We start from the raw sequence: 56,812 nt of genomic DNA, 5'->3' as shown, positions 1-56,812 counted from the left end.
TCGTAGATTTACCTGTGTCGGCCAATACGGCAGGTGATAAAGTCAGAGTAGAGGCTGATCCCAAGAGTAAACCGCTCAGAATCAGGGCGGAGGAAAAAAGGCGTTTCATGAAAGAATCCTCGGCGGGTGATTTCTGAAAGTTAGAAGGAGATTCCCGGAAAATCCAGCTAACTTTGAGGATTCAACGCTTATCAGTTAAAAGAAAAAGCCGCTGGAAAGCAGCGGCTTGATGGTGGGTTATACAGAGCTCTCCAGAGCTTCTGCCTGTGAGCCTATGAATGGCTGCGGGTTGTATTTTCGTTTTTGATATTCAACCCAGATATAGATTGGCAGACCCGCGATTAAAAGCAGGAAGCCCCAGTACACTGTTTCCTGCCCGCTACCGGCAAGAGCCCACAGAGAGTAAAGGAACGCCAGAGACGTAATCACAACGTCTTTGGTGGTCAGCATAGGCAAGCCATCTTTATTCTTTCGGCCCAGCATCATGACCAGTCCGCTCCGGTAAACAGCCAGCCACCAATACTTATGGTGCCGTTACTGCCCGTAAAGTTTACGCACTTCTTCAGCGATAATGGTTATTCCTTTCTGTACAGTGGCCTGATCACGGGTGTAAGTGACTCTCAAACACTCATTCTTATGGGGCCATTCTTCATTCATGCCCGGGAAGAAGTAGTGACCAGAGACAACAAGTACACCGCGTTTTTTCAATCGTTCGTAAAGTTCCAAGCTGCTCACGGGCAGATCCTTGAACCACAGCCATAGGAACATAGCACCCTCGGGTTTATGCATGGCCCATGGCAGGCTACCCAATTGATCGTGAAGCACCTGTTGCGCAAACCTCAGCCGCTCCTCGTACCAAGGGCGAATAATCTTCTGGCTGAGACTAATGATACTGTCATCCCGCACCATATCACTGACCATCATACATCCGGCACTGTTGGGAGCAAGGCTGGTAATGGCGCTGATACCGGAGACTGCTGAGATCACTTCTTCGCTGGCAATAACAATACCGGTACGCAGTGCCGGAAGCCCGAGCTTTGACAGGCTCAGGCAGAGAATAACGTGCTCATCCCAGTATGGTGTGGCATCGGTGAAAATCAGTTCAGGGAAGGGCAGACCATAGGCGCCATCAATGATCAGGGGGATATCATGGTGTTTTGCCAGACTATCCAGTGTTTCTATCTCCTGATCGGTCAGGACATTACCTGTCGGATTGGTTGGCCTTGATACGCAAAAAGCCGCAGTATTTTCGTTCACGGTGACATTGCTGAAGTTGACATGGTACTTAAAGGTGTGAGCATCAATCTCTTCGATATCCGGTTTGCCAGCCACAAAAAGATCTTCTGCAATACCACTGTCGGTATAGCCAATGTATTCTGGAGCCATGGGCAGCTGAATACGGCGGTTACGGCCGTTACTATCTTCACCGCCAAACATATTAAACAGCATAAAAAACGCCGTCTGGCTGCCATGGGTCAGGCAGATATTACGTTCCGTTAGGTTCCAGCCAAATCGGCGTTTCAACATGGCTGCCAGTTCCCGGCAAAAGGCCTGATCGCCTGCTGGTGGATCGTAGGTGCCGATAAAGCGAGTGAATTCGGTTTGTGAATCAACAATACGCTGCAGGCGCTGCTGGAAGATGTCTTCTACTTCTGGAATATGAGCAGGGTTGCCACCGCCCATCATTATCATATGGTCGTTATCGGCCAGGGCGTTACCCAGGTCATCCATCAACGACAGAATCCCTGAATGACTGGTAAATTTCTCCCCGAACTTGGACAGCTTCATCTTTTTCTCGACTTAAGTTGAGTGCTCACAATGACCTCTTTTGTAGAGGCCTTCTATAAGCCTATCTTACTGTGTAGAAAGGTTTTTTGGGAATCCATACGAATTTGGGGAAAAAGTCTATCTTTGGAATCTTTTGCGGGAGTCCTGCATGTTTGTAGTTGGCTGGGTGCTGCTTTTGTCGCTGGTAATAGGCGTGTTTCTAATCCTGCGGAATAAAAACAGCAGTGCTCCCCATAATGATTATTTTTCCTCCCTTAATCGCTTATTGCGCCAGCGGGAGCCTGGTTATCCGGTTCTTCTCGTGGATCTGGACAGGGTTGACCACAACATTGCGATGGTGAAAAAGCATCTTGGTGATACCTCCCGAGTGCGCATCGCAGTCAAGTCATTGCCCTGTATGAGCCTTATTGAATATCTAATGGAAAAGATGGGAACCCAGCGGGTCATGGCATTCCACAGTCCTTTCGCACTGCAGATGCTGCGTCATTTTCCAAAGGCTGACCTTCTGATTGGTAAACCATTTCCGGTGGCAGTGTTCACAGATTTTCTTGAACGGCTCGAACCACAGGAAATAGCAGAAATCAGCCGAATTCAATGGTTGGTTGATACCTGTGAGCGACTCTCTGAGTATTGTGAAGTGGCCAAGAGAAAAAAACTGACTCTTAATATCAGTATTGAGGTGGATGTTGGGCTTCATCGTGGAGGTGTGGGAAATTTTCAGGAGTTTGATAGAGTGTTGTTACTGCTTGCCCATAATCGCGAACATCTCAAACTTGCTGGTTTAATGGGGTACGATGCCCATATTGCCAAGGCTCCAGCCTTTCCGGGCACAGGAGATAAAGCACGGGAAAAAGAAAAAGTGAAAGTGGCTAAGCGGTTCAGGGGTTTTACTACGTATTTACGCCATAAATGGCCAAGCCTCTGGAGTGGGGAGCTTTGCCTGAATGGCGCCGGAAGTTATACCTACCAGATGAACACTGCGAATGACTGGGGCGGCTATAATGATATCACTATCGGGTCAGCCTTTATGAAGGCCTCTGACTTTGATATTCCATCTTTGGCCGACCATAAACCCGCGCTCTTCATAGCAACCCGTGTGTTAAAAAAGCTGGATGGGCTAACCATTCCTTATCTGGAAGCTTTAAAACCGCTGTTTTCTGCTCTTTGCAAACAGGGCAAAACCTCCTTTTTTATTTACGGCGGCTGGTGGATGGCCAGCGTTTGCTCTCCCGTTGGTTTGAAAACCAATTCCGTGTACGGTCGCAGTACAAACCAGGAACTGTTAACAACACATGGTTTCAATGGGTTAGAGGTGGATGATTATATATTCCTGCTCCCCTCCCAGAGCGAGTTCGTTATGTTGCAGTTTGGCGCTATCAGGGCCCTGCGTGGTGGTGCAGTTGTTGGTGAGTGGCCGGTGTTGCAGCAGTATCCAGCCAGAGAAGTGGACGGATGTGGTGAGTAAACGCAGTTTCTGAAAAATTCCCCATTCTCCTGACAAGAATCTTTCCGGGAAGCCGATAACTTTCTACCGAAACGGAATTCAATTTCTTTGATTCTTACTGCTGCAGGGAGTGCATGGTCATGGAGAGACTGGGGAACGCCGCAGGCTTAAATCCCGGATATTATTCGTTCGCCGCAGGTTTCTCCGGGAATATCCTTCCGCTGGAAAGCCTGTCCAACCGGTGGCAGACACGGCGAATTATGGCAAGTCTTGAGCACGGGCTGGTGCATGAGCGTTTACGGCTTATCCAAACCGCTGACGAGTGCTCACTGCGAGAGGCGGAAATTCGTGCTGATTTGGCTTTGATGGCTACTGGTTTGCTTCAGTATCACTCGAAGAAAGGGTTTAGCAGAACGGGGAGTGTGTTTAATAAGGTTAGGCACTGGCAAATTGAGCAGGCTCAGTCGCTGGTGAACCTGTCAGTTGACGAGCTTTGTCAGGAAGCGCTCTGGCGGGTTGATACCCTATCCCGCGACTTGGTTGAAGATATTCTTAATCTGACTTTGCGGGGAGTGCCTGGTGAACCAGCGATTCTTCCGGTCACGTTGTGTGATTTCTGGAATTCCGGACTTTTCTCCAGTGAGCAGATCACTGCAGCCCGCATGCTGGAGTGCCGTTCAAGAACAATTGAATGGGTGGAAAAGCGTTGCGCCCGTGACCCTCGGGTGATGCTTGCATATCTGCGTACACTGGAAACCCGTCTTCGGGACAGGGATGAGGCTAAGGCAGTGCACCAGTTGGTGAGACGAGTGGAGGATGCGATTCCTTTCTGGAAAGAAGGTTACCAGCTTGGCGAAGATTTCTTCCGCTGCGATAGCGGAATTGATGGTGGAATGCGTACTGGCCTGCAGGTGATGATTCAGCATCTCTATGAAATGCAACAGGATCAGGAGTTTCCATGGCGCAATGTTATTGATGAAAAAGCTCTGGGTATTGTTTGGCAGCACGACAGCCAAGGGTGACCCCCCCTTAGCAACACTTAAATGAGGCCTGCACTTTTGCAGGCCTTGTTGCATTCAGCAGAAGTTATTACTCTTTGCCTCCTGATATTTTCCCCTTTATGAACCTGAGTGAAAAGTAGTAAATATTACGCCGAAGGGGACTGCTCATCTCTGTTTACCCTTCTCCCTGTTGCGAGAATTTAAGAGAACGGGCAATGTTACTGATTCTGGAACAGCTAGGGGACGTTCTCAATTAAGCATCGAACTCAGCATTGTCGAGAGTCCCTATGGGCATACCCAGAGGCACTATAGGGCGCAGCATTGCCGGAATGCTTGTTGCCTTTCAAAATGCTGCAACGCAGCCATAGAGGCTCTCGGCAATGCCCTTCGGGTGGCGCTGAAAGCCGCCATCCGCTGCGTCAGGCTTGTTCAATGTGGAATAACTGCGATTTTCACAAGCCTTTCTAACGCTTGGCGGCTTTCAGCGCCACTGCGTCGTATGCTTAATTGAGAACGCCCCCTAATCTTTTGAACGCCAATTTCTGGGAATACGATAGTGGCAGACGCAACGCTTCAAGCTCTGGCAGTTCAAGCTGGGGAAGTCTTTCTCAAATCAGGCCAGAAAGTGATTACCGCCGAGTCCTGTACTGGGGGCGGCATTATGAAAACTCTTACAGATATCCCAGGCAGTTCTCAATGGTGTGAAGGTGGCTTTATTACCTATACAAACAGGGCAAAGCACCGTTTTCTTGGGGTGCCGAATGATTTGTTTGAGCGGGTTGGCGCTGTCAGTGAACAAGTGGTGCTGGCGATGGCCAGCGGAGCACTAAGCCATAGTGATGGAACTCTATCGGTTGCTGTCAGTGGTGTGGCTGGACCTGATGGTGGCTCTGAAGAAAAGCCCGTAGGTACTGTCTGGATAGCCTGGGGAAGAGAAGGGTTAGAGCCTTATGCAAAACAATTTCTGTTTTCGGGAGACCGTGAAGCGGTAAGGAATCAGACCGTTGATACAGCAATTAAAGGCTTAATGAAACAGTGTCAGCTCAATAAGTAACCACTTAATTCACTTTCCTTTTCTGGAAATTGGATAAAACTATGCGTTTTTCAAAAGGTGTGTTTTAATACTGTTTATGTATACAGTATTTTGTGTTTGTTCATACAGTATTTAAACCGACAACTTCTCAGGTGAGTTTCCAAGTCAGTGATACTATCCGAATGTGGCTGACGAAGATGTTTGATTAGCGGAAAGCAACCGGGACAATTGCGAGTGAGGTGAGAGAATGGATGACAACAAGAAAAAAGCGCTGAGTGCTGCGCTTGGCCAGATTGAGCGCCAGTTTGGTAAAGGCGCTGTTATGCGCATGGGCGATCAGAAGCGGGAAGCTATTCCAGCCATTTCTACCGGTTCCCTGCAGCTGGATATCGCTTTGGGTATTGGCGGATTGCCTAAAGGCCGTGTTGTTGAAATTTACGGACCGGAATCCTCTGGTAAAACAACCATGACTCTCAGCTTGATTGCTGAAGCTCAGAAGACTGGCCACACGTGTGCTTTTGTCGATGCCGAACACGCTCTTGATCCTGATTACGCTGACAAACTCGGCGTGAATGTTGACGACCTGTATGTTTCCCAGCCGGATACGGGGGAACAGGCCCTGGAGATCACCGATATGCTGGTGCGTTCCAATGCTGTTGATGTGATTATCGTTGACTCCGTAGCCGCTCTTGTTCCCAAGGCTGAAATTGAAGGCGATATGGGAGACTCCCATGTCGGTTTGCAGGCGCGTTTGATGAGTCAGGCTCTGCGTAAACTGACCGGTTCTATCAAACAGGCCAACTGTCTGGTGATCTTCATCAACCAGATTCGTATGAAAATTGGGGTTATGTTTGGTAATCCTGAAACCACTACCGGTGGTAACGCTCTGAAGTTCTACTCCTCCGTGCGTCTGGATATCCGTCGCACCGGTGCAGTGAAGCAGGGTGATGAAGTGATCGGTAACGAAACCCGTGTGAAGGTGGTGAAGAATAAGGTGGCACCGCCCTTTAAACAGGCTGAATTTCAAATTCTCTATGGTCAGGGTATTTACCATATGGGTGAAGTTATCGACCTGGGTGTGAAACTGAAACTGGTTGAAAAAGCGGGTGCCTGGTACTCCTACAAGGGCAGTAAAATCGGCCAGGGTAAGGCTAATGCTGCTCAATACCTGACAGATAATGCAGCTATCGCTCAGGAGATTGAAGGTGAAATTCGTCGGCAGCTGTTGAACCTTGAATCTGAAAAAGGTGAAACCAGCGATAAGAGCAAGAAAAAAGAACAGCTGACTCCAGCCTGATATGTCTGAAGAGCAAACACTACTGAGGCGCGCAGCCATGGATTTGCTGTCGCGCCGCGAGCATTCCCGCAAGGAGCTTTCTGGGAAACTTCGGATACGAGCCGAAAGTGCTGAAGACCTTGAGAGTGTTCTGAATCAGCTTGAAGAGAATAACCTGCTCTCTGATGAACGATTTGTAGAGAGCTTCATTCGTTCGCGTATCGGTAAAGGTTATGGTCCTGTTCGTATTCGGCAGGAACTGCAGCAGAAAGGTGCCGAGAGCGAAATTATTCAAGTGGCTTTGGAAGAGTCAGAAACAGACTGGTGCAAGCTGGCTCAGGAGAGCCGTAGACGTAAGTTTGGTGATGGTGCGCCAATGGATAACCGGGATCGAGCCAAGCAAATGCGTTATTTGCAGTATCGCGGTTTTGATATGGATGCGATCCGCACAGCTCTCGAAAGTACTCAGAATGATTGGTAGAAGCCTGCCTTAATAAATAGCTATCTCCCTCCTGAAGCGGAATGTCGTGCCTGATGTTCTGCTTTTATAGCCACCCGAAGGGCATTCCCGAGGGCTTCCATGGCTGTGTTGCAGCGTTTTGAAAGGCAGGAAGCATTCCGGCAACGCTGAGCTCGAAGCCAAAACCTCAACAGACCCTAGCTTTGCATTTCTTTTCTTTTCTTTTTTGGTCAGAGAAGAGTGATAATGGAAAAAGAAAAATAAACAAAAAAGGTTAAGCCATGCCTGTTATGTTGGTGATACCTGTCTCCAGGGAATTGGAAACACGTTGTCAGAAATATCTGTACCGGGTTGAGGAAGAGACCCGAGCCGATTCCCGTCGCCTGTTGTCGGTAATGACACTCGCTATTGAAGAATCTCTGAGTATTGTTGTGCTGGACATTCTTGAATACGCAGGATTGGGGCGCTCAATTTATGCTATCGCCAGTGTGGCTGAGAAGGCTGTTTTGAAAATAGCGCACGCCATTCTCAAACGAGTGATTCGACAGATGACGTTTGAACATCATTTGCTGGTTGCTGAGTATATGAAAGGCTTTATCCGGCTTTTAGATCATCCTCTGAAAGGGCGTCAGACTTGCCTTGTTATTCCAATGGAGCACGATCATGCCGTTGGTATGCTGGCAATGATTGAACGAACCAAGTCTGAAGCAGAAACCCTGAGTCAGGAGGAAGTTTCTCATCATCTGGGAAGACTTCTGGATGCCTGGCTGACCGCTGTTCTTGAGCAGCCATTGGCGATGCTGAACTTAGACTCCATGGCCAGCCGGATCGCCGAGAAAAGTATTCACACGGCCCGTTCTACTCTGCGCAAGGCTTCCTCTGTCGCTTATCGTCATGTCTCCAGTGATCAGAAAGCAAAGATTGGCGAGTATCTTGGCAAGTTCTTTGTCAATGATGACACCCGGATCGAGTTGGGCGACCAGAATATATTAATCACTGAAACAGCTGCTCACTCTGCTTAATCTGTTGGTAAATCCGGCTGTTGGCCGGAGTGGTTATATTATGCTTTTGCCCCAGATTGATGATTTCACCGTTGAGGTCATCAATTTCAGTAACGCGCTTTTTCTGCAGGTCGTGCCACATACTGGAGCGTGCTTCCGGATCGATTTTTAACATAGCGCTTGCCAGCTTTTTAAACAGAAAGTCTGGAGCGCTTAATAATATTGGCAGCCAGCTAACAGGGACTTTGCCAATTTTAACGGTATTGATTCCGGCAGCTTTATAAACTTCCAGGCCTTCCCGAATACATTCGGCAAGCTGTAAACGATATTTCCGGGTTTCTAGTTCTTGCTTTAGCGGTAAATCACTTAACGCATTGATGGGGTTATTAAGGTTCAACAAAAGCTTGCTGTATTGCACGGATCCAAGGTCAGAAAACCAACAAGGCTGGAAGGCTTGCTTAAGCAGGTTTTTGATTGGATTGAGGGCAACATTTTCCTCAAGGTAAATATGTCCCTCTGTTGCTTTGTGAAAGCGTGCGTTTGGCAGGGCAACTACATTGTAGGGAACCATTCCTGCCACTATGTTTGCGTTAGGTAATAGCTTTCTCAGCCGGCTCGCATTGCGCACGCCATTCTGCATACTGATGACAGTCGTATTTGGTTTATAGGTGAGAATCTGTTTCGCCGCTTCTTCAGTTTGCCCGCTTTTTACGCAGAGAAAAATGATATCACTGTTTTGAAGTGTTTCCGGAGATGTTGAAACCGAGAATGATTTCGGCGAAAGGTTATGATTGTTGCCCGCGTAGTCGCTGATTGTCAGGCCATATTTATTGGTGTCCTCTTTCAGGTTTGGGCGGCCAATCAGGTTGAGAGTGAACTGTTCTGGGTTGGCATAACGCAGTAATTCACCAGCCAGGTGACACCCGATACAACCTGCGCCAAAAACTGTCAGAGTAATCATCGATAAATCTCAGTCTTTATTATTGCTATTACAGTAGTCTCCGGCTGAATGGGGTGAGTGTCGAGAATTAATTGTCTCTGGTAGTCTATGCCGGAATGAACAGGGAAGTTGAATTGGCATGCTCTGCCTGAAAAATCGTATTGCGTTTACTATATTATTTGCCCTGATTGCTGGATGCACTCACAAGCCACCCGTTGTGTATGACCGGACTGCTCTTTCCTCTGAGTCACCTGCTGCTCAAAACTCGAACGTTTCTTATGAAACAAATGATTATTCCGCTTCTGAACCTGTTGATGCACTGGGATTCGAGGCATTGATTCGTATGCTGGCCCAGGAAGCTGAAGTGAACTGGGGAGATAGCAAGAGCGCTGGCAGAACGGAGTATGTGAAATACTCCAATGGTTACCGCACCCGGGTTATGGTGGATTTTGAAAAGGGCAGAGTACATGTGGAAACATTGGATAAAAGTGATCTTAATCACGCCATTGTTATGACTTTGCTGACGCCTGATGACCCTGGGCGGGTGGACCTTTTCAGTGATACAGAGGTGGTTTTGGGTAAGGAGCCTATCCTTTATGGTCAGGTTCTGGATAACAATGGTCAGCCTATTCGCTGGCAATGGCGGGCGAAAAGTTATGCGGATTATTTAATTCAGGATCGTCTGACCCAAAGAAATACCAGTAAAGGCATGGTGTATGCCGTGGATTTTGAGCTGGTAAAGAATCATGAATCCAAGCGCCTGTATCAATATGCAGGTATTGTTCGTGCTCACTCACAAAAATACCGTATTGATGAAAGCTTGATCTATGCGATTATGCGAACCGAAAGCAGCTTTAACCCTTTTGCGGTGAGCTGGGCGAATGCATACGGATTGATGCAGGTGGTGCCTTCAACAGCCGGGCGAGATGTTTTCCAGCGAATAAAAAAACGAAGAGGGCAGCCTAGCCGTAAATACTTGTTCCAGCCCTGGAATAATATTGATGCTGGTACCGCTTACCTTCATATTCTTGATAACACGTATCTGAAAGATATTCGTGATCCATTATCAAGACGCTATGCAATAATTTCCGCTTATAACGGTGGTGCTGGTAATGTGTTGAAAACATTCGACAGAAACCGCAAGAAAGCTATACAGAAGATTAATGATCTTCAGCCATCCCAAGTGTATTGGGCGCTGACCAAGCGTCATCCCCGTCAGGAATCACGCCGTTATCTTGAGAAGGTGACCAAAGCTGAGAAAGATTTCCATCAGGGAAAGATTTGAATTTTTAGATTGTGATATGACAGAAAATACATTCCCCCACAGACGTACCTTTATGGCGAAAGGGGCGAAGGTTAACCGTTGTGAAACCTGCCAGATGCCAATAATGGCTTGTATCTGCGATATAACTCCAAAAGTTAATGTTAGTGCCAACTTCTGGCTACTGATGCACTACAACGAGCAGTACAAACCCACTAATACCGGGCGCTTATTATTATCCAGTGTTGGTGGTGGACGAACGATCTGGCAAAGGAAAGAGCCAGATTTCCGGCTGTTGCACCTGTTGGCAAGGTCAGACCGTTATCCGATTTTGGTTTATCCACAATCATTAGCTCCCCATAATCCGGTAGCCAGTGCCTCGGAAGTTAAAGAGCAGCAGAGAAAAGGGCGGGAGCCGGTATTCATATTGCTGGACTCAACCTGGCAGCAATCAAGGAAAATGTATAACCACAGTTCCTATCTGCATACTTTGCCAGTGCTCGGAATTACACCGTCTTCACCATCGCGTTACAGGTTAAGGCGAGCACAGAAAGATAATCATCTGTGCACGGCGGAAGTTGGGGCGGAATGTCTGGCGTGGTTGGAAGAGCACAAAGCGGCCGGGCTGGTAAACGATTACTTCGATGTTTTTAATGATCGTTATCTGTCAGCGCGGCAATCAACTGTTTGTTTGGAAAGTGATGCTCTGGCGCGATTGGAAGTTTATCGGGCACAATGCTCAAACAGCTCTTCATAATATTTGTATTGATACTGTTCAGTGACAGAGGGCATTTTTATGGCAATACGTGTCGCATTTCTCGGTCTGGGCGTTATGGGTTACCCCATGGCTGGCCACTTGCTGAGCGCGGGTTATGAGGTAACGGTTTACAACCGGACAACAGCAAAAGCTCAGGCGTGGGTTGAGCAGTATGGCGGCACCTATCGGGAAACCCCTGCGGAAGCCGCTAAGGGGGCTGATTTTGTAATGTCCTGCGTAGGCAATGACGATGACCTGCATCAGGTATGTCTTGGCGATAATGGCGCGTTTTCCGGTATGGCTGAGGGGGCTGTATTTGTGGATCACACCACAGTTTCTGCAGAAGTGACCCGTGAGTTGCATGCTGTAGCGGCAGAAAAGGGAATCGGTTTTCTCGATGCTCCTGTTTCTGGTGGTCAGGCCGGTGCAGAGAATGGGGTGCTGACAGTAATGGTTGGTGGAGATCAACCGGCTTATGATCGTGCTGAACCAGTGATGAATGTTTATGCCCGGCAGATCAAGCTGTTAGGTGGAAGTGGTTCCGGTCAGCTGACCAAAATGGTTAACCAAATCTGTATTGCCGGTCTGGTACAGGGGCTCTCGGAAGGTATTCACTTTGCCAAGCACGCGGGGTTGAATGTTGAAGACGTGATCGGCGTGATTTCCAAAGGCGCGGCTCAATCCTGGCAAATGGAGAACCGCTACAAAACCATGGTGGCAGGAGAATATGATCATGGTTTTGCTGTGGACTGGATGCGCAAAGACTTGGGTATTTGTCTGGATGAGGCGCGTAAAAATGGCGCTAGCCTTCCGGTAACTGCAGCAGTTGACCAGTTTTATGGTGAAGTGCAAAAAGCTGGTGGACGACGCTGGGATACGTCTTCCCTTTTGGCTCGCCTGGAACTATCAGAAAAAGACTAACAATAGACTGACTGCTACTACACAGTTCTCGCCTGGATCGAGAGCTGTGTCAGCTGTTGAAAGTAGTAAACACATCCCACCTATTCTTGTGATGGTGAAAATATGATCTAGCCTCTGATGGCTTTCGCTGGAAGTCTGTGGTTAGCGATGAAGTCACTATTCACCTCATGCACGTTCTCGTTGTGTGGATTATTCGCGGCAGTTTGTGGTTACGCTGCGGAAAAAACGACACCTGCCGAGAAAACCAATCGTCTTGTTGTTAAGTATGCGAGCCCGGTTGACCCGGCTAAGGCCGCAAATGATCCGATGCTGGCCCAGGCAGCAGGTGGCAGAATTTTAAGTACCAGGATGTCTGCCAGCGGTGCCAATGTTGTTGATCCAGGTCTTCATAAACATGTAAGTGAAATGCACGCACTGGCGGAAACTGTATCTAAGCAGCCCGGGGTGCTCTACGCTGAACCGGATTTGATCATGGTTCATCAGTCTACACCGGATGACACTCGCTATAGCGAACAGTGGCACTATTTTGAGCCTGCAGGCTGGTACCTGGTATGTCATGATTGATGCTTATAAGGAATTCAGTGGTCTGACTCTTGAGACTGATTATGGCACTCGTTGCAGTGAGTGTTCCCGAGGAGCAGAAAGTGTTCGGTACCCGGATTTCTGAGGATATTCCGGATAATCGCTCCCGTGGTGTGTCGGTTCCCGTTATCAGTTATTACCAGGGTGATGCTGGTACTGTTTCTGTTGATGTTGATATCACCCATCCTTATATCGGTGATCTTCAGCTAGTCCTGATTTTCCCCGACGGTACACAGCAGACATCGAAGAAGCAGGACAGTCAGGAAAATATTGCTGGCCTGAAAGAAACCTACGAGGTGGATGCTTGTGGGCACCCTGCTGGTGGAGAATGGAAACTGAAAGTGAGTGACCACAATCGTAAGGGCTCTGGAGCCCTGAATGGCAGGAGTATTGGTTTCAGGTAATGGATGGAAAAACTTCTGGGTAAAAGCCTGTGTTTCACAGCTCTGGCAGTCGTTTTATGCTGTCAGAGCGTTTTTTCTTTTTCAGGAAATAGCCGCTATATCGTGGTTTTCATTCCCTAACTGGTAAAGAACTGTGAGCTTACCGATTTGTTCAAAACAGTTGATCAGGCTGGTGATAATTATCGTGTGCTCCGCAGTTTTGGTTCATGCGGTCTGGTGCTGGAAGGTGATAGTGAATTTGTTGCAACGCTGGATGATCTGCCAGAAGTCCATTATGTAGAAGAAGATGTGGTCGCCTATCCTGTTGCAAGTACAGATGAGGTTGATACAGATGAGGTTAATGATGAAGGGCAGTAAAAATACCGAAAAGTTTTCTTTATGCAGGCGTTTCTTCAACAAAACATTCATATTGCTGAAATATTCACCGTTCTAGCCCTTACAGTCCTGCAGCATAGTTATATAATGCGGCCATTCTGACCCCGTTTCTGGCGCAGTCTGACTTTACTGCAAGGATGGGTGTAAACAAGGCTCCCGAAGAGTTTGATGGTGATATGAAGAGTTCAGAGTTACGTTCCGCTTTTCTAAAGTATTTTGAAGGACAAGGGCACGCTATTGTCGATAGCAGCTCTCTGGTTCCCCATGATGATCCTACTCTGTTGTTCACCAATGCGGGTATGAACCAGTTCAAGGATGTTTTCCTTGGTCGTGAAAAGCGTGATTACACCCGAGCGACAACCCCTCAGCGTTGTGTTCGTGCTGGTGGTAAGCACAATGATCTTGAAAATGTGGGTTATACCGCTCGGCATCATACATTCTTCGAAATGATGGGTAATTTCAGTTTTGGTGATTATTTCAAACAGGAAGCCATCAAATACGCGTGGGACTTCCTGACCGGTACACTGAAAGTTCCTGCCGAGAAATTATGTGTCACTGTTTATGCGACTGATGATGAAGCTTATAACATTTGGCTGAATGAAGTGGGCGTTCCCGAAGATAGTATTATTCGTATTGGCGACAATAAAGGTGCTCCTTACGCTTCAGATAACTTCTGGCAGATGGGTGATACCGGCCCTTGTGGTCCGTGCACCGAAATTTTCTATGATCATGGCGATCATATCTGGGGTGGTCGCCCTGGTACGCCGGAAGAAGATGGTGACCGTTTCATTGAAATCTGGAACATTGTTTTCATGCAGTACAACCGTCAGGCTGACGGAACAATGGAATCTCTGCCCAAGCCATCTGTTGATACTGGTATGGGATTAGAGCGCATTGCAGCCGTTGTGCAGGGCGTTCATAACAATTACGACATTGACCTGTTTCAGCACCTTCTAACTGCAGCAGGCAAACTGTTGGGGGGCGTTGAAAACAGTGATAACTCCCTTCGGGTAATCGCCGATCATATTCGTTCCAGTGCTTATTTAATTGCCGATGGCGTTATCCCATCCAATGATGGCAGAGGCTATACCCTGCGCCGGATTATTCGCCGTGCCTGTCGCCATGGACACAAGCTGGGAGCAACCGAGTCTTTCTTCTATCAACTGGTACCGGCTCTGATTGAAGCGATGGGTGATGCAGCTAAAATCGTAGCGGATAACAAAGTCCAGATCATGGATACCCTGAAAAAAGAGGAAGAGCAGTTTGCTCGTACTCTGGATAAGGGTATGAAGATTCTGGAAGAAGATATTTCCAGTCTTAAGGGAACAGAAATTCCCGGCAAAACTGTGTTCACTCTTTACGATACCTATGGCTTTCCCGTTGATCTGACCAACGACATCGCCCGTGAACGAGGCCTGACCATCGATGAAGCTGGCTACGAAAAGTGCATGGAAGAGCAGCGTGTTCGTGCCCGTGCCGCAAGCCAGTTTGGGGTGGACTACAACGCTTCTATTCAGATTGAGGGCGAAACCGAGTTTACCGGTTATTTTGGTCATGTGAATGATAGCGATACCGTGAAGGCCATCTTTGTAGAGGGCGAACCTGTTGATGCGATCGTGGCGGGTACTAAGGCCATAATCGTTCTTAATAAAACGCCTTTCTATGCTGAGTCCGGTGGTCAATGTGGCGATACTGGTGTTCTAAAAACCGAAACTGGTGAGTTCCGGGTTCTGGATACCAAAAAAGAGAGTGATAACCACCTCCATACTGGTGAACTGGTTACTGGCTCCCTGAAGGTTGGTGAGTCTGTTTCTGCCGATGTTGATGCGGGTAAGCGTGCCGACACGGCTCGTAACCACTCTGCCACTCACTTGGCTCATAAAGCTCTGCGTCAGGTCCTGGGCGAGCATGTACAGCAGAAAGGTTCTCTGGTTGATCCAGACAAATTGCGTTTTGACTTCTCCCATGGCGAAGCCATGACTGACAAGCAAGTTAAGGCTGTTGAGCAGATTGTTAATCAGCAGATACGTGAAAACTCTGTTGTTAACACTGAAGTCACCGATATGGACACCGCCGCTGAGCGTGGCGCAACCATGCTCTTTGGTGAGAAGTATGGTGAAATGGTGCGTTTGCTGAGCATGGGTACAGATAACTTCTCCGTTGAGTTGTGTGGTGGTACTCATGTTGAGCGAACGGGTGATATTGGCCAGTTTGTTATTGCCAGTGAAGGAGGCATCGCTGCTGGCGTTCGCCGTATTGAAGCTCTGACTGGGCAGGCTGCTCAGGACTTTCTTGCCCAAAAAGATGAAAAACTCTCAGCTATCCAAAAAATGGTGAAAGCGAGTTTTGATAATCTTGTTTCTTTAGTTCAAGCATCTGTTGATCGGGCAAAAGAGCTGGAGAAGGAGAACCAACAGTTGAAGCAAAAAATGGCAGCTTCAGTTGGAGCCGATATGGCAGGAAATGCTGTGGATATAAATGGCGTGAAACTGCTAGTTAAAAGGCTCGATGATGGTGTCGATCCTAAGTCCTTGAGAGATATGGTCGATCAGCTCAAAAATAAGCTTGGATGCGGTGTTGTTTTCCTTGCAACAGCTGGTGATAAAATATCTCTTGCTTCCGGTGTAACAAAAGACCTAACGGGTAAAGTAAAGGCCGGAGACTTGATGAAGTTTGTGTGTGAACAGGTTGGTGGCCGTGGCGGCGGTCGTCCTGATTTTGCACAAGGTGGAGGTAATAATCTCTCTGCTTTGCCAGCAGCTCTGGCATCTGTTGAATCCTGGCTTGGAGATAAACTCTAAGCAGGATTCCGTCTCCCTGGGCTTACGGGGTTGGCTCAGGGGAGCGTGCGGTACTGTTTCTTTCGGTACTGATTTGGTACATTTCGCCCCGTAAATAAATAAAAGCAAGAACACATGGCGCTGATAGTACAGAAGTTTGGTGGAACATCCGTTGGAACTGTAGAGCGTATTCAAGCTGTTGCAGAGAAAATTCAGAAGTTTCGTCAAGAAGGTCATGATGTAGTCGTTGTTGTATCGGCTATGTCTGGGGAAACCAATCGACTGGTATCGATGGCCAGCGAAATGCAGGAGCATCCGAAGCCGGAAGAACTTGATGTGCTGCTGTCCACAGGGGAGCAGGTCACAACAGCCTTGCTCTCAATGGCGCTGGAAAATCTCAGCTGCCCGGCGCGGTCTTATACCGGCTGGCAGATTGCTATCAGAACAGACAGTTATCATAACAAAGCCCGTATTCAAGAAATCGATACAGACTCTGTAAGAGCTGATCTCGACGCCGGAAGGGTTGTTGTGGTTGCCGGTTTCCAGGGAGTTGATGAGTCCGGAAGGATTACCACTCTGGGGCGGGGAGGCTCGGATACAACGGCGGTGGCGCTGGCCGCTGCTCTAGAGGCGGAAGAATGCCAGATCTACACCGATGTGGATGGTGTTTATACTACTGACCCTCGTGTTGTTGAAGGTGCGCGCCGACTGGATAAAATAACCTTCGAGGAAATGCTGGAAATGGCCAGCCTCGGCTCGAAGGTATTGCAGATTCGCTCTGTCGAGTTTGCTGGCAAGTACAATGTGACCTTAAGGGTGCTACACAGTTTTCAGGATGGCCCGGGCACACTAATAACACTTGAGGAGCAGAGCGAGATGGAGCAGCCAGTTGTTTCCGGTATTGCATTCAACCGGGATGAAGCAAAACTGACCATCAAGGGAGTGCCGGATATTCCGGGAGTTGCGTCACGTATTCTTGGTCCAGTTGGGCGTGCCAATATAGAAGTGGATATGATTGTGCAGAACGTCTCTGCCGATCAGACTACAGATTTTACTTTTACGGTGCACAGAAATGATTATCAGCGTGCGCTGGAAGTTGTAGGCAAAACTTGTAGAGATCTTGGTGCCCGTGAGTATGATGGCGATAACAAGATTGCCAAGGTGTCTATTGTTGGTGTTGGTATGCGATCACACGCCGGTGTTGCGACACAGATGTTTGAGGCATTGGCCGCTGAAGGCATCAATATACAAATAATTTCTACTTCCGAGATTAAGGTTTCGGTGGTAATTCAGGAAAAGTACCTTGAGCTGGCAGTGCGTGCTTTGCATTCTACATTTGAGCTCGATCAAGGTGTTAGTGCAAAGCAGGAGTAATCCTCCTTTATTGGTTGGCTTGCCTGTTCTCTGGTCTGTATCTGTAAGGGTGCGGGCCGGTTAAAAGTAGTGGGAAGGCTCCGGAAGTGATTCTAACCTGTTTGTACAGGAGGACTTACGGATGGTGTCTGTTAACAATGTGCCGTCTGGCTAGTGCAGCGTGTTTCTGGTGTGACTTCGGGTAGCGTTAACACAAACGTGAGCAGAAGTGGCAGTTTCAAGGGAACGGTTTTGGATTTGTGCTGCCAGAACTAAAAGATAATGCAGTAACGGATTGCCAATCTCCAGACCTGTATTATGTTTATGCTTCGTAACAATAAACCGGCAGGCAGTATTCACGGTTTAAACCCTTTCTGGGGGCTTGGATTACTGTCATCGATTACGGTCATTGTTTATGGGTTATAGAACAAGGAGACAGTAATGCTCATTCTGACACGCCGAGTTGGTGAAACCTTGATGGTTGGTGATGATGTCACCGTGACCGTTCTTGGTGTAAAAGGTAACCAGGTTCGTATCGGCGTTAATGCGCCAAAGGAAGTTGCAGTTCATCGGGAAGAAATCTATCAGCGTATCCAGAAGGAGCGTGAAGGAGGTTCCGGTGGCCATTCAGGTTCTGGCCAACACCATCAAGAGTGGGAGACGGAAGCTGAAGGGGAGGGTGGTAATCAGTATTGATACTGGGTCACCTAACTGTTTGTTTTCTCTAATGAATCACTTTTCCAATCACTCTTTCTCGTGCTCATGAAAAGCCCTTAAAAAGGGCTTTGCATTCAGCGTTAATCTGTTATTATAACGGCCGTCTCCGCGGTGAGGTGGCCGAGTGGCTGAAGGCGCTCCCCTGCTAAGGGAGTATACCCTAAACCGGTATCGAGGGTTCGAATCCCTCCCTCACCGCCAGATTGACAATCGATGTCGTTTAACTGTAAATTTCATCGTGTTGCTTGATAAGCAAATTTAAATGTTTGTTTGCTGAAGTTTTTCAGTGCGTCCTTAGCTCAGCTGGATAGAGTACCTGGCTACGAACCAGGCGGTCGGAGGTTCGAATCCTCCAGGACGCGCCACTTTCTTTTATTAAGAGCTAAACCCGTCAAGAAAGACGGGTTTTTCATTCCTCAAGCTTTTTATGATGGTCAGCAATTGACTCTACAAAGCGTAAAGGTATGATGTTTTTCGTGTGGTGAGGTGGCCGAGTGGCTGAAGGCGCTCCCCTGCTAAGGGAGTATACCCTAAACCGGTATCGAGGGTTCGAATCCCTCCCTCACCGCCATAAAAGAGAATCCCGCAACAATTATCTGTTGCGGGATTTTTACGTTTATAAGCGTGATAAATCCCCTGTTTTTCCGGTGTTTCCTCATTTCAAGCCGGTACTCTTTTCACAGCTAAAACCTCTCTGTTTTCCCTCCTAAAACCCCTGTTTCCACCTGTTCTCTGTTTTTCCAGTGCTAGAGAGGCTTTTTCGGTACCGGAATAAATCCCTTTGAGATCATTAAGCTAGACTCTATTCAAAACCACTGTCGTTTAGGGTTCTTGAAAACTTTTTGCTTGCATAGAAAGGTAAAAAGGTCTGATCTCTCAAAAAAATAAATAGGGCTGTTGTCGTTTATTTGTTGGTATTAAGGCATGCCCTGTGAACGAAATTAAAGAGAATAGGAAGAGGGTATTACTTGATCCACTGTTGCTGTTCGTGCCAGGGTAGGGGAAAACCATCCATAAAATCAGCCAGTGTTCTTCCGCCCAGAGATTTGCCGGTCAGGATGATTTCCTGCAGCCAGGGAGAGAGTAGTGTCAGCCTGAGGATGCGGGACACATAGCTGCTGGTTTGGCCGCGCTTGCGGGCTAGGTCGCTGACGCCATCATATTTCCCGGCCGCCAGTTGCTGAAACCAGATGTGGAAGAGGTTGCGGATTCTTGCTGGTATGGTCTGAGTTTGCAACAGAACCGCTTTTCCGTATTGGTCATAATTGACGTTTTTTAGCCGAAATGGGATAGTGTGGCTAATATACTCATGCCCATTTGACCTGAATCATGCTCACTACGCTTTACCATCAACACAGTCGCTCTATCAGCACAGCGCTTATCGCTGTGATGATTCTGTCTGTGTTGCAGTTTTGCATGATGTCGATAGCAGAAGGTCAGATGATATCTCATGGAACCCTCCATGAAATGCCTGACGGTCTGACGTCTGAAATGGCTCATGACAGCAGCCATTCCGGGAACATACACGATTGCTGCGTTACCGGCTCAACCCTGTCCCATAGTATGGAAGATATGGAGGCAGCCTGTCCGGACTGTGAAGGCAGTGACCCAGCATTGCAACTAAGCAACACTTTCGACCTTAAACCTCTCTATGCCCTGCTTTATGTGGTAGTGCAGGAAGTATTAAACGAGACGTTGCAGACTCGTGTCTGGCAGGTATTTACCGAGCCCGATATTCTCTCCTCCCGACCCGAAATCTATCTGGCGAAAGCCTCTTTTCTCGAATAGTCCGTTGTCGCAATACCTTATTTAACCCGGTTATTGTTTACGAACTGTCGTGTACGCCTGCCCGTAATGGCTGATGGTGTTGCAGCACACAGTTCTCCAACGGAGAAAAACCATGTTTTCCTACAGTCGCAGAAATGTGACAACCCTAAGGCGTCTGGCGGTGTTCTGCCTGGCAATCAGTGCTGTTTCATTGCCGGCGGATGAGTTGACTCTGCCGAAAGCAGAACAGTTGGCACTGTCCAACGATTATGGCGTACAGGCTCTGCAGGCACAGAGCAGTGCCTTTGCAGAACAAGCCGTCGCTGCTGATACCTGGAGGGACCCGGTTCTTTCCATCGGGACTATGAACCTGCCGGGGAATAACCCTGATCCTTTTAACCAGGGCATGTTCGAACTGAAAGTACAGCAAATGCTACCCAGAGGCAGCAGTAATAAGCTTCAGCGCCGTAAGGTGGAATTACAAGGCGAAAGTCGTGAAGTCGCTGCCAGCAATCGTCGTTTACAGGTGCTGCAGAGTGTCAGGCTGGCATGGCTGGATATCTGGTACTGGCAACAGGGCATCAACCAGCTGAAGCAGGATCGTTACTTGTTTGAAAGCCTGGTCGATGTCACCGAATCGTTGTACAGCCAGGGTAAAAAGAAACAGCAGGATCTGTTTCGTGCGGAAGTGGAACTGACCCGACTGGATGATCGTATCGTGTCGTTCGTTGCCAGCAAAGAGCAAAGCGAGGCTCAATTATTACGCTGGCTGGGAAATACTCCAGCTGGTGTCATCCCCCGTCAACTGCCTGACTTTGCCCTGATGCCAGAAGACAGCAAAGCTCGTTTGCAACTGCACCCGCTGGTTATCGCAGCAGAGCTGGATGTTCAGCAGGCTGGGCAAGATGTAGCGCTGGCCAATGAAAGCTACAAGCCGCAGTTTGGCGTTGAGCTGAAATACGGCAGAGAGCAGATGAACACAGGAGCCAGTAGCCGCAACAGGTTCTCCGCGATGCTGATGATGGACATTCCCTTGTTTACCGGCAATCGTCAGGACCGACAGCTGACTGCCAGTCATTATCGTCGGGAAGCCGGTATTGCTCAACGGCTGGATACCCTGCAGCAACTGCAGGGGGAGTTTGATGCTGAACAGTCTCGCTATGAAGGTTTGTTGAGGCGGGTAGAACTTTACCGGAAAGAACTGCTGCCAAAGGTGCGCAACCAGGCCGATGCAGCCCTGCGTTCATACCAGTCGGATGCCAGTGATTTCAACGATGTGATTCAGGCTTACAAAGCCCAGCTTACCAGCTCTCTGGAGTTCCTCCGGCTTCAGGCTGACAGCCGCCAGAGTGCAGCTCGCCTCCAATACTTTGCTCCGGCACCGCAGGATCTTCAGCAAACTCATCGGGGAGAAGCACTCTAATGAATAAACTCACTCTTACCTTGCTCGCTTCTACCGTTGCTTTCGCTGCCGGAGTCTCAGTCCAGAATTTTATGGGTTCCCAAAACCCGGCAGAGTCTGCCGGTTCCGGGGAAAAAGAGCCCATGTACTGGGTGGCTCCCATGGACCCTAATTACCGGCGCGACCAACCGGGCAAATCCCCCATGGGAATGGATCTGGTACCTGTTTATGAGGAGACATCCGGTGCTGAAGATCCTGCAGGCACTGTGACTGTGTCGCCTGCTGTTAAAAATAGCCTTGGCGTGCGTTCCGAAGTCGTCAACAAAAGCCTGTTGATACCCGAAGTCCGCACAGTCGGTGTTATTGGATACAACGAAGACAGCATATTTCAGGTCAACAGTCGTGTAGAAGGCTGGGTAGAAAATCTTCAGATGTCGTCCAATGGTGAATTTGTAAAAGCCGGCAGCAGACTCTTTGATCTGTACTCTCCTGCGTTGGTTAACGCGCAGGAAGAGCTGGTATCCGCCCTGCGCTCTAATCGACAAGGGCTGATCACTGCCTCCAGAAAACGGCTGGCATCGCTGGATGTACCGGAAGCTGTGATTGAACGCATCGTCAAGCGCGGCAAAGTTGAGCGGACACTGGCGTTTTATGCCCCGAAAGACGGCTACGTCTCCCGTCTCAATACCCGTGAAGGCGGTTATATCAACCCATCCAAAACCATTATTGAGTTGGCTGGTCTGGACTCTGTCTGGATAGTGGCTGACGTGTTTGAACGCCAATCACAGCTGATCAGGTCGGGCCAGAAAGCAACTATGACTGTGGAATACCTGCCAGGCCGGAAATGGCAGGGTGTGGTGGATTACATCTATCCGGAGCTGAACCCGAAAACACGCAGTCTGAGAGTCCGGCTGAGGTTTGATAACCCTGGTGCCGAACTGAAACCCAATATGTATTCCCGTGTGGCTATTAATACGGGCACTTTTGAAGCGCTGAATATTCCTGCTGAAGCCCTGATTCAAACCGGGCAACAAAACCGTGTGGTTAAGGATCTGGGTGATGGCAAATTTCGCTCCGTACGGGTTCAGACCGGACGCACAGTGGCAGACCGTGTGGAGATTCTAAGAGGTCTGGCAGAAGGCGACAAAGTAGTGACTTCTGCCCAGTTTCTGATTGATTCCGAGTCCAGCGTCAGTGCTGATCTCACCCGCTATGAAGAACCTGCCAGTAATCGCGTCTGGATGACAGGTGTCGTTGAAGATGTGATGGATGACAGTCTCTATATCACCCATGAGCCTGTGCCTGAATGGGAATGGCCGACCATGTCCATGTTTTTTGACTTTGGTAAAGAGCTTGATACATCGTCTGTTGCTTCAGGAGCAAAGGTTCGTTTTGAAGTGGAAAAGCTGGAGGGGGGTGGTTTTGAAATCACAGCCATCGAAACCAGTACGGCTGCAGAACCTGTGATGGATCACAGCCAAATGAACCATGAGCAGATGGATCATTCCAGCTCGAGCTCTGAGTCTATGCCAGACATGGATCACAGTAAGATGGACCACAGCAAGATGAATCACTAAGGGAGACACACCATGATCAAAGCGATTATTCGCGGATCACTGGAAAACCGTTTTCTGGTGATTCTGGCTGCTGTGGCGCTGTTGTTTGGTGGTGCCTGGGTGACCCGCAACACGCCGGTGGATGCCTTGCCCGATCTTTCGGATGTGCAGGTGATCATCAAAACCGACTATCCCGGGCAGGCGCCACAATTGGTGGAAGACCAGGTCACTTACCCGCTGACCACGGCCATGATGGCTGTGCCAGGGGCGGTGGATGTGCGTGGTGCTTCCATGTTTGGCAGTTCATACGTTTACATTCTGTTTGAAGATGGTACCGATATGTACTGGGCTCGTTCGCGGGTGCTGGAATATCTGAATCAGATACAGTCCAGCCTGCCTCCCGAAGCCAAAACAGCACTGGGGCCTGATGCGACAGGTGTTGGCTGGGTGTTTAACTATGCACTGGTGGATAAAACCGGCCAGCACGACCTGGCCCAACTGCGCAGTATGCAGGACTGGTTTCTGAAGTTTCAGCTGCAGTCGGTACCCGGTGTCAGTGAAGTGGCAACCGTTGGCGGTATGGTGCGGCAATATCAGGTAGTGGCTGACCCCGATAAACTGCGAGCTTACGGCATTCCCCTGCAGAAACTGCAACAGGCCCTGCAGCAGGGCAACCGAGAGGCTGGTGCTTCAGCGATCGAGATGGCAGAAGCGGAATACATCGTGCGTATTACTGGCTATCTCTCCAGTCTGGAAGATATACGACAAGTCCCCTTGATGGTCACAGACGACGGAACACCTCTGACGGTGGGTGATGTCGCCACAGTAAAAGCAGGCCCCCAGATGCGCAGGGGGATTGCTGATCTGGACGGAGAAGGTGAAGTGGTTGGCGGCATCATCGTTATGCGCTTCGGCGAGAACGCCCAGAAGGTGATTAATGGGGTAAAGGCCAAGCTGGACGAATTACAAAGCGGTCTGCCTGAAGGTGTTGAGATCATCACCACCTACGACCGCTCAAAACTGGTAGACAGCTCTATTTCAACCCTGACCAATACGCTACTGATTCAGCTGGGTATTGTGGTGGCCATTTGTGCTCTGTTTTTGCTGCACTTACGGTCATCGCTGGTGATCGTGATCAGTCTGCCACTGGGTATTCTTGGCGCCTTTATGATCATGTATCTGCAGGGACTGAATGCCAATATCATGTCTCTGGGTGGTATCGCTGTTGCCATAGGTTCCATGGTGGATGGTTCTATTGTCATGATTGAAAACTTCCACAAGCATATGCAACGGGTGACGATCACCGCAGCAAACCGCTGGAGAGTTGTACGACAATCGTCTTTGGAAGTTGGCCCGCCGCTGTTCTTCTCCCTGTTGATTGAAGCCGTGAGCTTTATGCCGGTATTCAGTCTACAGGCGCAGGAAGGGCGCATGTTTTCGCCCCTGGCCTTTACCAAGTCCTATGCTATGGCCGTGGCCGCAGGCCTGACCATTACTCTGGTTCCTGTGCTGATTGGCTATCTGGTGCGTGGCAAGGTAATGCCGGAGGATCGTAACCCGGTCAATAAAGCACTCATGGGCGCCTATCGTCCCTTTGTAAAACTGTCACTGAGCTGGCCCAAAACACTGGTGGCCGGTGCTGCTGTATTGATGGTGGTTGGTTTTATGCCTGCGTCAAAACTCGGCAGCGAGTTTATGCCACCGCTGGACGAGGGCGACCTGATGTATATGCCCACGACTTATGCCGGTATTTCGGTGGGTAAAGCCAGAGAGCTGCTGCAACAGACCGATCGGCTGATCAAAACCGTACCAGAAGTAGAAACCGTCTTTGGCAAGGTGGGACGGGGCGAAACCGCCACTGATCCATCACCACTGACCATGATTGAAACCGTGGTACAGCTTAAGCCTCGCAATGAGTGGCGTGACGGAGTGACACCGGATTCCCTGAAAGCGGAGCTGGAATCTCTGGTTAAGCTACCGGGGGTGAGTAATGCCTGGGTAATGCCTATTCGTACCCGTATCGACATGTTGTCTACGGGGATTAAAACACCGGTTGGCATTCAGGTCACAGGTCCGGACCTTAAGGTGATAGAAGAGGTTGGTCGTAAGCTGGAAAAAATCCTTCAGCCCGTACCCGGAACCCTTTCGGTTTACGCCGAACGTGTTGTTGGTGGTCGCTATATCAAGGTGGATATTAACCGGGTGCGAGCAGCTCGTTTTGGCTTGAATATCAATGATATTCAGCAAGTGGCTTCGTCAGCCATTGGCGGTATGAATGTCACCAGTACTGTGGAAGGTCTGGAACGATATCCGGTGAATCTACGTTATCCACAGAGTTACAGAAATTCGGTGGAAGCCCTGAAAACCCTGCCGGTCGTCACTCCTGCCGGACAGAGCATTGCTCTGGAAGATGTAGCCGATATTTATATCGAAGACGGCCCCGGAGCCATTCGTTCCGAGAATGCCCGGCCTGCAGGCCGGGTACTGGTCGATATCGAAGGTCGTGACCTGGGCTCCTATGTACGGGAGGCACAATCCATAGTTGCTGACCAGCTGGAACTGCCAGCGGGTTATGCCCTGGACTGGACCGGACAGTATGAATATATGGAGCGGGCGAATGAACGCCTGTCGATCATCATTCCGGTTACCCTGTTCTTTATCACTGTTGTTCTGTTCCTGACGTTCCGCAATGCCTTTGAAGTGGTCACTATTCTGGGCACCCTGCCTTTTGCCCTGATTGGCGGTATCTGGCTGATGTATCTGCAGGGCTACAACTTCTCGGTGGCTGTCGGCGTGGGCTTTATTGCGCTGGCTGGGGTTACGGTGGGCAACGCCATTATGATGCTGGTTTACCTGAATCAGTCACTGAACGAGCGTCGTTTACAAATCAGTGAACAGGGAAAAAACATCAGGCAGACAGATGTTCGTGAGGCGGTTATGGATGGTGCCGTGTTGAGACTGCGCCCCATTATGATGACGGTTTGTACCATCCTGTTTGGCTTGATTCCTGTGATGCTTAACGATGGAACCGGTGCCGAGGTGATGCAGCGTATCGCCGGACCGATGATTGGCGGTATCACCAGTTCTCTAATGGTCACACTGGTGTTGGTTCCCGCTATTTACTACCTGTGGCATAGCCGCAAAATTGATAACTGAAGACTATTAAAAACCAGGAGAGTGAAACCATGAAAAATCTGAAAGTGCTGGCGCTGGGTGCGTCTTTGATTCTGAGCTCTGCCACTAGTTTTGCCACAGAAAAGCCGATGGTGATGTTGTACAAGTCACCGACCTGCGGTTGTTGCTCCGAGTGGGCAAAACATATGGAAGAGAATGGCTTCAAGGTGATGAACCATGATGTTCAGAATGTAACCCGATACAAAGACCGCGCAGGTGTTCCGGCTAATGCCCGTTCCTGCCACACCGCCATGATCGGTGATTACGCTATTGAAGGCCACGTACCGGCAGAAGACGTTATCCGTCTGTTGACCGAGAAACCTGAAGGCGTGAAAGGACTGGCTGTCCCGGGAATGCCAATGGGGTCTCCGGGTATGGAGTATGGTGATCGTAAGGATGATTATCAGACGTTCAGTTATACCAAGGATGGTCATAAGTCGGTGTTTGCCAGTCATTAAACACTCTATCTAATGGTATTCATGAAGACGATTTTGCTGAGGAGAATTATATTTTCTTTAGCAAAATCGGTTAAATACGGTAATTGGCTACGAAATGTACCAGCAGCTGACTCACATCTGAAATTTCAATCGATTGCACTTATTGTATTAATCCAGCAGCAGTTGAAGAACGCAGGAAATCTGATTTGTTAATGCACGAAAGTTTGAGGGCTATCTTTTGGTTTGAATTGCTGGCGTCATACTGACAAATCAATCCGGAAACCCTCATTTTTCAACAGAACGCTGTTAAATCAGTTGGGGTATTTTGCACACCAAAAGTACTGCTCTGTCATTCTGTTTAGTCTGGAGTTCACCTTCTATTCTGTGAATTTCTTCCTTTCCCTTCCGAAGAGCCTTAATAGACACAATTAACCTGTGAATATACTTTTTCTTCTTTGCCAGCGCTTTCAGTCTTTCATCTGAGAATATAAAGCATGAATCCTGATCACAGCCAGCCTTCTGATCCTCTAATTTTTTCAGAACGCCATCTGAGCAGAGACTATCAAACCCCTTCGGATTAGAAATGTTTATATTTAATTGCTGACTGTCATCAACCACACTGTTATAGTTCTTTAAATCCAGTGCGGCAATTCTTTTAATAAACCCCATATATGCGTTCTCAACTCTCATACGCCCATTCAAAACATCTATCTGGTTATCAACTTTAGTGAGAGGCGTCATGGTCATAACCTTGTATATGCCAATCGGTATGCCAACAAATGGTATCAGTAAGAACTTAGCAATGGTCTTGGCTTTATCGGAAAAAGTCACTTTATATTGATCTATTGTTTTGGATTGTGCGTCAGACAATTTGGTGTCTGAACGAGAGGGGGCCATGGCAATATGAGACTCACTTACAACGGGCTTTATTGTTGAGTTTGTTGAATCTAAATCTGTAGCTTTACCCGCCATCCCGGTTGGAGAGCTGTTGTGTGGAGGTGTGGTAGCTGCTGCATATCTCATTGTCATAATAATGTCTCCCTGCCTTTAAGTTTGTTGTTCTTCAATCTTCAGTATCGAAGGGTTATTGCAGAGCAACCATTGAACTTTAGTGTGGAGAGAATGAACGTTCTTTTATAAGCAGTTCCAAAAAAGAAACGGAAGCAACACCTCGGCGTTATGCCCGAAATTTCCCCCAGTCTGAGACTAAAGTCTTACACCTTCAACCTGTCAGACCATGGTCGCAGAGACTCACGAAAAGATAAAAAAAGATAAAGGACACCCACAGATTTGACACCACCGGCACGGGGACTACCTTTGCACCATCTTTCTGTCAGTAGTCATCATCACTATGACCCGTGCCCGCCGTTCTCTGATCGATGCTCAAACGACACCTTACTACCACTGTATGGCCCGTTGTGTTCGGCGGGCTTATTTGTGGGGAGAGGATCACCTGACGGGTACAAATTATGAGCACCGTAAAGCCTGGGTTGTTGATCGGTTGGAAGAGTTGGCGTCTGTTTTTGCGATAGAAGTGTGCGCTTATGCGGTGATGTCGAACCATTATCATGTGGTGCTGTATGTCGACCAGCAAGTATGCGAAAACTGGAGTGACAGAGACGTCCTGGAACGCTGGACTCAACTTTTCAGTGGGCCACTGTTGGTACAACGTTTCCTGGCAGGCTCTGCTCTGGACAAAGCCTCACAAAACCGTGTGAGCCAGTTTGCTGAAGAGTATCGCAATCGCTTGCAGGATATCAGTTGGTTTATGCGTTGCCTGAATGAACATTTAGCTCGTAAAGCTAATGAAGAAGATGGCTGCAAAGGCCGGTTTTGGGAGGGGCGATTCAAGAGTCAGGCTCTGCTGGATGATGCAGCCTTGCTGTCCTGTATGGCTTATGTAGATTTGAACCCCGTTCGTGCGGGTATGGCCAGCAAACCAGAAAACTCAGACTACACCTCACTGCAACTACGTATTCGCCAATGGCAAACATCACGAGAAACACAGCAACGCTGCCAGCCTCTACAGGTCAAACCTTTGGGCGTACAAGGGCAGTCGAAAGTGAGAGCCATACCGTTTTCGCTGGTTGATTATATGGAACTTGTCGACTGGTCTGGCCGTGCCATTCGGGATGACAAGCGTGGAGCGATACTTTCTGGCTCGCCTTCAATTCTGATACGACTGGGTATTGATGCGGATGAATGGGTGAAAGTTCTCTCTCCGGGAGGGCATCACTTTACTCATGCTGTGGGGAAAGTTAATGCGCTGAAGAGTTATGCTGAAACACTCGGTCAGCGTTGGGTGCAAGGGGTAAGAGCCAGCCAGCGGCTGTTCCCTGCACGTTAATCCTCGTGATACGCCTTTCCTTTTGACCATTGCCCAAAGAGTTTTTTCTACTGTAAAAAGTTGTACCTCTTTCTATGATTTCCTGGTTCTTATAGGAGCATGCTGCTATTGACGCTTAGTTGATAGTTGTTTTTTGTTCTGCCTTTGTTCTGTGGGTGTCCCTTTCCTTTGTCCCTTTCCTTTGTCCCTTTTGTTCTTGTTCCCTTTGTTCTCCTTTGTTCTCTCGGCAAGGTGTATAACTTTGGCTTTGCCATTCATGATGACTATACCAGCGCTCGTTACCACCATGTGTCGTTTGGCTACAAACTGGCACTGGATAACGATCAAGCAGAGGTGAACGTCAAAAAGTTGTAACCACACGGCTCCCATGAAGAACTCTACAGCCCCTGAAGGCTGTGGAGTTCACAGACTCTCCCCTCAAGAGCGCTTGATCATAATTATCTTTTTATACGACACAGTTTGCATCAACTGCCATTCGAGCGTTAGATAGATGCAACAGTGTATAAAGAGTCGTCACTATGATGCAGATATCCGATCCTACCCTTGAAGAACGTATACCAGCCCTGTTTCGACTAGGGTTCCGGCCGTTCTTTCTTGCCGGTGTACTATTCAGCATGATTAGCCTGATGCTTTGGGGACTGTCACTGTTTGGCAGCCTGACTCTGCAGCCATACGGTGGGATGCTGTGGTGGCATATGCATGAAATGGTGTTCGGTTTTACCATGGCCATTATTGCCGGATTTCTTCTGACAGCAGTACAAACCTGGACCGGGGTTCCCGCCATCAAAGGCAAACCATTAATGCTGCTGTTTGGTTTATGGCTGGCAGGACGGGTATTGCTGCTGGTTCCCGGCTCGGTTCCATTGATGCTGATAGCCGGTATTGATATTGCCTTTCCGGTGATCACCGCCGCTCTTATGGCCAGTTATGTCATCAGAGTGAAAATGTGGCGCAATCTGATGTTTACTCCCGTTCTGCTGCTGATGGCACTGGCCAGCGGTATTATGCACGCGGGAGTTATTGCTGGTGATTACACTCTGGCCTGGCAGGGGGCTTATGGCAGCATTTATCTGGTTGCCTTGCTGATGGCCATTCTGGGTGGTCGGGTGATTCCTTTCTTTACTGCCAACCGGCTTAAGCTTCCCAAGCCGGAAACCAATAAGCCCAGAGAGCTTGGCTCCATTATTCCATTAGTATTGCTGACTCTGCTGATGCTGTCTGGTACCGATGATCAGTTTCCCCAACTAACAGGATTCATCGCTCTCATCGCCGCTATTGCCAACCTCAGCCGACTGACGAGCTGGCAGGGGCGAAAAACCCTGCGTATCCCCCTGCTCTGGTCCCTGCATCTTTCCTATCTGTTTATTGTGCTAGGGCTGTTTCTGGCCTTTCTGCATTATATGGACACGGGCGTAACTTCATCGATTATGATTCACGCCCTGACAGTAGGCGGCATTGGTGGCCTGATACTGGCCATGATCAGCCGTGTCTCTCTCGGGCATACCGGACGACCACTGAAGACAGGAAAAACCATTGCACTGTCTTTTATTCTGATTGCTGCCGCAGCGATTGTCCGCATACTGCCAGCCCTGCTACCCCTGCAAACCAACCTGTGGTTGATGATCAGCATCACCCTGTGGCTGATGGCCTATGGCATATTCTTTGTGATTTATCTGCCGATTCTTAGCCGCCCTCGGGTGGATGGCAAGAGTGGTTAATATACGCGCTCTGCCAGAGATCCTTAGCAGATAGCAGTAGAGAGGGAAGAGAAGGTCAGGTTTGTTTTTACTCTTTTAAAAAAATGAACCTGACCCTTTTTTCCCCTTTTTTCCCTTTTTTCCTTTTTTTCCCCATACTGGATCGGTTCCACATCGTTGCCATGCTCAACAAAGCCATTGATGAAATCAGAGCATCCGAACACAAACAACTTCAGGCTGACGGCTACGAACCCGTTCTCAAAAAGTCCCGCTGGTGTTTGTTGAAGCGACAGGAGAATCTCACAGAGAAAGAAGAGATCAAACTCAACACGGTGCTCCAGTACAACCTGAAAAGTGTCAGGGCTTACCTTCTCAAAGAGGAATTCCAGGCGTTCTGGGAATACGTCTCGCCGCATTGGGCAGGAAAATATCTTGATCGGTGGAGCACACGGGTCATGCGGTCAAAGCTGGAACCGATGAAGAAAGTCGTTAAAACAATCCGACGACATAAGCCTCTTATTCTGAACTGGTTCAGGGCCAGGAAGGCGTATTCCAGCGGAATAGTTGAAGGTCTGAACACCAAAATAAAACTCACTATGAGAAAATCTTACGGCTTCAGAACCTACAGATGTGCGGAAATTGCTTTATATCATGCCCTCGGCAAGCTCCCCGAGCCTGAAATGACCCACAGATTTTACTGACGAGGCTAATATTGAAGGCATTGTTGAAAAGCATGTAGTTAGTAAAAGCTATCTCAAAGAATTGAATGTAATCATCTGGCTTGGGTAGGAGACTAATGCAGTTTAAACCAGTCTGCTGATTGTAAATTAAATCAAGATGCCAATAATTCAGTGTCATGTCTTTCTTGATCTACTTTGGATATAAGCTAGTCTCCTGAATGCTTAAGGGAGTAGGAGAGTAATAAAAATTTGTGAGCTATGATGCTGGAGTGCGTTTTTAAGCTCGTGATGAGTGATGGTTTACATTTGGCGCAACTCAGAGGCTGTTGTTATGCGGATGTGTTTGTTGAAAATTATTCTGCCAGCTCTAGTGAACTTGTTATGTTGTTATGTTTGCTCTGCAATTGCACTTCCAAGGGTTGATGTTATATTTCCTGGAGGCTTATGGCATCATTATTCTGAAGTTAATGATAACAAAGAGCAACAACACACTGTCACCATAAACGTGGATGGAGAACATAATCTTGATTCTCAATCGCTTTTCCGGTATCAAACGTTCTCTGGCGTGGTGGGGAAGAGAGAAAGTGATGTTATTGGTGAGGTTGTGGCTGGGGGTAGGATTGAATTAGGCGTTAATGCTGAAGACCTGGCACTAGGAATAAATTACGGTGATACACAACAAATAATTGTTCTGTCGCCACGTGATCTTATAAATAAGGATTCATCTTATCTACCGCTGAATGATCAATATCAACGGAAGATAGAGGCTTCCTCAAAGAGTGTAACGACTACTGACGGTCATGCCCCTCTTCCGGATGATGCAATCTATGAAACTGTCGATAGCGAGGATGTTTTTTTCTCCTTCCGGTTAGACTCTGAAAGGAAGGAGGGTGATCAGCATGAATTCGCCTTTGGAGCGGGGCTTGTTGATTTTGATGACCCTGTCAGAGTGGCTGGTGAGAGTATAATCGAGAAATTTGGTGGTATAGAGGATTCATGGATCGTACAAACAGCAATAAACACAATAAAGAAATTTGATATTGCTAACGAGTTAGGATGCCATGACAATGAAGCATCAATAGCCGTTCAAATAACAATTGATAGAGGTGAGGGGGCGCGTTTCCAGTTTTTAAAAGTTAACTACAAGGCAGATCATACTGGAACTAACAGTTTGGCTCTGGGTACAGTGAATTTTATTGTACAGAATAATGATGTTAAAAAAAACAGTGCCATTATATTGGCAAGCAGCGGTACTCAATTATTAACACTCAACAGACTGAATACATCTACTCAACTGATTGAGATGACATTGGATCCGTCGTTACCATTAAAGCCAGATGTTAGGAGACCATTCTATATACCAAAGTGGCATGATGAAGAAAGGTATCTGCCAGAGTTGGTTCAAGTTAGTTTAAAAGAGAAATTAGAGAGGCATTCACCATGGCTTCCTCCCTCTCATACACCACCTCCAGTGGTCCCTGTCAAAAGTCATGAAGTCACCCTTATGATGCAACAGTTATCAATGGGCAGCGATGATAATGCTGTCAGGCCTCCTAGGCCTAAACCACGGAAACGGACCATAACAAGCACAGGTCAGCAGCACCAGTCATCTACAACCGATGGCTCACTGCAAGCGAAGGCCCCCGGGGATGGCAAGCTTGACAGCTCCACTCCATCTGAACTTAACGAAGCGGAGAGCAGTGATCTCTATATGAAACCTGGTGCTGTCTTGACCTCCTCCTCTCAGCCTGCTTCCCTCCCTACCCCTACTACTGGCAGTGACGGTGAATACTATATAGAAGCCCCTGGAGCACCTCACTCCTTTCCACTCGCTTCTTTTGCAGGCGGTAGAATATCTGAACAGGGTAACAAACCTGGAACTGCAAATCGTCGTTCAACGGCTGTATCTAATGCTTCTTCCGCTTCCGTTGGCAGTTTCTCTGACCCGACATTTCCTGACGTTCGTAACAGCCCCTTCGATACTGAAGAAGGAATGCGGTTCTACAATCAGGGACACTTAAGAAATGTAGAGATGGGTTTGGAGCATTTGATTTATGATAGTGATGATACAATTTTCACTCCTCTGCTTAATATAAAAGTAATCAAACCCGCTAGTCACATAGTGTATAAAATAATGAGTAGGCCAAAGGAGGTGGCAGTCGTACAACAGCAGCAAGTAAAGACAAAACAAAAAAAACACAGAAAAGGAGAACAAGAGCAATATCAGTTTAATGACACGACAACCCAGGGGGGGTGGTATGGAGGGTTACTCCAACTGACGAAATCTCCCGCCCCTAGCGCCTGCGAGCTTAATAATTGCATCAAAGGTATAAGGCAAGATTATCCGCTTCACCGTTTAGTTAAGGGTGGCACTCTTCCACACACATGTGAATTCTGTAAAGCCCCAGAAAGGGTAAGCAGTATTATGACATCGCTAGAATATCTCAGCGATAAACCAGAGTTCTGGCATCTGTACTACTGGGGGGGCACACAAAAATAACCCACAACAGGCCCTAGAAAAGGGGTCGGAGTGAATAAATACTGACAGGTAGCTTCACTGGCCAATAACATCAATATTGCCCAGAATGCCGGACAGGGCAATCTCATTTGGCCTGAAGCAATAAATCCATCGGTGCTTTCTGGCATTCTGAGCCCCCATGCTCAGGGTGCCCCCTAATGACTTTGCTTGACGCCTTTTCCAATCTCGAAGAGTTTCGTGCTGACAACCACCGCTATCCGTTGCCTCACCTTGTTTTTATGGCTGTCTGTATGATTCTTTGTGGTGCAGATGACTGGAAAATGGTCTCGAAGCTGGGAAAACGCAAGTCCAAATGGCTCAGCAGGTTCATTCCCTTACCGCATGGTGTCCCTTCTCACCACACGTTTACCAGAGTCTTTGCCACACTGGATCCTGAGCAGTTCCGTGGATGTTTTATCAAGTGGGTGAGTGCCATTGCAGACCGAACCCATGGTGAAATCGTCGCTGTTGATGGTAAAACCATACGACGCTCCCATGACAAAAAAAATGATAAAGCAGCTATTCACATGGTCAATGTCTGGGCCAGCGAGACAGGCATGGTGCTGGGGCAGCTTAAAACGGCAGAGAAATCTAACGAGATAACAGCCATCCCAACCCTGCTGGATATGTTGGAAATCAGCGGGTGCATCATCAGTACTGATGCCATGGGGTGCCAGAAAAGCATCGCCCAAAAGATACGAGAGAAAAAAGCGGATTATCTGCTGGCTGTTAAAGGCAACCATGAGACGCTGCATGACGACATTAAGCTTTTTCTGGATCCTTTGACCCGTCAGGATTCTCTGCCAGAATCCGCCAGCCATCATGAAACTCTCGATAAGAACCATGGACGTATAGAGATCCGTAGATGCTGGGTGAGTACAGATATTGACTGGCTTGAGCAGCGTAACAACTGGAAAGATCTGAACATGATTGGTGTTGTTGAAGGTGAGCGGCATGTCGGTGATGATGTCAGTATTGAACGGCGTTACTTTATCTCTAGTCTCGCCACCGATGCAGAAACCTTTCTGAGTGCCGTACGTGCGCACTGGTCGGTCGAAAATAACCTCCACTGGGTTCTTGATATCGGTTTTCGGGAAGATGAATGCCGGATCAGGAAGGGGAGTGGTGCTGAAAACATGGCCGTGTTCAGGCAAATAGCCCTGAATCTGCTGACTCAGGAGAAAACTGAAAACCTGGGCGTAAAAAACAAGCGCCTTACAGCAGCGGCTGATGATGAATATCTTGAACTACTGCTGCAGGGTGTTATTTGAGCAGATGGCCAAATGAGATTGCCCTGAGGATGCGGTCAAAGATTTTCGATACCCTCCAGGACTCAATGGCCATGGAGATAATCGACTGTTTCAGTACTTCCGGAGTGACCGAAGTCTGTATATTTTCAGTCATAAAGCCCTCCTGAACGTTTTTGATACCGTCCATGTAGCACTTTCGTTTAGCGTTGGATTAAAGAATCTCTGTGGCTTGGCATTTTAATGGTGAGGATGTAGGGGAGGATAGCTAGTATTTACCTCTGAATGGTGTGGGTTACAGTAGGAAGGTTCTGTTGCAAACTCAGACCATACCAGCAAGAATCCGCAACCTCTTCCACTCCTGAGCTTCCACGGATGAAGTTTTCCGGTCGTCACTTCCCCAAAGATATCGTTCTGCAGGCTGTTCGCTGGTATATCACTTATCCTCTCAGTCTGCGTATGATTAAGGAAATTTTGGGGTTCTGTTGCAAATTTTCAGATAAACCAAAAGTCAATATTCTCCAGGCACAATTATGCCGCCAAAGAGTAAAAGTATGCCGCCAAAGAGTAAAAGTACTCCCACGGCTTCGTTGATTCAGAATCTGAATATTGGCCTTTTCTCAGCATATGAGATAGCGCAATACCAGCGAGTGCCGCCCTGATAGAATAGAAATCCTTGAACTGCATCATAGGGCGGGTAATCCTTTTCACAAATCGATGACCCTGCTCCACGATATTGTTCAAGTGCTTGCTCTGATAAATGGTGATTTTTGGGTCACCGTCGTCGAGCCCTGCATTGATAGAAGTGAGTGCACTTGTGTTGCTGCCGCTTTTAGCACTCGCGACCTTTGACCTTGATGTAGGTTTCATCCATACGCCATGAAGCTTTTACTGACGGTTTGTTTTTTCGGTGCCGAGCTTCCAGTTCAGGTGCATACGCCACAACCCAACGGTGGATGGTGGTGTGATCGACTGGAATCCCACGCTCAGTGAGCAACGCCTCAATCATTCGATAGCTGAGAGGGTAGCTTACGTATCATCGTATAGGTTGAAGAATGATCTCTAAGGGGAAGTGGCGACCGGAAAACTTCATCCGAGAAAGCTCAAAGTAAGAAAAGTTGCGGATTTCGGATCGCTTGATCTGTGTTCGCAATACAGCTCTTTTGGCGAGCAATAAATAGTTACATACCTGTTATGTGTGCAGTAAAAAGATTGTTTCAGAGCAGTATTTGTTGTGAGGTTATCTCCCCGAGGTGGCCATTTCACAGTTCTGTTGCCATTATTTACAGAGAGAAAAACGAACAATAACAAACAAAGAGAACGCCTTCTCACTGATTTTGATATATTCTCCACTGGTGAACTTAGATTTTTGCCCAAATAACAAGGAGTCATTTCTCAACGTGCTTAGCAGAGAACAAGAGCTTGAAGCTGACCTGAAAGCTGTCATTGAATACCGCATTGAATTTTTCCAGACCTGTGAAGAGAAAATCCGTAATCTTTATCAGCAGCGTCTTAATGGCTTGGAGCAGAACCTGGGCAGAGCCCAGCAGCAAATTAAAACGCTATCTTCCCAAAGCTCTGATCAGAAAGCCTTCGCCAATAAGAGTAAAACGGAAACCAGCCGCTTGCAGAAGCAGCTTGAAGAGAGCCAGAGTTCTATTGCGACTCTGGAGGCGGACAAGGGTAAGGCCCTCCGTAAGGTGGAAACCCTTGAAGAAAAGTTACAGAGTCAGATTAAACAGGGAAAAGCTGATCAGGCTGAACTGAAACGACTCCGCCATATGGAGCCGGATAAGAAAGTCAAACAGGCTGCCGCAGCCCAGAAAGAAGTTAAAGAGCTCAAAAAGCAACTTGCAGACACAGCCCGCCTTGCTCGTAGCCGTAAATCAGAAGTAGATGAACTTAATAAAGAACTGACTGCTCTGAAAGAAAAGGTGGAAAACCTCGAAAAAGAAAAGGAAAAACCTGAAGAGACTGAAGCCGCTTAATTAAGCGGCTTCCTGCCGGTTTTTTTATCCTGCAGCCCTTTTGTGGCAGAAAGGCAATCAAGAGATACTCCTCCATTGAAATCCAAGGCTACTCTCTGTAGCTATTATGATTTGGATAGCTGGTATGACGCGGACGATTCTGGGTGTCTGTTTGTCAACCATTGCTTTGTTGTCAGGCTATTCCAAAGTCGCCGGTTATGGCTGGTCTGATGAAGGTTTGTTTATAAATATTCGTAATATGGGTGACCATTGCTGACACAAACCAAAAGGCAGGAAGAACAGCGTGACCAAACCTCAAAAAAAGAACCGGTTTCCAGTGGTGTCATAACTATGACCGTAACTATGACTAAATCTGAAAAAGTGGTTTCTTGGGGTTTTGGGTAAATCGGCTGAAAGTCTTGGTATCAAAGTTGGCGTCCCCACCAGGACTCGAACCTGGATCGATCGCTTAGGAGGCGACTGTTCTATCCGGTTGAACTATGGGGACCGGAATGCTCATAGCATAGCTCCCTTCCACAGACTTGCGTGCCAACTAACGTTGCGGGAACTGCGCTATCTTAACGAAACTCTGCCAATATCTCCAATAGCTTAACTGCGTTTAACTGAGGAAATTCGATATGACGCAGTTCTGTGCGGTAAATCTTCCTCTTCTCACCTCTCTATTTTTGATTCTCTTATTTGGTTACCCTATCAGCTAATAGTATTTTTGTATGTCTGGAAGGCGGCTGGAGGATTTCTGCAGGAAGATAGTCTTTTCTATTGGATGCGCAGGACTGGAGCCTGTCTACTTATTTTGGTAGGGATATGCTCTTTCAGCGGCTGATTCATACTCGCTATGATTTCCATGTTTTTTAGCGATTTTGTGATATGTGACTCTGATGGTGCCCAATGCACAGTCTATGGGGCACTTTGCAGGCCGATGAAGGGTATAACTCCCTTCATCAAGGCCGATAACAACAAGAGTTTCTGGGTAATATGAGTGGTGAGAGCGCTATGCTACATCGATATAAAGCAGGTTTGAAAACGGTTCTATTCCTTATGGTACTGGGCTGCACCAGTACTTTGCAGGCGGCTACAGTTAACTATAACGACCCGTGGGAGCCCGTTAATCGCGTAACTTTCGCATTTAACGATAAACTGGATGCTTGGGTTCTAAAGCCAGTGGCTACGGGGTATGACACCGTTACACCTGATCCTGTTCAAGGGCTGGTTTCTAACTTTTTCAAGAACCTCGGAGAAATTCGCAACCTGGCCAATGCTCTCCTTCAATTCCGAATCAAGGATGCTGGAGTGACTACAGGACGGTTTGTAGTTAACAGTACGGTCGGCATGCTGGGGATGCTGGATGTTGGTTCAGAAATTGGTTTGGACTACCGGTATCAGGATTTCGGCTTAACGCTGGCTCACTGGCATGTACCTGCCGGGCCCTATGTTGTTATTCCGTTTTTCGGTCCGCGCACTGTTCGTTCAACAGCTGGGCTCTATCCTGACATGATGGTCGACCCTGTAACGAATGTGAATGATAGCCATGACCGTTTGATGTTACAGGTATCCGATCTCATTAGTCTGCGAGCTGAGCTGCTTAAGCAGGAAGGTTTGATTGTCGGGGATAAATACACTTTTATTCGTGATGCCTATCTCCAGCGTCGCGACTTCCTGATTACCGGGGAAGTCCCCCAGGATGACTTCTAAGATTATTTCTGTCTGCCAGGGGGAGGCTCCTCCCTCTGCTCCTTCAACACTTTTCCGCTATCCTTCTCAGTTCTCATGAGCTTGCACAGTCACTTGCGAGGGAGTAATGTCAAAGCCGTTATGTTTATTGGCTCATCGATATCCAGTGATGGTGATGGAATATAAGCTCAGCCTTTCTGTATGGGCCGATCCTTTTTGTCTACCCGGCCAGGGAAGGGTGGGTTATGAACAGGGAAAATAATACGCTGTTGGTGATCGACGATGATGCTATCGTCAGGGACAGTATTGTCGCCTACCTCAAAGATAGCGGCTTTCAGGTTCTTGAAGCTGAAAATGGCGAGCATGGCCTGGAAGTCATTCGCGCTCACTCCCCTGATCTTATCCTCTGCGATTTACGCATGCCCAAGCTTGATGGGCTGGGTGTGTTGCGCAGGGTTCGGGAAGAGTCTCCGGAAACGCCTTTTATCGTAGTCTCTGGTGCGGGAGTGATGGCTGATGTGGTTGAGGCCCTGCGATTGGGCGCCAGCGATTACATCATTAAGCCAATTGTCGATTTAGAGGTTTTGGAGCATGCCGTTAATCGCTCTCTGGATAACGCTGAGCTGGCTCTGCAGAACCGCAAGTATCGTGAGAGTTTGGAAGAAGCGATAAAATCCCTGCGGGAGAGTCTGGAAGTCCTGAGAACGGATCAAAAAGCTGGTCGTCAGGTGCAGATGAAGATGCTACCCAAAGGCCCTTTCCAGTTCGGAAATTTTTCCATTGATTATCAGATAGTGCCTTCGCTCTATCTTAGCGGTGATTTTGTTGATTATTTCTCTATCAATGAGCACTGTTTTGGCTTCTACCTGGCTGACGTTTCCGGACACGGTGCTTCATCAGCCTTTGTGACGGTGCTTCTGAAGCATATGTCGATGTCCCTTTTACAGGATTATCAGGCCAAGGGGCATAGAGATGCTATCCACCCGTCTCAGGTTTTATCCGCTATTAACCACAATCTTCTCGGCAGTGATCTGGGTAAACATGTGACTGTTTTTGGCGGTGTGATTGACACCCGTGCTAACACGCTAACCTATTCAATAGGAGGGCATTTCCCGCTACCCATTCTGAGTATGGGCGGGGAATCCCGGTATATTGAGGGTCAGGGTTTGCCGGTTGGTCTGTTTGAAGACGCTAAATTTGTCGATGTGACGATTGACTTGTCTGGTCCATTTACATTAACTATCTTTTCAGATGGGATTCTTGAGGTGCTGCCTCAGGAAACCCTGAAGGAAAAAGAGCAGTACCTGCTGTCAGTGATTGATGAAAAAGCTGATACTGCGGAAACAGTGATGTCGCGGCTGGATGTGCAGGATTTGCATGAAGCGCCGGATGATATTGCCTTGCTGGTGTTAGGCGGAAGGGCTGAATGAGTACGGGAAAAATCCAGTATGCCGAGTCAGACGGCAGTTTTATTCTGAAGTTTGTTGGGGATGTGCGATTAACACTTTGTTCAACACTGGACAGAACTCTTGATACCATCCTCAATCAACCGGGCATTAAGTCAGTTATTATTGATTTGACTGAAACTCAGGGTATTGACAGTACTTCCCTTGGTTTATTGGCCAGGCTTTCTATCCAGTCCCAGAAACGCTTTGGCTTTGTGCCAACCATTCTTTCCACCAATGATGACATTAATCGAATTTTGATGACAATGGGCTTCGATAAAGTTTTTGTGATTGTGAAAGAAGCCGCTGATAAAGGTGTGAAAGTGCTGCAGGATCTTCCCAGTGAAGAAAGCGCAGACCAGGAAGTTATGGATAAAGTTCTGTCTGCTCATAAAACCTTGATGGATTTGAATGAGCATAACCGGCAGGAGTTCCAGGATCTGGTTCACCGGTTGGAGCGGGACTGCAAAGCCAGTTAAGGACTCATCAATAGATATAAAAAATGCCGCTACCTGTAAACAGATAGCGGCATTTTTGTTTTATGGCTGGAATCAGTTCTTAATCAGCTCTGCCAGCGAGTTTTCCAGCTTTACCTGATCCGTAGCAAAGTTCCGGATGCCTTCGGCCAGCTTTTCTGTTGCCATGGCATCTTCATTCATTGCCCAGCGGAATGCGTTCTCTGCCATAGAGTTTTGCTGATCGTTTGTGCTTGGATTGCTGGCGTCCAGCTTACGCTCAACAGACTCTGTACTGTTTTCCAGTTCTTCCAGCAGATTAGGGCTGATTGTCAGTCGATCACAGCCCGCCAGCTCCAGAATTTCACCGGTGTTACGGAAGCTGGCTCCCATAACGACAGTGTTGTAGTTGTTGGCTTTGTAGTAGTTAAAGATACGGGATACAGACAGAACGCCTGGGTCTTCCGCAGCAGGATAGCTGTCACGTCCAGAAGCTTTTTTGTGCCAATCCAGAATCCGGCCTACAAAAGGCGAGATCAGATAAACACCGGCATCAGCACAGGCGCAAGCTTGGGCAAAACCAAACAGCAGAGTCAGGTTGGTCTGAATGCCTTCCTTCTCCAGCTTCTGCGCTGCACGAATACCTTCCCAGGTAGATGCGATTTTAATCAGCACACGATCCTTACTGATGCCTTCACTTTCGTAAAGCTCTATCAGTCTCTGAGCTTTATCAACCGTTGCGCGAGTGTTGAAAGACAAGCGTGCATCGACTTCTGTTGAAATGCGGCCAGGAATGATACCGAGGATTTCCTTTCCGATCAGAACAGAGAGTTTGTCTGTGGCATGGTGGAGGATATCTGTCTGACCACGACCTTGCTGCTTGCCAAAATCCAGTGCTGCCTTCACGTGCTCCTGATAGGCAGGAAGAGTGGCCGCTTTCAGTAATAGTGTCGGGTTGGTGGTGGCATCCTGAGGACGATAGCGGCGAATAGCGTCAATATCACCGGTATCGGCAACTACTGTGGTCAGAGATTTCAGTTGTTCTAATTGGTTGTTCATACCATCGTTCCGGTTTCTGGAGGCAGACAAAAAACACTGGCTTCTCTCAACAGTTCCGCTACAGCATCGGGGCGGTGTGCGTTCTCACTCAAAAGCCTGCGAAAACGTCGGGCACCAAGCATGCCATTGAAAAGACCTAGCATATGACGGGAAATATGGTTGAGAGAGTGTTTCTCATGGCTATCAATGTGTTGTTGAACATAGGGTATCATTTTTTCAACAACATCATGTCGGGAGAATGAATGATTCTCCTGACCAAAAATCCGTTGGTCGGCTTCAGCCAGTACCCAGGGATTGTTGTAGGCTTCCCGGCCGATCATTACACCGTCAAGGTGTTTCAGGTGCTGCTCAGTTTGATCGAGCGTTGTTACACCACCATTAAGGATAATTTCAAGCTCTGGGAAGGTTTGCTTTAGCTTATACGCCCAGTCGTATTTTAGTGGTGGAATATCGCGGTTTTCTTTCGGGCTGAGGCCTTCCAGTATGGCGATACGGGCATGCACGACAAAGGTTTTGCAACCGGTGTCGGCGATCTGGCCAACAAAATCGACAAGGTTGTCCCAGCTTTCCCGGCCATTAACACCAATGCGGTGTTTAACGGTGACAGGAATGGAAACGCTGTCCTGCATGGCTTTAATGCAGTCGGCAACCAAAGCTGGCTTTTTCATCAGGCAGGCACCAATACCACCATTTTGAACCCGGTCACTGGGGCAACCGACATTCAGGTTTACCTCATCATAACCCCACTCTTCTGCGTAGCGGCTGCACTGGGCCAGATCGGTGGGGTTGCTGCCGCCAATCTGCAGAGCTACAGGGTGCTCTGTTTCGTTGTATTGCAGAAAACGTTCCCGATCACCATGGATCAATGCGCCACTGGTGACCATCTCGGTGTATAGGAGAGTGTGGCGGGATATCAAACGTAGAAAGTAACGACAGTGTCTATCTGTCCAGTCCATCATTGGTGCGACGGAGAGCCTGCGGTTCAAAGGGGCTGTTCCGGTCATGTTGCAGTTTGAATCCTGTTGGTTGATCAAGGTTTTGCCAGTCAATCATCGAGTATAAGAAATGGGGCAGCTACTCTATAGCGACCATCTTCTTTCAGCAAGGGGCGGTTGTCTAACTAACACTCTTGCAGAACAGTGCCTATATTAACTTCGGTTCCTGTTTAATGAATGTTGCAGGAACACTTCCTGTTCTAGATGGATACTGTGATACCCGCCATGAATATTCTCAATAGCCTCTTTGGTATTGTACTTCTTCTGTTTATTGCCTGGTTGTTTTCCGAGAATAAACGATCGATCAACTGGCGAACTGTAGGCGGAGCACTGCTGATACAGGTCTGCTTTGCTGGGTTCGTGCTGGCTGTTCCCTTCGGTCGGGATGCACTGGGTGGTGTTTCCACTGCTGTGCAACAGGTGATGAATTATGCCAATGATGGTATTAACTTCCTTTTTGGTAATCTTGCTGACCCCTCGAAGATTGGCTTTATCTTTGCCATAAAGGTTCTGCCGATGATCATATTCTTCTCGGCACTGATTTCTGTGCTGTACCACTTGGGAATTATGCAGGCTATTGTGAAGTTTCTCGGTGGTGGTCTGCAGAAGTTTCTGGGAACCAGCCGTACGGAATCCATTTCCGCGACCGGTAATATTTTCGTTGGCCAGACAGAAGCTCCGCTTCTGGTTAAACCCTATGTGCCAACAATGACCAAGTCTGAATTGTTTGCGGTAATGGTTGGCGGCCTTGCCTCCGTTGCCGGTGCGGTACTTGCTGGTTATGCCAGTCTCGGCGTTAATATTGGTTACCTGATTGCAGCCAGTTTTATGGCAGCACCTGGTGGCTTGTTAATGGCCAAAATCATTATTCCGGAGACAGAAAAGCCTGATGATACTGCCGGACCCATGGAATCTGGCGAACACGCCAACGTGCTGGATGCTGCCGCCACAGGTGCTTCATCGGGAATGATGCTAGCTGTGAATGTAGGTGCCATGCTGCTGGCATTTATTGCATTGATTGCTTTGTTAAATGGAATTTTTGGCTGGGGGGGAGGGCTGTTTGGCTTTGAAGATCTCACCATTCAGGAAATCCTTGGTTATATCTTTTCTCCTATCGCCTGGGCGCTGGGGGTGCCTTGGGATGAGGCTATTATCGCCGGAAGTATGATTGGCCAGAAGTTGATAGTGAATGAGTTTGTTGCCTATATAGACTTTATTGAAGTCAGGGAAGTACTCTCTTTGAAAACTCAGGCTGTTATTTCTTTCGCGCTGTGTGGGTTTGCCAACCTTTCCTCTATTGCCATTTTGCTTGGTGGGCTTGGGGTTCTTGCTCCCAAGCGTCGGCCTGATATTGCCAGCCTTGGATTAAAAGCAGTTCTGGCAGGAACCCTGTCCAACCTGATGAGTGCAGCTTTGGCCGGCCTGTTCCTTTAAAGGCGATTATAAAAACGGTAACTAAGGCATGTATTGGTACGATGTATTTCTGGCCACTGCCACAGGCTTTGCGGTGGGGGTTTTGTTCTCATGGTTGAAACTGCCCATTCCTGCGCCTTCTGCTTTGACAGGTGTGATGGGGGTAGCAGGTATCTTTCTTGGGCGGTATGCGTATCTTGAATTCGTTTCCCTTGTGGGGCGACTGTAGTGTCAGGAGGAAGCGATGACCACTCCCCATATTAGTGCTGTGCCGGGGGCTTTTGCCCCTGTGGTTATTATGCCGGATGATCCTCTTCAGGCTCGCTATATTTCTGATGGTTTTCTGGAATCTGTCAAGGAGATTACTGCAGTTCGAAATATGCTGGGCTTCACCGGACTCTACAGAGGGGTGCCCGTATCTGTTATGGGAAGTGGAATGGGCATTCCCTCCACCAGTATTTATGCGCGAGAACTGTTTGTGGATTATGGGGTGGAAGTCATAGTCAGCATTGGTGAGTGCTATGCCTTGCATCAACGGGTTTCCGTGCGTGACCTTGTTCTAGCTTCAGGTGCCAGTACGTTTTCCGGCGTGAATCGTATCCGTTTTGCTGGTGGTGATTTTTCTGCAGTGGCCGACTTTGAGTTGCTGTGCCTGGCCTGGCAGCTCGCAGAAGAGAAATCTGTGCCAGTGCGGGTGGGTAATGTGTGCACTGCAGATATATTTCTTGCAGATGGCGAGGACATGGAGCAGGGCTGCCTGCGTGGCATGTTGCGTATGGGGATTCTTGGTGCTGATATGAACAGTGCCGGGTTGTACGGGGTGGCGGCGGAGTGTGGCCGTAAAGCTCTTTCTGTGTGTGCGGTCAATGATCATATAGAAGGCAGCGGGCGAGTTTTGTCATCTGATGACCGAGAGAACAGTTTCCGGCGGGCCGTACAACTAGTTTTAGGGATTGTTGAACTTTATGGAAGCAATCAGCGGAAAAGTCATTAGACTGAAAGGAGGTTCGCACTGATGGAATAGCAACCATGATAAGCAAGGGATTTAACGGATTATTGTTCGCAGCATTGTTGCTCATATTTTTACCCCAATCGCTGTCTGCCACAGCTCAGGGGGGGGAACTCGCTCCTCCGGGGTATGCGTGGAAGGCATGCGGTTCCCTTGAGTGCCATTTCCTTGTTCCCTCCGGCTGGTCTTTTGAATCTCTGACTGACAGTTCTCCTTCCGATGGTGTGATGAAGTATCAGATGCTGAAACAACGTCATGGTCGGAAGCTTCCCCCCAAAGTCAGCATTAATATATTGCAAGGTGCTGAAGTCAGAACCGGATTGTCACCGAAACGCCACATGGAGCTGTTTATGGTGGATCTTTCCCGGTCTGCGCGGGTTTTAGAAACCTGGAAAAACAAATCCGGGGTTTTGGTTAGCATGGCGGCAACGTCATTGCATTTCAGTGGTAGAAAAGAGCCGGTTAAAAAATTCAATTTGTTAATAGGCAATGAAAGAACTGGAACCCTATACGTGCTCTCTTTTGAAAGTCAGCCCGGCTACTGGGAAAATGACTGGAGTGTGGTCGAACAGATATTTTCCCAGTTGCGACTTGATGACAGAGTGTGACCTTTATGCCTCCTGAGATGCTGGAAGGTAAAGCATTGATCCGGGGCGATTAGAAAAGGGCACTAATCTCGTATCACTTCTTTGTAGGCGTTCCTGCTTCATGGCCGGATCCCAGGGGCGAATGCGATTAAACTCCGGCAGAGGTTCCCCTTGCTTCAAATGAACAAAAAGCGGGAGCGGAGTATTAATCTGCAGAGGCCATTGTTTCCTGCTTTCGCTATCCAGTCTGCGCTTTTCCTTTATGGTATCTGGCCAGGTAAGATTCGCACGCAGGTGTGGGGCGAGAGGGCGTCGAATGACAACATCCGATGATTCAGGAAGCTTCTCCAGCTTGGCGATATCTTCGGCCATACCAATGCTGGGAGTAAAATTGCTGTTCAAATAAGCAATGGCCTTTGTGGCTTTCATACGCACGCTGCCATGGGTAGCGGATGCCCAACTGAAGCCGATGCGACGAGGGGCCACCGGGAAGAGCTTCAGGTGCCGGTAGCACTGCACAAAATGTATATGCTGAATATGCAGGTTACCTAGCAAACCTTCTCTTAGCTCTCTGGAACTGAGCTCGGTCATATCAAAGCCTTTGCCGAAACATTTGCGAAAGTTCTGCATGGCTTCCTTGAAATCGGTTTTAGCCAGATTCAGGGTTTCGCCCAAGGTGAGGGTTTCTTCTGAGATACCAATCAGCCCGGTCAGCTTGAGGGTCTCCTGACCAGGCTGCTCCGGGTCATAGGTGAGCTTCAGGCTGATTTTTGCTGAGAGGGCGCGAGGGTCTTCTCGAGAACTTTCATCCTGATAAGTCCAGGCCGGAAGCTGGTAGTCATTGAGCAGGAGCTCCCGAAATGCATCTCTGGCCTCAATAAGGTCAATCAGGGTATCTCGTACCTGTAGTCGAGCTAATGCCTTTTTATCCATATTATACAATCGTAGGTTTGAGTTGATAGCAACATAGCACGCCTTTTCCTGATCTCATACCAAAGTTGCAGGAACTTATTTGGGATGGATGCTGTCTAAGTTGTCCCACATAATCGCCCGTCGGCTCTGGTAACAAAGCTATCGTCTATTACTAACTCTTCAGTCGTACCTTGGGGAACTTCTACCCCATTAAGGCTTCTAAATCTGTGAACGAATGTGGCATGTGTCCATATTTCAGGTCCGCCATCAACTCTTTGGGGCTCCTTCGAACTTTCGGGAGGGAATCTGACAGGGAGCCTGAGAGCAAGGTTGCAGAGTAAGTGTCTGCGCGATGGAGCCGTAAAAACAGACAGGGATAATGGAGCGCAGTTATGACTCTCACAATACGACTAATAAAGACCCGAAGGGAAAAGCGCCTTTCACAACAGGCATTGGCCGATCTGATCGGCATTTCCAGAAGTGCACTGGCTCAGTGGGAAACCGACATGAGCAGGCCAAGCCTGGATAACCTCCGCAAGATCGCAGAGACTCTGGATGTCTCTTTTGAATGGCTGGCAACTGGCCGCGGTAATCAGTACATCACCGTGGACAACGGCGAAATCAGCGATGATGAGTTGGATGATGAAATCAACCGCATGCTTGCCCGCCTGAATACTCGCCACAAGAAAGCACTTCTCGACGTTATCAAGGTTATGCACTGATCAGTGAGCGAAAAGTGTAAAAGTCGGATACAAAAAAAGAGCATAAAAATGCTCTTTTTTCGTATCCGGGTACGCGATTAAGCGTTCACGGATTCTTTCAGCTTAGCGCCAGCTTTGAACTGAGGTACCCGAGATGCAGGGATCTCAATTTCTTGGCCAGTCTGAGGGTTGCGACCCTTGCGAGCAGCACGGTCAGCAACGGTGAAAGTACCGAAGCCGATCAGCTGAACAGGCTCGCCGCGAACCAGGGCATCCTGGGTTGCGTGCAGGAACGCATTAACTGCCAGTTCAGCCTTGCTCTTGGGCAGATCTGCCTGTTCGGCTACTGCCTCAATCAGCTCTTTTTTGTTCATGTCGAGTCCTGATGTTACTACAGCCAAAGTTTCGAGGCGGCGATAATACACGAAAGCTAACGGTGCGGGTAGCGCCGCTAAGGGAAAAAAACGGATAAGTTCGCCGGAGTTGATAAACATAGCTTATTTACCCAGACCGTGATCTTCTGTTAGTTCTCTTAACCGCTGTCGTTCAGGGGTGTAATACTGTTGCGTTGTCGTTATTGCCTCATGTCCTGCGAACAGTGCCAGGTCTTCAATGTCCATCTTGCGTGCCAGATGAGACAGTGTTGTATGGCGAAGGGAGTGAAAGCTCTTTGTAAGTAACCGCTGCGCAAGATCCTGGTCGTGTACTTTTGCCTTGGCTGCACAATGCTCCATAAATTGAGCAAACCACTTACGTATTTGTCTCTGGCTCATAGCGCGAAAGCTGCCATCTTCGGCAATAGGTCTCAGGCAAGGAGCTAACGGAAAACCGTCTTTAGCAAAGCCATCCAGATTATGAAAATTTCTGTATTTGATAATGGTTTGCATGATGTTGTCGTTTACCGGCAGTTGCCTTAAACGACGGCCTTTACCCTTTATTAATAAGCTCAGGTCACCATATCGGTCTTGTCGTATATCGTTGCAGGTATGGTTAGCCATTTCCGATTGCCGCAGCCCTAACCCGTAAGCAACGCCAAAAATATATTCCAGTCGAGCTTTTTCCAGGCTGTGACGAGGCTTATGGTTTGGATATTGTTGGATCGCCTCAACGATTACAGCCCACTCGTCTTCGTAGAAAAAACGGGTTTCCCCATGGCCCCGAGCAACTTTCTCTCCGCTCTTGTCAAATCCGTGGACAGGGTTTCCGGAGAGGTAGCCAGTCGCCTGCAAATAACTGAAAAAGCTGTTTAAAACAGTGATGATCTGATCTGTACTTTTGCCCGGTGTTATAGGGTTGGGAAAAAATACTTTCTCTGGATTGCTTTTATCCATACCCGGTTCTTGCCAGTGCGCCCAAGGGGTATGGAGAAAGCTCACATATACTTCAATATCCGCAACAGTGCATTCTGTGTAACTTTTCAGACGTTCTTGTCGAATAAATGCGGTAAAACGAACCAGCTCACGGGTATAGCGGCGTAGGGTTTCATCTGATCGTCTGGCGGCTCTGCGAAGAAAAAGCGCAAGAGCATCCTGGTCGCTATCGACTCCCAGTTTATTATGAAGATTTGTGGATGGTGTCTGCTGCAGGGATAGGGCAGAAGTGGACGGCGATATCAGTTCAGGCAAAGTCATGGGCTGACTATATCATCAGCCCAGTCCTTTGTTACAGGTCGACCAAACTTCCCAGGTTGAATTTTACCTTGTTCTTCTCCTCCAAAAACTGTTGCAGGATTTCATTAAAGCGAGCGTGTTTGTCTACGATAGTGGCGTGACCGGAGTCTCGAATTGTGATCAGTCTGGCTTTTGGGATTGTCTGACAGATTCTTAAAGCTGCCGATAAAGTGAAGGTGTCGTGTTGGCCCCGAATCATCAAGGTTTTTGCACGAATATCAGCAACTTGTGGCCATAAATTGGTGAAGGTAAGCTGCTTCAGTATTTCCGCAATGATGCGGGGATTATTTTTTTGCCAGTATTTTTGGGCATGGTGTCGAACAGCCGCTAACTGCTTGCCCGGCAACAGGTTATGCAGCAAAATCTTGGCAAGAACAGGGGCAGGAATATAAGCCAGAAGATTATGTAATGGCAGGAGGTAACGTATCGGCCGTATAACATCATGCAGAGATGGGGCAGTGTTTACCAGAATGAGTTTTTGTATCAAGGCAGGGCGAGCCGCTGCCAGTGACATAGCCACCATTCCCCCCATAGAAATACCCATCACATCACAGAGCTTAATATTCAGCTGTTGCAGTAAACGATGAATGTCGTCAGCCATCGCCTGAACACTGGGTGGTGATCTGTAACCACTCCGGCCATGGCCGGGTAGGTCTACCAGAACAACCTGGCGGCTACGGCAAAGTGTTGGCATTTGCAGTAGCCAGTCTTTATGGCTGGATGCCAGTCCATGAATCAAGACAATTGGTGGCTGCTGAGTTTGAGTTCCAACAAGCCGGTAAAACAGTGGGTATCCGTTGATATAAGTAATGGCCATAAGCACCTCCCCGACGATGTATCGACCGGGAGGTGATGGTCATGACTATTCTGTTCTGGTTGGGTTATGGGGTTGGCTTGTGGGTGCCAGCTTCTTTTCCCCAGATCTGTTCCAGTCTGTTATCTCGACCGCAGCGACTGCGGTAGAAGTTGTAGCGAATCGGGTTTTTCTTGTAATAGTCCTGGTGATATTCCTCAGCAGGCCAGAAGTCACCCAGAGCATAGAGGTCTGTATAGATTTTTGGGAAACGTTTGCTGTCCTGCAGGGCTTTCAGTGATTGTTTGGCGGCGTCTTCCTGTTCTTTTCCTTTGTAGAAAATTGCGGTTCGATAATGAGGGCCAGAGTCGCAAAACTGTTTATTAGCAACGGTAGGGTCAACACTTCGCCAATAGGTATAAAGCAGAGTTTCGTAAGACACCTTATCCGGATCATAAGTAACACGAACAGATTCAATATGGCGGGTTCTTCCAGAGGAAACTTGACGATAAGTGGGATTTTTTTCCGGGCCGCCGGTATAGCCACTTTCTGCCGAGATCACGCCATCCAGCTTTTCAAAATCAGATTCGGTACACCAGAAACAGCCACCGGCAAACACAGCTTCTTCGGTGCGAGCTTGTGCCTGAAGAGTGGCGCCAAGAAACAGGGCAGGCAGTAATGCTTTATGAATAATGGTTTTGTACATGGAAATTTCTCCTGTTTCCCATCTATACGCCTGATGTCCTGCTGCGGATTCAGCTCAGGCTTATACCTTTATCGCCGATATTTCTGGGAGATGAATGTCTAATCACCCTTGGAATTGTGTCATGAGGAAAAAGGTTAAAGGCTTTACTCTTGTCGAGCTTATGGTTGTTATTGCAATAATATCCATTATTTCTATGGTGGCGTCTCTAGCTTTTAAAGGTAATAGCCAGAAGATGTATTTGCGTGAGGCTATGAATATTATGGCTTCGGCAAAGCTGGAAGTTATGAGTAAGTACTCTTCAACAGGGAGACTTCCTAGAACCGTCCAGGGGCTGAATAACAGTAAAACCGTCTCTATCGAAGATGGGGATATTATTGAGAGAAGAATATATTACAACGTGGCTGCATCTGGTGGCAGCCCAGCCCATGGGCTTTATGTACTTGGCCTGAAGCGTAAGGTTCTTGATGTCGAAGACCCTTATCACCGCACACTGACTCTGGGTTGGGTAGAGTCAGGCCGTGGAGACCTGATTTTCCTGTGCGGCAATTACAATGAAAGTATTATTTTCTCCGGTGAGCACCCTGAACGATGTCAGGAAAACAATGTTCAGAGTGCACTGATGTCCCAATAACTCTTTCGAAGCCTGCCTTTATAGAGCCTGTAACCACTGTTTTATCCGGTCGCAGGCTATGACCAGTTTGGGGCAGTAGTTTTTCAAAAGCTCTTCGTTGGGCGTATTTTTTTCTGTTATCGCATTCAGCGCTTTTTCCCCATCAAAGTCCACAAAGGCTAGCCGGGTATAAAGCTGATTTTCCGGCAAGCCAAAGTCTGTACCAGGCAGGAGGGCGACACCAGCATTATTAAGAAGTTGCTGGCACAGTTGGTCGGGGGTGGTAATGCCGTTGTGATAAAGCTTTTCCCGCCATTTTTCGAAGCTTACCAGAATATAAAAACCACCCTCAGGATTCTGCATTTCCAAGTCGCAATCCCGCAAACGGTTAACCATATACGAGGCAATAGTCTGGAGAACTTTTCTGGATGCGCTGAGATATTCGTCCAGCTCTGAAGAGGGGGTGAATGCTGTGCAGGCAGCGTACTGGGTTGGGGCGCTTATGGACGTGAAGGTCTCGCTGGCAATAACCGCCATGGTGTTTTGGAGCTCCCGCAATGAATCGGGAAATACCATGACTCCGAGTCTCCAGCCGCCAGCGCCGCACCACTTACTCAGGCCACTGCTGATCACTGTACCTTCCGGGTAATGGGCTGCCATAGACTCGTGACTGCCGCTGTAGTTGGTTTCTGCATAGATCTCATCAGCGACAACTATAATGCCATGCTTGCGAGTCACAGCTGCGAGCGCCGCTAGGCTTTCACTATCGTAACTGCACCCGGTGGGGTTGGATGGGTAGTTTAGAATAAGAATGCGGGGGCGGCCGGGGTTGTATGTGCAGAACTGATCCAGAGTTTCCGGATCAATGCGCCAATTGTTCTCCGCCTTTGTTGGCAGCCAGGTGACCTTGCGCCCAATAATAATGGCCTGTGGTGCATAGGAGACCCAGGATGGCGCAGGAATTAACAGTTCGCCATTGCAGGCCATTTGCAGGTTGAACAGCAGCTCTTTGGAGCCGGGGCCAACCAGAATGTCATCGGCAGAGCGCTCAATACCGTCCCGCTTTTGGTAGTAGGTGGCAACCGTTTTCCTTAACTGATCAAGACCCCTGACAGGCAGGTAGTCCTTTTCATGGGCATTGTCCTGCAAGGCTTTCACAACAGGGGGGGGGACCGGGAAGGGGGATTGTCCGAGGCCAAGCTTGATGATATCCCGCCCCTGACGGATCAGTCGGTTGCTGTCTTCATTGATCTGCAATGTGGCTGAAGGCTTCAGTCCGCGGATATTACTGTTCAGCTGGTCTGTTGTGATCATGGCTTTTATCAGTGCATTGATTGTTGGATTTATTTCCTTGCACACGCATTGATTATTCCCACAATCCTGACAAAGGGTAAATGCTTTCTTTACAAAAAAATGTAACAGGTTTTCATCAACCGAATTTACCGGTGATTTAATAACTCCTCGATTATTGTTTTCTTGTTATTCCAGAGAACAGACAAACGTCGTCCCGGGGAATGGTGAAGGTTGGCGTGGGAATTGTGCCAGCGTCTGACTAGGAGAGTGGCAGCAAGAGTCTGGCGTTCACCAGGCTCTTGCGAAGACAGTTTACCCGTTGATCAGCCAGTGTGTGGCTATGCTGGCAAAATAACCAATCAGAACAGCCCAGCTCCAGCGAAGGTGGGTCATAAAGGTATAATTCCCTTTGGATACACCCATCAATGCCACACCGGCTGCAGAGCCTACGGAGAGGAGGCTGCCACCAACGCCAGCGGCGAGGGTGATCAGCAGCCATTGGAATTCATTCATTTCCGGGCTCATATCGAGAATGGCAAACATCACCGGGATATTATCAATCACGGCTGACATCAAACCGGCAGCAACGTTGGTTATAAAGGGACCAACATTGCCGTACATACCTTCAGACAGCATTTGCAGATAACCCAGATAGCTCAGCCCGCCTACGGCGAACATAACGCCAAAGAAGAAGAACAAGGTATCCCACTCGGCATGGGAGACTTTCTCAAACGTGTCCAAATGGCCATATTTGCGGATATGGGCTTCACGATGATCAGAAATATATCCGCCAGTACGAAGTTTCAGAATCCATGTGTAGAACATCAGCAGAGATAGGCCAGTAACCATTCCCAAGAAGGGAGGTAGGTGGAATACCTGTTCAAAGGTAACAGCCAGGGTGATTGTGATCAGGAACAGAAAGCACATTCCTTTGGCGCCTGTTCGCATTCTCACTTTCCCGGTGATAGGAGCTGGGTGCTCATTGGGAATAAATGGCGACATCAACAATGCTGGAAGTATAAAGTTCACCACAGAAGGCAGGAACAAAGAGAAGAAACCAAAGAAGTCGACCTTGCCAGCCTGCCACACCATCAAAGTAGTGATATCCCCAAAGGGGCTGAAGGCTCCGCCAGCATTGGCTGCCACCACAACATTAACCAGAGCAGGCACCACAAACTTTGGCTGGTCTTTGCCTACCGACATGATAACCGCCCCCATAACCAGCGCTGTGGTCAGGTTATCTGCGATGGGAGAAATAAAGAATGCCAATACCCCGGTTACCCAGAACAGTGCGCGGTAACTGAACCCCTGGGCAACAAGCCATACCCGCAGAGTCTGGAAAACACCCCGTTCCTCAAGGGCATTTACATAGGTCATGGCTACCAGAAGGAAGAGTAGAAGAGCCGCGTACTCTTCCAGGTCGTACATAACTGCTTCTTCGATGGTGGTTTTGTCGATACCCTGCTGGCCGGCCAGTATGGAAATCATCACCCAGATAATGCCTGCAGCCAACAGCATTGGTTTGGATTTGCGCAGATGCAGCTGCTCTTCAAAAATGACGGCGAGGTAAGCAACTGTGAAAACAATAAGGCATCCAATTGCCAGACCATGACTTGATAGCTCCGATGACTCTCCTGTCGACGCTATTGCAAGCCCCGGAAACATCACCATAAGCATGGCCATAATGTTGATAGATCTGGTGTTAAAGATTTTTTTGGTTTTTATTGGGTGCATAAAGGTCTTCAGGGACGATATCGCGCTGTCTTTCATGGTGTTTCCGGACTAACTGATAATCTAATAATTAATTGGTTTATCCAGCATTTTTTTCAGGAATCCGAATAGGAAGGGTGCAGACTATCCGTTTTCCGCATTTTAAGTATTGACTGGTTATTGATTAATCATACTCTTTCCCGCCAGTTCTCACAGAGCTAAGTGTAGAAGCAATAACCACGCCTTTGTGTCCTGACTCAATAATAAGCAAAGAATCAGTGTTGGGTGTTTTTTTGAGCAGCGTATTCTATATGCAGCACTTGCTCGCCTCAACAGAACAAGACAGTGATTTTTAACAGACAGGTAGGAGTTCGCCAGAGAATGGTTTTATAATCCGCCCATTCATTTTTAATTGCTGAACAGTACTATGACCGTTCGTACCCGTGTAGCTCCTTCTCCGACTGGTGACCCTCACGTAGGCACCGCGTTTATCGCTCTTTTCAACATGGCGTTTGCCAAAAGCCAGGGCGGTCAGTTTCTGCTTCGTATAGAAGACACCGATCAGGTTCGCAGCACCCGTGAATCAGAACAGCAGATTCTGGATTCTCTGCGCTGGCTGGGTTTGGACTGGGATGAGGGCCCGGACAATGGCGGCTCTTGTGGCCCCTATCGCCAGAGCGAGCGTCGTGATATTTACGACAAGCACGGCAAAAAGCTATTGGAAAAAGACCATGCTTTCCGTTGCTTCTGTTCCTCTGAGCGTCTGGATGAGCTGCGTAAGCAGCAAGAAGCAAATAAAGAAGGTTCCGGCTACGATGGCCATTGCTTACACCTGAGTGAAAGTGAAGTGCAGGCTAAGCTGGATGCCGGTGAGTCTCACGTTCTGCGGATGAAGATTCCGGAAGAGGGCACTTGTAAAGTTAACGATATGCTTCGAGGCGAAATTGAAATCGACTGGAAGCAGGTTGATATGCAGGTATTGGTGAAAGCCGATGGTATGCCAACCTATCACCTGGCCAACGTGGTTGATGACCACCTGATGGGTATCACTCATGTCATTCGTGGTGAAGAGTGGATTAATTCCGCGCCCAAGCACATTCTGCTTTACCAATATTTTGGTTGGGACATGCCTCAGCTGTGCCACATGCCGCTGCTGCGCAACCCGGATAAGAGCAAGCTCTCCAAGCGTAAGAACCCAACCAGCATCACTTATTATCGTGATATGGGTTATCTGCCGGAAGCGGTTGTGAACTATCTCGGCCGTATGGGTTGGTCCATGCCAGACGAGCGGGAAAAGTTCACTGTTCAGGAAATGATTGAAAACTTCGACCTTAACCGTGTCTCTCTGGGGGGGCCGATCTTCGATCAGGAAAAACTGTCCTGGTTGAATGGCAGCTGGATTCGTGAAAACCTGAGCGTTGATGAATATGCTGATCGTCTCCACGGCTGGCTGCTGAACGAAACTTATATCAAGAAGTTCCTGCCATTCGCTAAAGAGCGTTCCGAAAAACTCTCTGATTTCGCGCCAATGGCTAACTTTATGTTCAGCGGTATGCTGGATCTGAAGGAAGACGATTTCACCCATAAAAAACTGGATCAGGATGGTGTGCGCAAACTTCTTCAGTTTGCTCTGTGGAAGCTGGAGGCCCAGCGTATCTGGACTAAAGATAATATCTTTGGCGATATCAAAGGTCTGGCAAAAGATATGGGTTACAAGATCGGCGACTGTATGCAGCCGATCTTTGTTGCTGTGGCTGGTACCCCTAACAGCTGGTCTGTGGTGGACTCCATGGAAATTCTGGGGCCGGATATGAGTCGTGCCCGTTTGCGCCATGCCATTGAAGTTCTGGGTGGTGTGTCCAAAAAACAGATGAAGAAGCTTGAGAAAGAGTTTCGAACTCTGGGACAGGATGCTGGTTGAAGCAGCTAACAGTTAAGTATTAATAAAAAGCCCGTTTTATCTCAGGACAAAGCGGGCTTTTTATTCATGGACGAAGAGAGGTTTACTGGTGTCCTGCAATACGCCTCTCGGTTACCGCTCGAACAAGGCTTGGGGCTATGGCTGTGCCAGCAAAGAGCAGGGAATTAAAAGCCAGGGCTGTATTCGTCATTCCGGCAATCAGCAGGCCAGCTGTTGGCATCATGACGATAATGTCGATTTTGGCTGCATTCCGAACAAACCTGTTCAATCCACTACTATTGTTTGGTGCTGGTGCTGGTGCTGGTGCTGGTGCTGGTGCTGGTGCGGGTAGCAGCTTGTCCTGATAGTTATCTGCGATTTTCCCTGCTTTATGCATTTCGACGCCCACGTTGGGACAATGCTGACTTTTCTCTGATCAAAAGCTTTCTTGTAGCAGCAGTAGCTGTATCCAAGGTAGCCAGCAGTCGCGAGAGATCCAACGAGAGTGGTTGCGCCTGCCGCAACAATTCCAGCCACGGGTATGCCGCAAAAGGTGCAGCCAGCCATAACGCAGCCAGAAACAGCGGCAGTAAAGCCTGCAAGTGTGCCTGTAACCGTGTCGATTTCGTTTTGATCGATCAGGGTGTTTAGGTCAATCCCGTTACATCCCTGACGAGGATTGATTTGGATTTGATGCATGCTTTCACCCTCCTTGGTTTGTTGAAACTCAATACTGAACACCCCTTAGACAGCAGGAGCAGGAGTAAGTTTGTAAAGATTAGCTATTAAAAATAAGGGCTTACTGCTTGACACGTTATAAGCAGATTCCTAGAATGCGCCCCGCACTTCGGTACTGTCTCAGCCCAATCAGGCAGGGAAAGAAAACGAAGAAAAGTGCAAAGGGGCCTTAGCTCAGCTGGGAGAGCGCAACACTGGCAGTGTTGAGGTCAGCGGTTCGATCCCGCTAGGCTCCACCA

The 56,812-nt window shown here is 48.2% G+C and carries 55 protein-coding genes, 5 tRNA genes and 2 pseudogenes (1 of these 62 cut by a window edge); 44 read left to right on the top strand and 18 right to left on the bottom strand.

The genetic code is table 11. The features are described 5' to 3' along the window. From QMA35_RS00860 to QMA35_RS00850, 3 genes are all read right to left on the bottom strand, one after another. On the bottom strand, window positions 1-109 hold the 5' portion of the coding sequence (locus QMA35_RS00860; RefSeq protein ID WP_281645227.1) for a hypothetical protein. Its footprint begins 425 nt before the window's first position; 109 of the gene's 534 nt are visible here — the first part of the coding sequence; the start codon lies at window positions 107-109; its stop codon lies beyond the left edge, outside the window. 128 nt (window positions 110-237) lie between these two features. Next, window positions 238-486 carry a hypothetical protein gene (locus QMA35_RS00855; protein WP_281645226.1) on the bottom strand — a complete coding sequence of 83 codons (249 nt, stop codon included), beginning with the start codon at window positions 484-486 and terminating at the stop codon, window positions 238-240. Window positions 487-534: 48 nt separating this feature from the next. Continuing rightward, window positions 535-1,788, bottom strand: a complete 1,254-nt coding sequence (locus tag QMA35_RS00850; protein ID WP_281645225.1) for a valine--pyruvate transaminase — start codon at window positions 1,786-1,788, stop codon at window positions 535-537. Window positions 1,789-1,936: 148 nt separating this feature from the next. Here QMA35_RS00850 and QMA35_RS00845 point away from each other — a divergent pair, with 148 nt between their 5' ends. From QMA35_RS00845 to QMA35_RS00820, 6 genes are all read left to right on the top strand, one after another. Continuing rightward, the gene (locus QMA35_RS00845; protein ID WP_281645224.1) at window positions 1,937-3,253 is read left to right on the top strand and encodes an alanine racemase; all 1,317 of its coding nucleotides are present in this window, start codon (window positions 1,937-1,939) and stop codon (window positions 3,251-3,253) included. A 119-nt stretch (window positions 3,254-3,372) separates the two neighbouring features. Continuing rightward, window positions 3,373-4,254 carry a hypothetical protein gene (locus tag QMA35_RS00840; RefSeq protein WP_281645223.1) on the top strand — a complete coding sequence of 294 codons (882 nt, stop codon included), beginning with the start codon at window positions 3,373-3,375 and terminating at the stop codon, window positions 4,252-4,254. A gap of 535 nt (window positions 4,255-4,789) precedes the next feature. Then, on the top strand, window positions 4,790-5,287 hold the full coding sequence (locus QMA35_RS00835; RefSeq protein WP_281645222.1) for a CinA family protein: 498 nt from the start codon (window positions 4,790-4,792) through the stop codon (window positions 5,285-5,287). Between the two features lie 226 nt (window positions 5,288-5,513). Next, entirely contained in the window at window positions 5,514-6,563 is a 1,050-nt protein-coding gene (gene recA, locus QMA35_RS00830; protein ID WP_281645221.1) for a recombinase RecA, read from the top strand. Window positions 6,564-6,600: 37 nt separating this feature from the next. Continuing rightward, window positions 6,601-7,023, top strand: a complete 423-nt coding sequence (gene recX, locus QMA35_RS00825) for a recombination regulator RecX (protein ID WP_281645220.1) — start codon at window positions 6,601-6,603, stop codon at window positions 7,021-7,023. 260 nt (window positions 7,024-7,283) lie between these two features. Continuing rightward, the gene (locus tag QMA35_RS00820; RefSeq protein ID WP_281645219.1) at window positions 7,284-8,024 is read left to right on the top strand and encodes a hypothetical protein; all 741 of its coding nucleotides are present in this window, start codon (window positions 7,284-7,286) and stop codon (window positions 8,022-8,024) included. On the opposite strand, the gene QMA35_RS00815 is transcribed toward QMA35_RS00820, so the two are convergent. Continuing rightward, window positions 7,996-8,964: a 2-dehydropantoate 2-reductase gene (locus QMA35_RS00815; RefSeq protein WP_281645218.1), complete on the bottom strand. Its 969-nt coding sequence runs from the start codon at window positions 8,962-8,964 to the stop codon at window positions 7,996-7,998. The genes QMA35_RS00820 and QMA35_RS00815 overlap by 29 nt on opposite strands. A 118-nt stretch (window positions 8,965-9,082) precedes the next feature. On the opposite strand from QMA35_RS00815, the gene mltC reads away from it, so the two are divergent. From mltC to QMA35_RS00755, 12 genes and pseudogenes are all read left to right on the top strand, one after another. Beyond that, the gene (gene mltC / locus QMA35_RS00810) at window positions 9,083-10,228 is read left to right on the top strand and encodes a membrane-bound lytic murein transglycosylase MltC (RefSeq protein WP_281645217.1); all 1,146 of its coding nucleotides are present in this window, start codon (window positions 9,083-9,085) and stop codon (window positions 10,226-10,228) included. A gap of 16 nt (window positions 10,229-10,244) precedes the next feature. After that, window positions 10,245-10,961 (top strand): tRNA-uridine aminocarboxypropyltransferase, encoded by a 717-nt coding sequence (locus QMA35_RS00805; RefSeq protein WP_281645216.1) that lies wholly within the window; start codon window positions 10,245-10,247, stop codon window positions 10,959-10,961. Between the two features lie 39 nt (window positions 10,962-11,000). Then, a complete protein-coding gene (locus QMA35_RS00800; RefSeq protein ID WP_281645215.1) occupies window positions 11,001-11,882 on the top strand; it encodes an NAD(P)-dependent oxidoreductase in 882 nt (293 codons plus the stop codon). Window positions 11,883-12,029: 147 nt separating this feature from the next. Beyond that, on the top strand, window positions 12,030-12,446 hold the full coding sequence (locus QMA35_RS00795) for a hypothetical protein (RefSeq protein ID WP_281645214.1): 417 nt from the start codon (window positions 12,030-12,032) through the stop codon (window positions 12,444-12,446). A 41-nt stretch (window positions 12,447-12,487) separates the two neighbouring features. Continuing rightward, window positions 12,488-12,868: a proprotein convertase P-domain-containing protein gene (locus QMA35_RS00790; protein ID WP_281645213.1), complete on the top strand. Its 381-nt coding sequence runs from the start codon at window positions 12,488-12,490 to the stop codon at window positions 12,866-12,868. 147 nt (window positions 12,869-13,015) lie between these two features. Next, window positions 13,016-13,225: a hypothetical protein gene (locus QMA35_RS00785; RefSeq protein ID WP_281645212.1), complete on the top strand. Its 210-nt coding sequence runs from the start codon at window positions 13,016-13,018 to the stop codon at window positions 13,223-13,225. A 194-nt stretch (window positions 13,226-13,419) separates the two neighbouring features. Beyond that, window positions 13,420-16,044, top strand: a complete 2,625-nt coding sequence (gene alaS / locus QMA35_RS00780) for an alanine--tRNA ligase (protein WP_281645273.1) — start codon at window positions 13,420-13,422, stop codon at window positions 16,042-16,044. Between the two features lie 114 nt (window positions 16,045-16,158). Beyond that, entirely contained in the window at window positions 16,159-17,397 is a 1,239-nt protein-coding gene (locus tag QMA35_RS00775; protein ID WP_281645211.1) for an aspartate kinase, read from the top strand. A 420-nt stretch (window positions 17,398-17,817) separates the two neighbouring features. Continuing rightward, window positions 17,818-17,997 (top strand): annotated as a pseudogene (gene csrA, locus QMA35_RS00770) (carbon storage regulator CsrA); the annotation flags it as partial. Between the two features lie 206 nt (window positions 17,998-18,203). After that, a tRNA-Ser gene (locus QMA35_RS00765) sits at window positions 18,204-18,294 on the top strand. A gap of 87 nt (window positions 18,295-18,381) precedes the next feature. Continuing rightward, window positions 18,382-18,458 (top strand) — tRNA-Arg (locus QMA35_RS00760). A 115-nt stretch (window positions 18,459-18,573) separates the two neighbouring features. Then, window positions 18,574-18,664, top strand: a tRNA-Ser gene (locus QMA35_RS00755). A 393-nt stretch (window positions 18,665-19,057) separates the two neighbouring features. On the opposite strand, the gene QMA35_RS00750 is transcribed toward QMA35_RS00755, so the two are convergent. Beyond that, window positions 19,058-19,330 carry a hypothetical protein gene (locus tag QMA35_RS00750; RefSeq protein ID WP_281645210.1) on the bottom strand — a complete coding sequence of 91 codons (273 nt, stop codon included), beginning with the start codon at window positions 19,328-19,330 and terminating at the stop codon, window positions 19,058-19,060. Between the two features lie 92 nt (window positions 19,331-19,422). Between QMA35_RS00750 and QMA35_RS00745 the strand changes: the two genes are divergently transcribed. From QMA35_RS00745 to QMA35_RS00725, 5 genes are all read left to right on the top strand, one after another. Beyond that, window positions 19,423-19,881, top strand: coding sequence for a hypothetical protein (locus tag QMA35_RS00745; protein ID WP_281645209.1), 459 nt, complete (start codon window positions 19,423-19,425; stop codon window positions 19,879-19,881). A 112-nt stretch (window positions 19,882-19,993) separates the two neighbouring features. Continuing rightward, window positions 19,994-21,283 (top strand): TolC family protein, encoded by a 1,290-nt coding sequence (locus QMA35_RS00740; protein WP_281645208.1) that lies wholly within the window; start codon window positions 19,994-19,996, stop codon window positions 21,281-21,283. After that, entirely contained in the window at window positions 21,283-22,839 is a 1,557-nt protein-coding gene (locus QMA35_RS00735) for an efflux RND transporter periplasmic adaptor subunit (protein WP_281645207.1), read from the top strand. The genes QMA35_RS00740 and QMA35_RS00735 overlap by 1 nt, the downstream gene beginning before the upstream one ends. Before the next feature lie 12 nt (window positions 22,840-22,851). Then, on the top strand, window positions 22,852-25,974 hold the full coding sequence (locus QMA35_RS00730; RefSeq protein ID WP_281645206.1) for a CusA/CzcA family heavy metal efflux RND transporter: 3,123 nt from the start codon (window positions 22,852-22,854) through the stop codon (window positions 25,972-25,974). 29 nt (window positions 25,975-26,003) lie between these two features. Then, window positions 26,004-26,450 (top strand): DUF411 domain-containing protein, encoded by a 447-nt coding sequence (locus QMA35_RS00725; protein WP_348650918.1) that lies wholly within the window; start codon window positions 26,004-26,006, stop codon window positions 26,448-26,450. 285 nt (window positions 26,451-26,735) lie between these two features. On the opposite strand, the gene QMA35_RS00720 is transcribed toward QMA35_RS00725, so the two are convergent. Further along, the gene (locus QMA35_RS00720) at window positions 26,736-27,458 is read right to left on the bottom strand and encodes a hypothetical protein (RefSeq protein ID WP_281645205.1); all 723 of its coding nucleotides are present in this window, start codon (window positions 27,456-27,458) and stop codon (window positions 26,736-26,738) included. Window positions 27,459-27,780: 322 nt separating this feature from the next. On the opposite strand from QMA35_RS00720, the gene QMA35_RS00715 reads away from it, so the two are divergent. The 6 genes from QMA35_RS00715 (at window position 27,781) to QMA35_RS00690 (ending at window position 34,942) form a co-directional block, all read left to right on the top strand. Further along, complete coding sequence (locus QMA35_RS00715; RefSeq protein ID WP_281645204.1) at window positions 27,781-28,776, top strand: transposase; 996 nt, start codon at window positions 27,781-27,783, stop codon at window positions 28,774-28,776. Window positions 28,777-28,944: 168 nt separating this feature from the next. Continuing rightward, complete coding sequence (locus QMA35_RS00710; protein ID WP_281645203.1) at window positions 28,945-29,130, top strand: hypothetical protein; 186 nt, start codon at window positions 28,945-28,947, stop codon at window positions 29,128-29,130. 164 nt (window positions 29,131-29,294) lie between these two features. Then, window positions 29,295-30,494 (top strand): NnrS family protein, encoded by a 1,200-nt coding sequence (locus QMA35_RS00705; protein WP_281645202.1) that lies wholly within the window; start codon window positions 29,295-29,297, stop codon window positions 30,492-30,494. Window positions 30,495-30,577: 83 nt separating this feature from the next. Continuing rightward, a complete protein-coding gene (locus QMA35_RS00700) occupies window positions 30,578-31,174 on the top strand; it encodes a transposase (RefSeq protein ID WP_281645201.1) in 597 nt (198 codons plus the stop codon). A gap of 325 nt (window positions 31,175-31,499) precedes the next feature. Next, on the top strand, window positions 31,500-33,653 hold the full coding sequence (locus tag QMA35_RS00695; protein ID WP_281645200.1) for a hypothetical protein: 2,154 nt from the start codon (window positions 31,500-31,502) through the stop codon (window positions 33,651-33,653). Window positions 33,654-33,829: 176 nt separating this feature from the next. Then, entirely contained in the window at window positions 33,830-34,942 is a 1,113-nt protein-coding gene (locus tag QMA35_RS00690; RefSeq protein WP_281645199.1) for an ISAs1 family transposase, read from the top strand. On the opposite strand, the gene QMA35_RS00685 is transcribed toward QMA35_RS00690, so the two are convergent. Both QMA35_RS00685 and QMA35_RS00680 read right to left on the bottom strand, forming a co-directional pair. Continuing rightward, window positions 34,935-35,075, bottom strand: coding sequence for a hypothetical protein (locus QMA35_RS00685; protein ID WP_281645198.1), 141 nt, complete (start codon window positions 35,073-35,075; stop codon window positions 34,935-34,937). The genes QMA35_RS00690 and QMA35_RS00685 overlap by 8 nt on opposite strands. Before the next feature lie 374 nt (window positions 35,076-35,449). Next, window positions 35,450-36,011 (bottom strand): annotated as a pseudogene (locus QMA35_RS00680) (IS6 family transposase). A 307-nt stretch (window positions 36,012-36,318) separates the two neighbouring features. On the opposite strand from QMA35_RS00680, the gene QMA35_RS00675 reads away from it, so the two are divergent. Both QMA35_RS00675 and QMA35_RS00670 read left to right on the top strand, forming a co-directional pair. Beyond that, window positions 36,319-36,906, top strand: coding sequence for a hypothetical protein (locus QMA35_RS00675; RefSeq protein ID WP_281645197.1), 588 nt, complete (start codon window positions 36,319-36,321; stop codon window positions 36,904-36,906). A 124-nt stretch (window positions 36,907-37,030) separates the two neighbouring features. After that, window positions 37,031-37,162 (top strand): hypothetical protein, encoded by a 132-nt coding sequence (locus tag QMA35_RS00670; protein ID WP_281645196.1) that lies wholly within the window; start codon window positions 37,031-37,033, stop codon window positions 37,160-37,162. 155 nt (window positions 37,163-37,317) lie between these two features. On the opposite strand, the gene QMA35_RS00665 is transcribed toward QMA35_RS00670, so the two are convergent. After that, window positions 37,318-37,393: transfer RNA gene (locus QMA35_RS00665), tRNA-Arg, on the bottom strand. Window positions 37,394-37,881: 488 nt separating this feature from the next. Between QMA35_RS00665 and QMA35_RS00660 the strand changes: the two genes are divergently transcribed. The 3 genes from QMA35_RS00660 (at window position 37,882) to QMA35_RS00650 (ending at window position 40,501) form a co-directional block, all read left to right on the top strand. Continuing rightward, window positions 37,882-38,598, top strand: coding sequence for a VacJ family lipoprotein (locus tag QMA35_RS00660; protein ID WP_281645195.1), 717 nt, complete (start codon window positions 37,882-37,884; stop codon window positions 38,596-38,598). 224 nt (window positions 38,599-38,822) lie between these two features. Continuing rightward, window positions 38,823-40,007, top strand: coding sequence for a SpoIIE family protein phosphatase (locus QMA35_RS00655; protein WP_281645194.1), 1,185 nt, complete (start codon window positions 38,823-38,825; stop codon window positions 40,005-40,007). Next, entirely contained in the window at window positions 40,004-40,501 is a 498-nt protein-coding gene (locus QMA35_RS00650) for an STAS domain-containing protein (RefSeq protein ID WP_281645193.1), read from the top strand. The genes QMA35_RS00655 and QMA35_RS00650 overlap by 4 nt, the downstream gene beginning before the upstream one ends. A 72-nt stretch (window positions 40,502-40,573) precedes the next feature. Here QMA35_RS00650 and tal read toward each other — a convergent pair whose 3' ends face one another. Both tal and dusA read right to left on the bottom strand, forming a co-directional pair. Continuing rightward, window positions 40,574-41,536, bottom strand: coding sequence for a transaldolase (gene tal / locus QMA35_RS00645; protein WP_281645192.1), 963 nt, complete (start codon window positions 41,534-41,536; stop codon window positions 40,574-40,576). Next, entirely contained in the window at window positions 41,533-42,540 is a 1,008-nt protein-coding gene (dusA, locus tag QMA35_RS00640; RefSeq protein ID WP_281645191.1) for a tRNA dihydrouridine(20/20a) synthase DusA, read from the bottom strand. The genes tal and dusA overlap by 4 nt, the downstream gene beginning before the upstream one ends. Window positions 42,541-42,756: 216 nt before the next feature. Here dusA and QMA35_RS00635 point away from each other — a divergent pair, with 216 nt between their 5' ends. From QMA35_RS00635 to QMA35_RS00620, 4 genes are read left to right on the top strand one after another with little or no spacing between them, the layout of a single operon-like run. Then, the gene (locus QMA35_RS00635) at window positions 42,757-43,965 is read left to right on the top strand and encodes a NupC/NupG family nucleoside CNT transporter (protein WP_281645190.1); all 1,209 of its coding nucleotides are present in this window, start codon (window positions 42,757-42,759) and stop codon (window positions 43,963-43,965) included. 28 nt (window positions 43,966-43,993) lie between these two features. Next, entirely contained in the window at window positions 43,994-44,173 is a 180-nt protein-coding gene (locus QMA35_RS00630; RefSeq protein ID WP_281645189.1) for a DUF1427 family protein, read from the top strand. 15 nt (window positions 44,174-44,188) lie between these two features. Beyond that, window positions 44,189-44,938 (top strand): purine-nucleoside phosphorylase, encoded by a 750-nt coding sequence (gene deoD, locus QMA35_RS00625; RefSeq protein WP_281645188.1) that lies wholly within the window; start codon window positions 44,189-44,191, stop codon window positions 44,936-44,938. Window positions 44,939-44,973: 35 nt separating this feature from the next. Then, window positions 44,974-45,561 carry a hypothetical protein gene (locus QMA35_RS00620; protein ID WP_281645187.1) on the top strand — a complete coding sequence of 196 codons (588 nt, stop codon included), beginning with the start codon at window positions 44,974-44,976 and terminating at the stop codon, window positions 45,559-45,561. A 3-nt stretch (window positions 45,562-45,564) separates the two neighbouring features. Here QMA35_RS00620 and QMA35_RS00615 read toward each other — a convergent pair whose 3' ends face one another. After that, window positions 45,565-46,473 carry a hypothetical protein gene (locus QMA35_RS00615; protein ID WP_281645186.1) on the bottom strand — a complete coding sequence of 303 codons (909 nt, stop codon included), beginning with the start codon at window positions 46,471-46,473 and terminating at the stop codon, window positions 45,565-45,567. Between the two features lie 371 nt (window positions 46,474-46,844). On the opposite strand from QMA35_RS00615, the gene QMA35_RS00610 reads away from it, so the two are divergent. Beyond that, window positions 46,845-47,174 (top strand): helix-turn-helix transcriptional regulator, encoded by a 330-nt coding sequence (locus tag QMA35_RS00610; protein ID WP_281645185.1) that lies wholly within the window; start codon window positions 46,845-46,847, stop codon window positions 47,172-47,174. Window positions 47,175-47,251: 77 nt separating this feature from the next. Here the strand turns inward: QMA35_RS00610 and QMA35_RS00605 are convergent, their stop codons facing one another. From QMA35_RS00605 to msrA, 4 genes are all read right to left on the bottom strand, one after another. Next, window positions 47,252-47,527, bottom strand: coding sequence for an HU family DNA-binding protein (locus QMA35_RS00605; RefSeq protein ID WP_281645184.1), 276 nt, complete (start codon window positions 47,525-47,527; stop codon window positions 47,252-47,254). Between the two features lie 123 nt (window positions 47,528-47,650). After that, entirely contained in the window at window positions 47,651-48,784 is a 1,134-nt protein-coding gene (locus QMA35_RS00600) for a tyrosine-type recombinase/integrase (protein ID WP_281645183.1), read from the bottom strand. A 31-nt stretch (window positions 48,785-48,815) separates the two neighbouring features. Continuing rightward, window positions 48,816-49,640, bottom strand: coding sequence for an alpha/beta hydrolase (locus QMA35_RS00595; RefSeq protein ID WP_281645182.1), 825 nt, complete (start codon window positions 49,638-49,640; stop codon window positions 48,816-48,818). A gap of 64 nt (window positions 49,641-49,704) precedes the next feature. Continuing rightward, the gene (msrA, locus tag QMA35_RS00590) at window positions 49,705-50,322 is read right to left on the bottom strand and encodes a peptide-methionine (S)-S-oxide reductase MsrA (protein ID WP_281645181.1); all 618 of its coding nucleotides are present in this window, start codon (window positions 50,320-50,322) and stop codon (window positions 49,705-49,707) included. Between the two features lie 94 nt (window positions 50,323-50,416). Between msrA and QMA35_RS00585 the strand changes: the two genes are divergently transcribed. Then, window positions 50,417-50,953, top strand: a complete 537-nt coding sequence (locus QMA35_RS00585) for a prepilin-type N-terminal cleavage/methylation domain-containing protein (protein WP_281645180.1) — start codon at window positions 50,417-50,419, stop codon at window positions 50,951-50,953. Between the two features lie 18 nt (window positions 50,954-50,971). Here the strand turns inward: QMA35_RS00585 and QMA35_RS00580 are convergent, their stop codons facing one another. Next, entirely contained in the window at window positions 50,972-52,291 is a 1,320-nt protein-coding gene (locus QMA35_RS00580; protein WP_281645179.1) for an aminotransferase class I/II-fold pyridoxal phosphate-dependent enzyme, read from the bottom strand. Between the two features lie 246 nt (window positions 52,292-52,537). Next, window positions 52,538-53,995, bottom strand: a complete 1,458-nt coding sequence (gene nhaD, locus QMA35_RS00575) for a sodium:proton antiporter NhaD (RefSeq protein WP_281645178.1) — start codon at window positions 53,993-53,995, stop codon at window positions 52,538-52,540. A 367-nt stretch (window positions 53,996-54,362) separates the two neighbouring features. Here nhaD and gltX point away from each other — a divergent pair, with 367 nt between their 5' ends. From gltX to QMA35_RS00555, 4 genes are all read left to right on the top strand, one after another. Beyond that, window positions 54,363-55,856 carry a glutamate--tRNA ligase gene (gene gltX, locus QMA35_RS00570; protein WP_281645177.1) on the top strand — a complete coding sequence of 498 codons (1,494 nt, stop codon included), beginning with the start codon at window positions 54,363-54,365 and terminating at the stop codon, window positions 55,854-55,856. Window positions 55,857-55,993: 137 nt separating this feature from the next. After that, a complete protein-coding gene (locus tag QMA35_RS00565) occupies window positions 55,994-56,200 on the top strand; it encodes a hypothetical protein (protein WP_281645176.1) in 207 nt (68 codons plus the stop codon). Next, on the top strand, window positions 56,160-56,486 hold the full coding sequence (locus QMA35_RS00560; protein WP_281645175.1) for a hypothetical protein: 327 nt from the start codon (window positions 56,160-56,162) through the stop codon (window positions 56,484-56,486). Before QMA35_RS00565 ends, QMA35_RS00560 begins: the two co-directional genes overlap by 41 nt. Before the next feature lie 250 nt (window positions 56,487-56,736). After that, window positions 56,737-56,812, top strand: a tRNA-Ala gene (locus QMA35_RS00555).

It is taken from the genome of Parendozoicomonas sp. Alg238-R29 (assembly GCF_947331445.1).
Classification (GTDB): Bacteria; Pseudomonadota; Gammaproteobacteria; order Pseudomonadales; family Endozoicomonadaceae; genus Sansalvadorimonas.
The sequence above is the reverse complement of the archived record's forward strand: the minus strand, read 5'-3'. Positions and strand labels throughout refer to the sequence as shown.

What these genes read in the sequence shown, in the direction of transcription:
- QMA35_RS00855 (WP_281645226.1), bottom strand. Translation starts at nt 486, where the DNA reads ATGATGCTGGGCCGAAAGAATAAAGATGGCTTGCCTATGCTGACCACC.
- QMA35_RS00850 (WP_281645225.1), bottom strand. Translation starts at nt 1,788, where the DNA reads ATGAAGCTGTCCAAGTTCGGGGAGAAATTTACCAGTCATTCAGGGATT.
- QMA35_RS00845 (WP_281645224.1), top strand. Translation starts at nt 1,937, where the DNA reads ATGTTTGTAGTTGGCTGGGTGCTGCTTTTGTCGCTGGTAATAGGCGTG.
- QMA35_RS00840 (WP_281645223.1), top strand. Translation starts at nt 3,373, where the DNA reads ATGGAGAGACTGGGGAACGCCGCAGGCTTAAATCCCGGATATTATTCG.
- recA (WP_281645221.1), top strand. Translation starts at nt 5,514, where the DNA reads ATGGATGACAACAAGAAAAAAGCGCTGAGTGCTGCGCTTGGCCAGATT.
- recX (WP_281645220.1), top strand. Translation starts at nt 6,601, where the DNA reads ATGGATTTGCTGTCGCGCCGCGAGCATTCCCGCAAGGAGCTTTCTGGG.
- QMA35_RS00820 (WP_281645219.1), top strand. Translation starts at nt 7,284, where the DNA reads ATGCCTGTTATGTTGGTGATACCTGTCTCCAGGGAATTGGAAACACGT.
- QMA35_RS00815 (WP_281645218.1), bottom strand. Translation starts at nt 8,964, where the DNA reads ATGATTACTCTGACAGTTTTTGGCGCAGGTTGTATCGGGTGTCACCTG.
- mltC (WP_281645217.1), top strand. Translation starts at nt 9,083, where the DNA reads ATGCTCTGCCTGAAAAATCGTATTGCGTTTACTATATTATTTGCCCTG.
- QMA35_RS00805 (WP_281645216.1), top strand. Translation starts at nt 10,245, where the DNA reads ATGACAGAAAATACATTCCCCCACAGACGTACCTTTATGGCGAAAGGG.
- QMA35_RS00800 (WP_281645215.1), top strand. Translation starts at nt 11,001, where the DNA reads ATGGCAATACGTGTCGCATTTCTCGGTCTGGGCGTTATGGGTTACCCC.
- QMA35_RS00795 (WP_281645214.1), top strand. Translation starts at nt 12,030, where the DNA reads ATGAAGTCACTATTCACCTCATGCACGTTCTCGTTGTGTGGATTATTC.
- QMA35_RS00790 (WP_281645213.1), top strand. Translation starts at nt 12,488, where the DNA reads ATGGCACTCGTTGCAGTGAGTGTTCCCGAGGAGCAGAAAGTGTTCGGT.
- alaS (WP_281645273.1), top strand. Translation starts at nt 13,420, where the DNA reads ATGAAGAGTTCAGAGTTACGTTCCGCTTTTCTAAAGTATTTTGAAGGA.
- QMA35_RS00775 (WP_281645211.1), top strand. Translation starts at nt 16,159, where the DNA reads ATGGCGCTGATAGTACAGAAGTTTGGTGGAACATCCGTTGGAACTGTA.
- QMA35_RS00745 (WP_281645209.1), top strand. Translation starts at nt 19,423, where the DNA reads ATGCTCACTACGCTTTACCATCAACACAGTCGCTCTATCAGCACAGCG.
- QMA35_RS00740 (WP_281645208.1), top strand. Translation starts at nt 19,994, where the DNA reads ATGTTTTCCTACAGTCGCAGAAATGTGACAACCCTAAGGCGTCTGGCG.
- QMA35_RS00735 (WP_281645207.1), top strand. Translation starts at nt 21,283, where the DNA reads ATGAATAAACTCACTCTTACCTTGCTCGCTTCTACCGTTGCTTTCGCT.
- QMA35_RS00730 (WP_281645206.1), top strand. Translation starts at nt 22,852, where the DNA reads ATGATCAAAGCGATTATTCGCGGATCACTGGAAAACCGTTTTCTGGTG.
- QMA35_RS00725 (WP_348650918.1), top strand. Translation starts at nt 26,004, where the DNA reads ATGAAAAATCTGAAAGTGCTGGCGCTGGGTGCGTCTTTGATTCTGAGC.
- QMA35_RS00720 (WP_281645205.1), bottom strand. Translation starts at nt 27,458, where the DNA reads ATGACAATGAGATATGCAGCAGCTACCACACCTCCACACAACAGCTCT.
- QMA35_RS00715 (WP_281645204.1), top strand. Translation starts at nt 27,781, where the DNA reads ATGACCCGTGCCCGCCGTTCTCTGATCGATGCTCAAACGACACCTTAC.
- QMA35_RS00705 (WP_281645202.1), top strand. Translation starts at nt 29,295, where the DNA reads ATGATGCAGATATCCGATCCTACCCTTGAAGAACGTATACCAGCCCTG.
- QMA35_RS00700 (WP_281645201.1), top strand. Translation starts at nt 30,578, where the DNA reads ATGAACCTGACCCTTTTTTCCCCTTTTTTCCCTTTTTTCCTTTTTTTC.
- QMA35_RS00690 (WP_281645199.1), top strand. Translation starts at nt 33,830, where the DNA reads ATGACTTTGCTTGACGCCTTTTCCAATCTCGAAGAGTTTCGTGCTGAC.
- QMA35_RS00685 (WP_281645198.1), bottom strand. Translation starts at nt 35,075, where the DNA reads ATGACTGAAAATATACAGACTTCGGTCACTCCGGAAGTACTGAAACAG.
- QMA35_RS00670 (WP_281645196.1), top strand. Translation starts at nt 37,031, where the DNA reads ATGACGCGGACGATTCTGGGTGTCTGTTTGTCAACCATTGCTTTGTTG.
- QMA35_RS00660 (WP_281645195.1), top strand. Translation starts at nt 37,882, where the DNA reads ATGAGTGGTGAGAGCGCTATGCTACATCGATATAAAGCAGGTTTGAAA.
- QMA35_RS00655 (WP_281645194.1), top strand. Translation starts at nt 38,823, where the DNA reads ATGAACAGGGAAAATAATACGCTGTTGGTGATCGACGATGATGCTATC.
- QMA35_RS00650 (WP_281645193.1), top strand. Translation starts at nt 40,004, where the DNA reads ATGAGTACGGGAAAAATCCAGTATGCCGAGTCAGACGGCAGTTTTATT.
- tal (WP_281645192.1), bottom strand. Translation starts at nt 41,536, where the DNA reads ATGAACAACCAATTAGAACAACTGAAATCTCTGACCACAGTAGTTGCC.
- dusA (WP_281645191.1), bottom strand. Translation starts at nt 42,540, where the DNA reads ATGACCGGAACAGCCCCTTTGAACCGCAGGCTCTCCGTCGCACCAATG.
- QMA35_RS00635 (WP_281645190.1), top strand. Translation starts at nt 42,757, where the DNA reads ATGAATATTCTCAATAGCCTCTTTGGTATTGTACTTCTTCTGTTTATT.
- QMA35_RS00630 (WP_281645189.1), top strand. Translation starts at nt 43,994, where the DNA reads ATGTATTGGTACGATGTATTTCTGGCCACTGCCACAGGCTTTGCGGTG.
- deoD (WP_281645188.1), top strand. Translation starts at nt 44,189, where the DNA reads ATGACCACTCCCCATATTAGTGCTGTGCCGGGGGCTTTTGCCCCTGTG.
- QMA35_RS00620 (WP_281645187.1), top strand. Translation starts at nt 44,974, where the DNA reads ATGATAAGCAAGGGATTTAACGGATTATTGTTCGCAGCATTGTTGCTC.
- QMA35_RS00615 (WP_281645186.1), bottom strand. Translation starts at nt 46,473, where the DNA reads ATGGATAAAAAGGCATTAGCTCGACTACAGGTACGAGATACCCTGATT.
- QMA35_RS00610 (WP_281645185.1), top strand. Translation starts at nt 46,845, where the DNA reads ATGACTCTCACAATACGACTAATAAAGACCCGAAGGGAAAAGCGCCTT.
- QMA35_RS00605 (WP_281645184.1), bottom strand. Translation starts at nt 47,527, where the DNA reads ATGAACAAAAAAGAGCTGATTGAGGCAGTAGCCGAACAGGCAGATCTG.
- QMA35_RS00600 (WP_281645183.1), bottom strand. Translation starts at nt 48,784, where the DNA reads ATGACTTTGCCTGAACTGATATCGCCGTCCACTTCTGCCCTATCCCTG.
- QMA35_RS00595 (WP_281645182.1), bottom strand. Translation starts at nt 49,640, where the DNA reads ATGGCCATTACTTATATCAACGGATACCCACTGTTTTACCGGCTTGTT.
- msrA (WP_281645181.1), bottom strand. Translation starts at nt 50,322, where the DNA reads ATGTACAAAACCATTATTCATAAAGCATTACTGCCTGCCCTGTTTCTT.
- QMA35_RS00585 (WP_281645180.1), top strand. Translation starts at nt 50,417, where the DNA reads ATGTCTAATCACCCTTGGAATTGTGTCATGAGGAAAAAGGTTAAAGGC.
- nhaD (WP_281645178.1), bottom strand. Translation starts at nt 53,995, where the DNA reads ATGAAAGACAGCGCGATATCGTCCCTGAAGACCTTTATGCACCCAATA.
- gltX (WP_281645177.1), top strand. Translation starts at nt 54,363, where the DNA reads ATGACCGTTCGTACCCGTGTAGCTCCTTCTCCGACTGGTGACCCTCAC.
- QMA35_RS00565 (WP_281645176.1), top strand. Translation starts at nt 55,994, where the DNA reads ATGGCTGTGCCAGCAAAGAGCAGGGAATTAAAAGCCAGGGCTGTATTC.